The 56063-nt window shown below is 63.8% G+C and carries 52 protein-coding genes and 2 pseudogenes (1 of these 54 only partly in view); 24 read left to right on the plus strand and 30 right to left on the minus strand.

The features are described 5' to 3' along the window. The 3 genes from uvrB to FJ959_RS21540 form a co-directional block, all read right to left on the minus strand. Window positions 1–2473: the 5' portion of an excinuclease ABC subunit UvrB gene (gene uvrB, locus FJ959_RS21530; RefSeq protein WP_140631855.1), read on the minus strand. It extends 689 nt beyond the left edge of the window; the window shows 2473 of its 3162 coding nt (coding positions 1–2473); it begins with the start codon at window positions 2471–2473; its stop codon lies beyond the left edge, outside the window. Between the two features lie 127 nt (window positions 2474–2600). Further along, complete coding sequence (locus FJ959_RS21535; protein ID WP_140631858.1) at window positions 2601–4259, minus strand: DUF2778 domain-containing protein; 1659 nt, start codon at window positions 4257–4259, stop codon at window positions 2601–2603. 618 nt (window positions 4260–4877) lie between these two features. Beyond that, window positions 4878–6131, minus strand: coding sequence for a hypothetical protein (locus FJ959_RS21540; protein WP_140631861.1), 1254 nt, complete (start codon window positions 6129–6131; stop codon window positions 4878–4880). A gap of 142 nt (window positions 6132–6273) precedes the next feature. On the opposite strand from FJ959_RS21540, the gene FJ959_RS21545 reads away from it, so the two are divergent. Both FJ959_RS21545 and FJ959_RS21550 read left to right on the plus strand, forming a co-directional pair. Further along, window positions 6274–7302 (plus strand): CapA family protein, encoded by a 1029-nt coding sequence (locus FJ959_RS21545; protein ID WP_140631863.1) that lies wholly within the window; start codon window positions 6274–6276, stop codon window positions 7300–7302. 164 nt (window positions 7303–7466) lie between these two features. Next, window positions 7467–8435 carry a DUF3137 domain-containing protein gene (locus FJ959_RS21550; RefSeq protein WP_140567164.1) on the plus strand — a complete coding sequence of 323 codons (969 nt, stop codon included), beginning with the start codon at window positions 7467–7469 and terminating at the stop codon, window positions 8433–8435. Window positions 8436–8451: 16 nt separating this feature from the next. On the opposite strand, the gene FJ959_RS21555 is transcribed toward FJ959_RS21550, so the two are convergent. The 3 genes from FJ959_RS21555 to FJ959_RS21565 all read right to left on the minus strand — a co-directional run bounded on the left by FJ959_RS21555 (window position 8452) and on the right by FJ959_RS21565 (window position 10952). Beyond that, the gene (locus tag FJ959_RS21555; protein ID WP_140495986.1) at window positions 8452–8946 is read right to left on the minus strand and encodes a DUF2314 domain-containing protein; all 495 of its coding nucleotides are present in this window, start codon (window positions 8944–8946) and stop codon (window positions 8452–8454) included. Window positions 8947–9097: 151 nt separating this feature from the next. Then, window positions 9098–9613 carry a hypothetical protein gene (locus FJ959_RS21560; RefSeq protein ID WP_140631866.1) on the minus strand — a complete coding sequence of 172 codons (516 nt, stop codon included), beginning with the start codon at window positions 9611–9613 and terminating at the stop codon, window positions 9098–9100. 208 nt (window positions 9614–9821) lie between these two features. Further along, a complete protein-coding gene (locus FJ959_RS21565) occupies window positions 9822–10952 on the minus strand; it encodes a hypothetical protein (RefSeq protein WP_140516848.1) in 1131 nt (376 codons plus the stop codon). A gap of 797 nt (window positions 10953–11749) precedes the next feature. On the opposite strand from FJ959_RS21565, the gene FJ959_RS21570 reads away from it, so the two are divergent. Further along, entirely contained in the window at window positions 11750–12688 is a 939-nt protein-coding gene (locus FJ959_RS21570) for a diacylglycerol kinase family protein (RefSeq protein WP_140516846.1), read from the plus strand. Window positions 12689–12778: 90 nt separating this feature from the next. Here FJ959_RS21570 and FJ959_RS21575 read toward each other — a convergent pair whose 3' ends face one another. Genes FJ959_RS21575 through FJ959_RS21585 form a run of 3 tightly spaced genes read right to left on the minus strand, consistent with a single transcriptional unit; the run spans window position 12779 to window position 16520 of the window. Then, window positions 12779–13696: an NAD(P)-dependent oxidoreductase gene (locus FJ959_RS21575; RefSeq protein WP_140631868.1), complete on the minus strand. Its 918-nt coding sequence runs from the start codon at window positions 13694–13696 to the stop codon at window positions 12779–12781. Continuing rightward, window positions 13693–14907, minus strand: a complete 1215-nt coding sequence (locus FJ959_RS21580; RefSeq protein WP_140631871.1) for a mandelate racemase/muconate lactonizing enzyme family protein — start codon at window positions 14905–14907, stop codon at window positions 13693–13695. The genes FJ959_RS21575 and FJ959_RS21580 overlap by 4 nt, the downstream gene beginning before the upstream one ends. Beyond that, a complete protein-coding gene (locus tag FJ959_RS21585) occupies window positions 14904–16520 on the minus strand; it encodes a GMC family oxidoreductase N-terminal domain-containing protein (RefSeq protein WP_140631873.1) in 1617 nt (538 codons plus the stop codon). The genes FJ959_RS21580 and FJ959_RS21585 overlap by 4 nt, the downstream gene beginning before the upstream one ends. Before the next feature lie 206 nt (window positions 16521–16726). Here FJ959_RS21585 and FJ959_RS21590 point away from each other — a divergent pair, with 206 nt between their 5' ends. Then, window positions 16727–17668 carry a phosphoribosylaminoimidazolesuccinocarboxamide synthase gene (locus FJ959_RS21590; protein ID WP_140631875.1) on the plus strand — a complete coding sequence of 314 codons (942 nt, stop codon included), beginning with the start codon at window positions 16727–16729 and terminating at the stop codon, window positions 17666–17668. A gap of 128 nt (window positions 17669–17796) precedes the next feature. Continuing rightward, the gene (locus FJ959_RS21595; protein WP_140560632.1) at window positions 17797–18192 is read left to right on the plus strand and encodes an acyl-CoA thioesterase; all 396 of its coding nucleotides are present in this window, start codon (window positions 17797–17799) and stop codon (window positions 18190–18192) included. 94 nt (window positions 18193–18286) lie between these two features. On the opposite strand, the gene FJ959_RS21600 is transcribed toward FJ959_RS21595, so the two are convergent. Continuing rightward, complete coding sequence (locus tag FJ959_RS21600; RefSeq protein ID WP_181165214.1) at window positions 18287–18655, minus strand: helix-turn-helix domain-containing protein; 369 nt, start codon at window positions 18653–18655, stop codon at window positions 18287–18289. A 104-nt stretch (window positions 18656–18759) separates the two neighbouring features. Between FJ959_RS21600 and FJ959_RS21605 the strand changes: the two genes are divergently transcribed. After that, window positions 18760–19365: an NADPH-dependent FMN reductase gene (locus tag FJ959_RS21605; RefSeq protein WP_140495977.1), complete on the plus strand. Its 606-nt coding sequence runs from the start codon at window positions 18760–18762 to the stop codon at window positions 19363–19365. Between the two features lie 53 nt (window positions 19366–19418). Here FJ959_RS21605 and FJ959_RS21610 read toward each other — a convergent pair whose 3' ends face one another. After that, window positions 19419–19820 (minus strand): helix-turn-helix domain-containing protein, encoded by a 402-nt coding sequence (locus FJ959_RS21610; RefSeq protein ID WP_140560633.1) that lies wholly within the window; start codon window positions 19818–19820, stop codon window positions 19419–19421. Window positions 19821–19917: 97 nt separating this feature from the next. Here FJ959_RS21610 and FJ959_RS21615 point away from each other — a divergent pair, with 97 nt between their 5' ends. Further along, window positions 19918–20895, plus strand: coding sequence for a zinc-binding dehydrogenase (locus FJ959_RS21615; RefSeq protein ID WP_140631878.1), 978 nt, complete (start codon window positions 19918–19920; stop codon window positions 20893–20895). 61 nt (window positions 20896–20956) lie between these two features. Here the strand turns inward: FJ959_RS21615 and FJ959_RS21620 are convergent, their stop codons facing one another. Next, window positions 20957–21478, minus strand: a complete 522-nt coding sequence (locus FJ959_RS21620; RefSeq protein WP_181171948.1) for a hypothetical protein — start codon at window positions 21476–21478, stop codon at window positions 20957–20959. Between the two features lie 155 nt (window positions 21479–21633). Next, the gene (locus tag FJ959_RS21625; RefSeq protein ID WP_246678994.1) at window positions 21634–21897 is read right to left on the minus strand and encodes a gamma-glutamylcyclotransferase; all 264 of its coding nucleotides are present in this window, start codon (window positions 21895–21897) and stop codon (window positions 21634–21636) included. Between the two features lie 353 nt (window positions 21898–22250). Between FJ959_RS21625 and FJ959_RS21630 the strand changes: the two genes are divergently transcribed. The 4 genes from FJ959_RS21630 to FJ959_RS21645 all read left to right on the plus strand — a co-directional run bounded on the left by FJ959_RS21630 (window position 22251) and on the right by FJ959_RS21645 (window position 28069). Then, a complete protein-coding gene (locus tag FJ959_RS21630) occupies window positions 22251–23129 on the plus strand; it encodes a DMT family transporter (RefSeq protein ID WP_140516990.1) in 879 nt (292 codons plus the stop codon). Between the two features lie 407 nt (window positions 23130–23536). Further along, window positions 23537–24961, plus strand: coding sequence for a family 16 glycosylhydrolase (locus tag FJ959_RS21635; RefSeq protein ID WP_140631884.1), 1425 nt, complete (start codon window positions 23537–23539; stop codon window positions 24959–24961). A 45-nt stretch (window positions 24962–25006) separates the two neighbouring features. Continuing rightward, window positions 25007–26749, plus strand: coding sequence for a type I secretion system permease/ATPase (locus FJ959_RS21640; RefSeq protein WP_140631887.1), 1743 nt, complete (start codon window positions 25007–25009; stop codon window positions 26747–26749). Window positions 26750–26752: 3 nt separating this feature from the next. Continuing rightward, window positions 26753–28069 carry an HlyD family type I secretion periplasmic adaptor subunit gene (locus FJ959_RS21645; RefSeq protein WP_140631890.1) on the plus strand — a complete coding sequence of 439 codons (1317 nt, stop codon included), beginning with the start codon at window positions 26753–26755 and terminating at the stop codon, window positions 28067–28069. 50 nt (window positions 28070–28119) lie between these two features. On the opposite strand, the gene FJ959_RS21650 is transcribed toward FJ959_RS21645, so the two are convergent. After that, window positions 28120–29430 (minus strand): hemolysin family protein, encoded by a 1311-nt coding sequence (locus FJ959_RS21650; protein ID WP_140495971.1) that lies wholly within the window; start codon window positions 29428–29430, stop codon window positions 28120–28122. Window positions 29431–29511: 81 nt separating this feature from the next. Further along, window positions 29512–30426, minus strand: coding sequence for a LysR family transcriptional regulator (locus tag FJ959_RS21655; RefSeq protein WP_140631893.1), 915 nt, complete (start codon window positions 30424–30426; stop codon window positions 29512–29514). 124 nt (window positions 30427–30550) lie between these two features. On the opposite strand from FJ959_RS21655, the gene FJ959_RS21660 reads away from it, so the two are divergent. Continuing rightward, window positions 30551–31573, plus strand: a complete 1023-nt coding sequence (locus tag FJ959_RS21660) for an NAD(P)-dependent alcohol dehydrogenase (protein ID WP_140631896.1) — start codon at window positions 30551–30553, stop codon at window positions 31571–31573. Between the two features lie 9 nt (window positions 31574–31582). Here the strand turns inward: FJ959_RS21660 and FJ959_RS21665 are convergent, their stop codons facing one another. The 4 genes from FJ959_RS21665 to FJ959_RS21680 all read right to left on the minus strand — a co-directional run bounded on the left by FJ959_RS21665 (window position 31583) and on the right by FJ959_RS21680 (window position 34873). After that, the gene (locus tag FJ959_RS21665; RefSeq protein ID WP_140631898.1) at window positions 31583–32290 is read right to left on the minus strand and encodes an LssY C-terminal domain-containing protein; all 708 of its coding nucleotides are present in this window, start codon (window positions 32288–32290) and stop codon (window positions 31583–31585) included. 61 nt (window positions 32291–32351) lie between these two features. Next, window positions 32352–33167 (minus strand): extensin family protein, encoded by an 816-nt coding sequence (locus tag FJ959_RS21670; RefSeq protein ID WP_140631901.1) that lies wholly within the window; start codon window positions 33165–33167, stop codon window positions 32352–32354. A gap of 109 nt (window positions 33168–33276) precedes the next feature. Continuing rightward, the gene (locus tag FJ959_RS32345) at window positions 33277–33864 is read right to left on the minus strand and encodes an extensin family protein (RefSeq protein WP_246680826.1); all 588 of its coding nucleotides are present in this window, start codon (window positions 33862–33864) and stop codon (window positions 33277–33279) included. A 583-nt stretch (window positions 33865–34447) separates the two neighbouring features. Next, window positions 34448–34873, minus strand: coding sequence for a DUF3775 domain-containing protein (locus FJ959_RS21680; RefSeq protein WP_140524880.1), 426 nt, complete (start codon window positions 34871–34873; stop codon window positions 34448–34450). Window positions 34874–35023: 150 nt separating this feature from the next. Here FJ959_RS21680 and FJ959_RS21685 point away from each other — a divergent pair, with 150 nt between their 5' ends. Both FJ959_RS21685 and greA read left to right on the plus strand, forming a co-directional pair. After that, window positions 35024–35557, plus strand: a complete 534-nt coding sequence (locus tag FJ959_RS21685; protein ID WP_140495965.1) for a tetratricopeptide repeat protein — start codon at window positions 35024–35026, stop codon at window positions 35555–35557. A gap of 267 nt (window positions 35558–35824) precedes the next feature. After that, complete coding sequence (greA, locus tag FJ959_RS21690) at window positions 35825–36298, plus strand: transcription elongation factor GreA (protein WP_008877613.1); 474 nt, start codon at window positions 35825–35827, stop codon at window positions 36296–36298. Window positions 36299–36519: 221 nt separating this feature from the next. Here greA and waaC read toward each other — a convergent pair whose 3' ends face one another. From waaC to rfaD, 3 genes are read right to left on the minus strand one after another with little or no spacing between them, the layout of a single operon-like run. Next, window positions 36520–37509, minus strand: coding sequence for a lipopolysaccharide heptosyltransferase I (waaC, locus tag FJ959_RS21695; RefSeq protein WP_140516818.1), 990 nt, complete (start codon window positions 37507–37509; stop codon window positions 36520–36522). After that, a complete protein-coding gene (gene waaF / locus FJ959_RS21700) occupies window positions 37506–38513 on the minus strand; it encodes a lipopolysaccharide heptosyltransferase II (RefSeq protein WP_140631904.1) in 1008 nt (335 codons plus the stop codon). Before waaF ends, waaC begins: the two co-directional genes overlap by 4 nt. Further along, a complete protein-coding gene (rfaD, locus tag FJ959_RS21705; RefSeq protein ID WP_140631906.1) occupies window positions 38486–39436 on the minus strand; it encodes an ADP-glyceromanno-heptose 6-epimerase in 951 nt (316 codons plus the stop codon). Before rfaD ends, waaF begins: the two co-directional genes overlap by 28 nt. A 216-nt stretch (window positions 39437–39652) precedes the next feature. Here rfaD and FJ959_RS21710 point away from each other — a divergent pair, with 216 nt between their 5' ends. The 4 genes from FJ959_RS21710 to gmhB all read left to right on the plus strand — a co-directional run bounded on the left by FJ959_RS21710 (window position 39653) and on the right by gmhB (window position 43124). Beyond that, window positions 39653–40285 (plus strand): LysE family translocator, encoded by a 633-nt coding sequence (locus FJ959_RS21710; protein WP_140524876.1) that lies wholly within the window; start codon window positions 39653–39655, stop codon window positions 40283–40285. A 122-nt stretch (window positions 40286–40407) separates the two neighbouring features. Beyond that, window positions 40408–41901: a D-glycero-beta-D-manno-heptose-7-phosphate kinase gene (gene rfaE1, locus FJ959_RS21715; protein ID WP_140631909.1), complete on the plus strand. Its 1494-nt coding sequence runs from the start codon at window positions 40408–40410 to the stop codon at window positions 41899–41901. Between the two features lie 7 nt (window positions 41902–41908). After that, window positions 41909–42481 carry an SIS domain-containing protein gene (locus FJ959_RS21720; protein WP_140556028.1) on the plus strand — a complete coding sequence of 191 codons (573 nt, stop codon included), beginning with the start codon at window positions 41909–41911 and terminating at the stop codon, window positions 42479–42481. Beyond that, window positions 42474–43124: a D-glycero-beta-D-manno-heptose 1,7-bisphosphate 7-phosphatase gene (gene gmhB / locus FJ959_RS21725; RefSeq protein ID WP_140631912.1), complete on the plus strand. Its 651-nt coding sequence runs from the start codon at window positions 42474–42476 to the stop codon at window positions 43122–43124. The genes FJ959_RS21720 and gmhB overlap by 8 nt, the downstream gene beginning before the upstream one ends. Window positions 43125–43139: 15 nt before the next feature. Here the strand turns inward: gmhB and FJ959_RS21730 are convergent, their stop codons facing one another. Both FJ959_RS21730 and FJ959_RS21735 read right to left on the minus strand, forming a co-directional pair. Continuing rightward, entirely contained in the window at window positions 43140–43934 is a 795-nt protein-coding gene (locus FJ959_RS21730) for a glycosyltransferase family 2 protein (protein ID WP_140560642.1), read from the minus strand. A 173-nt stretch (window positions 43935–44107) separates the two neighbouring features. Beyond that, window positions 44108–44587, minus strand: coding sequence for an Lrp/AsnC family transcriptional regulator (locus FJ959_RS21735; RefSeq protein ID WP_140495956.1), 480 nt, complete (start codon window positions 44585–44587; stop codon window positions 44108–44110). A 250-nt stretch (window positions 44588–44837) separates the two neighbouring features. Here FJ959_RS21735 and trxB point away from each other — a divergent pair, with 250 nt between their 5' ends. Together trxB and FJ959_RS21745 are read left to right on the plus strand one after the other, a co-directional pair. Beyond that, complete coding sequence (gene trxB, locus FJ959_RS21740) at window positions 44838–45812, plus strand: thioredoxin-disulfide reductase (protein ID WP_140495955.1); 975 nt, start codon at window positions 44838–44840, stop codon at window positions 45810–45812. 89 nt (window positions 45813–45901) lie between these two features. Beyond that, a complete protein-coding gene (locus tag FJ959_RS21745) occupies window positions 45902–46798 on the plus strand; it encodes a LysR family transcriptional regulator (RefSeq protein ID WP_140495954.1) in 897 nt (298 codons plus the stop codon). Between the two features lie 19 nt (window positions 46799–46817). Here the strand turns inward: FJ959_RS21745 and FJ959_RS21750 are convergent. Further along, window positions 46818–47315: pseudogene (locus FJ959_RS21750) on the minus strand (isoprenylcysteine carboxylmethyltransferase family protein). Window positions 47316–48188: 873 nt separating this feature from the next. After that, window positions 48189–50240: an elongation factor G gene (locus FJ959_RS21755; RefSeq protein WP_140524872.1), complete on the minus strand. Its 2052-nt coding sequence runs from the start codon at window positions 50238–50240 to the stop codon at window positions 48189–48191. Between the two features lie 323 nt (window positions 50241–50563). Between FJ959_RS21755 and FJ959_RS21760 the strand changes: the two genes are divergently transcribed. Beyond that, window positions 50564–50959: a cupin domain-containing protein gene (locus FJ959_RS21760; RefSeq protein ID WP_140631915.1), complete on the plus strand. Its 396-nt coding sequence runs from the start codon at window positions 50564–50566 to the stop codon at window positions 50957–50959. Between the two features lie 56 nt (window positions 50960–51015). Here FJ959_RS21760 and FJ959_RS21765 read toward each other — a convergent pair whose 3' ends face one another. Next, window positions 51016–52218: a pyridoxal phosphate-dependent aminotransferase gene (locus FJ959_RS21765; RefSeq protein ID WP_140495950.1), complete on the minus strand. Its 1203-nt coding sequence runs from the start codon at window positions 52216–52218 to the stop codon at window positions 51016–51018. 216 nt (window positions 52219–52434) lie between these two features. Between FJ959_RS21765 and FJ959_RS21770 the strand changes: the two genes are divergently transcribed. The 3 genes from FJ959_RS21770 to FJ959_RS21780 all read left to right on the plus strand — a co-directional run bounded on the left by FJ959_RS21770 (window position 52435) and on the right by FJ959_RS21780 (window position 54891). Then, the gene (locus FJ959_RS21770; protein WP_140624090.1) at window positions 52435–53325 is read left to right on the plus strand and encodes an EAL domain-containing protein; all 891 of its coding nucleotides are present in this window, start codon (window positions 52435–52437) and stop codon (window positions 53323–53325) included. Beyond that, the gene (locus tag FJ959_RS21775) at window positions 53322–54170 is read left to right on the plus strand and encodes an EAL domain-containing protein (protein WP_140631918.1); all 849 of its coding nucleotides are present in this window, start codon (window positions 53322–53324) and stop codon (window positions 54168–54170) included. Before FJ959_RS21770 ends, FJ959_RS21775 begins: the two co-directional genes overlap by 4 nt. A 112-nt stretch (window positions 54171–54282) precedes the next feature. Beyond that, the gene (locus FJ959_RS21780; protein ID WP_140631921.1) at window positions 54283–54891 is read left to right on the plus strand and encodes a glutathione S-transferase family protein; all 609 of its coding nucleotides are present in this window, start codon (window positions 54283–54285) and stop codon (window positions 54889–54891) included. Between the two features lie 101 nt (window positions 54892–54992). Here the strand turns inward: FJ959_RS21780 and FJ959_RS32350 are convergent. The 3 genes and pseudogenes from FJ959_RS32350 to FJ959_RS21795 all read right to left on the minus strand — a co-directional run bounded on the left by FJ959_RS32350 (window position 54993) and on the right by FJ959_RS21795 (window position 55923). Then, a pseudogene (locus tag FJ959_RS32350) lies at window positions 54993–55246 on the minus strand (hypothetical protein). Then, window positions 55243–55443, minus strand: a complete 201-nt coding sequence (locus FJ959_RS21790) for an iron-containing alcohol dehydrogenase (protein ID WP_140631924.1) — start codon at window positions 55441–55443, stop codon at window positions 55243–55245. Before FJ959_RS21790 ends, FJ959_RS32350 begins: the two are co-directional and overlap by 4 nt. A gap of 267 nt (window positions 55444–55710) precedes the next feature. Then, entirely contained in the window at window positions 55711–55923 is a 213-nt protein-coding gene (locus tag FJ959_RS21795) for a cold-shock protein (RefSeq protein ID WP_010910991.1), read from the minus strand. Window positions 55924–56063: the final 140 nt, after the last annotated feature.

Here is a 56063-nt window from a genome sequence, read left to right on the forward strand (position 1 = left end):
CCTTCTCGAAATCGAGGTTGGCGGCGGCGTCGCGCATCTGCTTCTCCAGCGCGTCCAGATGGGCCTTGAGGTTGTTGCCCATCATGGCGCCGGCGCTGTCGGTGAACTGCGAGATATCGGCGCGGACATGGTCCTTCTCGTAGACCGAATCCAGAATGTCCGAGATGCGCGACTTGACCGATTCCGGCGTGATGCCGTTGGCGGCATTCCATTCCATCTGCTTTTCGCGGCGGCGGTTGGTCTCGGCCATCGCCCGCTCCATCGAGCCGGTGACCTGGTCGGCATAGAGAATGACCTTGCCGTCGACATTGCGGGCGGCGCGGCCGATGGTCTGGATCAGCGACGTCTCCGAGCGCAAAAAACCTTCCTTGTCGGCGTCGAGTATGGCGACAAAGCCACATTCGGGAATGTCGAGGCCTTCGCGCAAAAGGTTGATGCCGACCAGCACGTCGAAGGCGCCGAGGCGCAAATCGCGCAGGATTTCGATACGCTCCAGCGTGTCGATATCGGAGTGCATGTAGCGCACACGCACGCCTTGCTCGTGCAGATATTCGGTCAGGTCCTCGGCCATGCGCTTGGTCAGCACGGTGACCAGCGTGCGGTAGCCGGCCTTGGTCGTCTCGCGGATCTCCCCGACGACGTCGTCGACCTGGGTCTTGGCCGGGCGCACCTCGACCGGCGGGTCGATGAGGCCGGTCGGTCGGATGACCTGCTCGGCGAATACGCCGCCGGACTGCTCCATCTCCCAGCCGCCGGGCGTTGCCGAGACAGCGACCGAGAGCGGGCGCATGGCGTCCCATTCCTCGAAGCGCAGCGGCCGGTTGTCCATGCAGGAAGGCAGGCGGAAGCCGTATTCGGCAAGCGTCGCCTTGCGCCTGAAGTCGCCGCGATACATGCCGCCGATCTGCGGCACGGTGACGTGGCTTTCGTCGATGAAGACCAGAGCATTGTCGGGGATATATTCGAACAGTGTCGGCGGCGGATCGCCCGGCTGGCGTCCGGTGAGATAGCGCGAATAGTTCTCGATGCCGGCGCAGGAGCCGGTGGCTTCCAGCATTTCCAGATCGAAGCGGGTGCGCTGTTCCAGACGCTGCGCCTCCAGCAGGCGGCCGGCGCGCTCGAGCTCGACCAGACGGTGCTTGAGCTCTTCCTTAATCGACTTGATGGCCTGGTTCAGCGTCGGGCGCGGCGTCACATAATGCGAATTGGCGTAGATCTTGACGCTTTTCAGCTCGCCCGTCTTCTGGCCGGTCAGCGGGTCGAATTCGGTGATCGCCTCGATTTCGTCGCCGAACATGGAGATGCGCCAGGCGCGATCCTCAAGGTGGGCCGGGAAGATCTCGATCGTGTCGCCGCGCACGCGGAAGGAGCCGCGCACGAAATTGATGTCCTGGCGCTTGTATTGCTGGGCGACGAGGTCGGCGAGCAGAGCGCGCTGGTCGAGCCGGTCGCCGATCTGCATCTGGAAGGTCATGGCGGTATAGGTCTCGACCGAGCCGATACCGTAGATGCAGGAGACCGAAGCGACAATGATGACGTCGTCGCGTTCGAGCAGCGAGCGCGTCGCCGAGTGGCGCATGCGGTCGATCTGCTCGTTGATGGAGGATTCCTTCTCGATGAAGGTGTCGGTGCGCGGAACGTAGGCTTCCGGCTGGTAATAGTCGTAGTAGGAGACGAAATACTCCACCGCATTGTCGGGGAAGAATTTCTTGAACTCGGAATAAAGCTGCGCCGCCAGCGTCTTGTTCGGCGCCAGGATCAAGGCGGGACGCTGCGTCTCCTCGATCACCTTGGCCATGGTGAAGGTCTTGCCCGAGCCGGTGACGCCCAGCAGCACCTGCGTGCGGTCGTTGTTTTGGACGCCCTCGACAAGGTCCTTGATGGCGGTCGGCTGGTCGCCGGCCGGCTCGAAATCCGACACCATCTTGATGGTGATCCCGCCTTCGGACTTTTCCGGCCGGGCAGGCCGGTGCGGCGTCCACAGCACGCCGTCCTTGTGCAGCGGATTGCCGGATTCAATCAATGCCGAGAGAGCCGCCACCGTCGCGGTGACGCCGCTCGACGTCATCGTCTCGGCTTCCTCGAGCGAGACGTCGAGGCCGGCGACGGGATTGAGGCCGGCCGCCGCGCGCTCGCGGGCTGTCGCCGCGCCGCCCATCGAGGTGCCACGCGCCGTGCGCCCGGGCGCCGCGGAGCGCTCGGGGATCTTCTTCGATGGCTTCGGCGACTTGCCGCCGTCCTTGCCGGCCTGGCGCCCTTCGCGTTCGGCTTCCTGCTCGATCTGCTCGGCCCAGTCCGCGACCGAACCGGTGAGCGGCGTGCCCGACAGTTCGGGCTGCGGCATCTCGGCGAAGCCGCCTTTGTGCAGCGGTTCCGAGGCGTCGAGGAAATCGGTCAGCGGGCTGCGCCGCTTGGGCGCGGCGCGGTCGTCATTCGCCGTCGGCGGCGTTCTCTTTTCGGTGGATTTGGCCATGTCCGGAATATGGGAGGTCTCGGCGAAAATGGAAAGAGCGCGATCAGCCGAGGCGCACCACCAGATGCCGCTCCTGACAGAAGGCTGTCAGGAGGAGGCAAGTGCCGGTGATGCCTGCCTATTGCGGTCAGGCGCCGCGTGCGTTGTCCGCCACGCGTGTCGGCGATCCGTTCAGGCGCGGCACCACGACGAGGCGCTTGATTTTGCCCTTCTTGAAGGCGGCGAGGAAGCGCGCATAGTCCTTGAAGGCGACGCATCCACTGGACTGTGCGTAGCGGCCCCGAAGCAGGTAGGTGTGGGCCAGCAGCCCGTCGCGGTTGTATTTATTGCGGCCATCGACGGGTGTCAGACGCAAAGCCTCGACACCATGAAAGCGCGACTCGCGCAAGGACAGATTGTAGGTGTTGGGCGGTGTCGGTCCGCGGTTCTTCTGATCGGCATAGCGCGGCTGGTCCGCCATGGCGCCGATGCCCGAATGCGCTTCGAGCCTCGAACCGTCGGGCATGTAGACGGTCTTGGCGCTGATGTCATAGATGGCGACACCGCTGCCGGCTCCGCTCCTGGAGCCGCCCGGCGCGTTGAACAGGTTCCTGAACGCCTGGCCGAGGCCGCCCGAAGGCGTGTCTGGCTTTGCATAGGCCAACGCGTCGCCGCCATCCGCCGGCCGGCCCTGCCGGGCCGGCTTTGCCGGCTGGGCTTGCTGGATCGGCTTTGCCGGCTGGGCTTGCTGGACCGGCTTTGTCTGAGGTGCCGGCTTCTGCTGCACGACCTTGGGCTGTTGAGTCGGCTTTTCCTGCTCCACGGACTTCAACGGCTCCGGCGCGTCGAATTGCGGCCGACGGGTCGGCAGCGGCACGTCATCGGTGAGCGCGTCGGGCAAGGCCGCGGCATCGCCCGGCTGTTCCTGCTGGGTTTCGACAGGCGAAACCGCGACATCGGCCGAAGAGTCCGTCATCGGCAATGGCGAGGCGAATGCCTCGTCCTCGACAGGCAGCGAGCGGGCAAGCGCGAGGGCCAGTTGCGAATTGTCCGGCGTGCCGGCATCCGGCTGGGCAAAATGCATCGGCTGCGGCGCTGTCTGGACAACCACCGAGCCGGTGTCGATCCGGGCGAAGCGCTCCGCCGCGGGTGCCGGCAAGTCTTCAGACAGGCTGGCGACGAGCTTGGCGCCCGGCACCAGCGATGCCTCGGCGACCTGTGGAGCGGAGGTTGAGATGATAGGACGGGCGGGTGCGCCGGCCGTGGCCACGGGCTTGGCCGCGTTGGCGAAGGCGGCGGCGAGCTTGCTTGGCGAGAGAGATGCTTCCATGCGCTCGAAGCGCTCCTGCGAGGTCGTCTTGGCGACCGGGACAGGGTGTGCCGTGGACGCGGCCACGAGGCGCGCCGACTTTTCCGCCCGAGGAGCGAGCGCGGCCAGCCTGAAGCATCCGGAGCCGCATTGCACGGCGTGGTTCTGCAGCGCCTGCGTGCCGCCATCGGCGTTGGCCAGTGCGAATGGCGCAGCGGGCATCAGGAAATGCTGTTTCAGCGGATCGGCAAGAGCGAGCGAGCCCGGCATGGCCAGCCTCTGCGGCAGGACGCTCGACGTCGACGACAGCGAAGCGCCGACGGAGCTCAGACCAGCCATTGTCCCGACCAGCCACAGGCCAACGGCAGCGCTGACGCCGGGCACCGCGACCCAGCGGACGATCCGCTTAGAGTTGAAGGATGAGGCACGTGACGCGTTGCCGGCAGCTTCGCCGTCCCAACGCCTGTCCCCGACAATTTTCTTACTCAAGAACGCCATTCAACCAATCTTGCTCCAATCGGCTCCCACGTCCGCGGCTGTGATAGCCGCGACGACCATTCTGTGAGTGATCCCAGGTGGTCCCCGACGCGTTTGCCGCGCCTGTCTTTGGTTGCCGATTGCTTCAAAATATGGACAAAGTTGGTTAACCAATCCCTCTCAAAACCAACCGAGAGACGTGGACTTTGTGCCAAAAAAGGCTCGTCCACGACCATGAACGCGGTATTGCAGCCCTTCCAAGAGTATTTTGCTGCCTGCTTTTAACGGCCGAGTCAAGCAAAACAGCTCTTGCTAATTGAAGCGAATGGCCGTTTCAGCGGGGCCGCGACGGTGGCGCGTGTCATTCCGTACTCCCGAGAAGGCCCAGTGCGTCGCCCCAAAACTGCTATCCGCCCGCAGCAGATAACCGACCCGTACCGCGGTTTCGCGGCGACCATTGATCGGCCACCGTGTTGGCGCGGCGGTTCGCGCCGGAGGAGGCGGAAGCGGTGCTGTACCAAGGCGCGATTTTCTAGGGTTTGCAATGGAGCTTCTACCTCCCCCTTGTGGGGAGGTTGGACCGCAGGTCCGGGTGGGGGGCTGGCGCTGACCGCCCAGGAACGCAGCCCTCTTGGGCCCTCAGTTGAACCACAGCGCAAACGTCAGGAAGCCACCGCCGCCGAACTCGCTCTGGATCTGGTCGAAATCGTCGCTGGTCAGGATCCTGCCGCTTTCGAGATAGGGCGCGATGGCCGGGCCGGTGATCGACAGCACCAGGTCGAAGGGTTTCGGCTCGTCGAAGAAGCGCTTCATGTTGATGCCCTTGCCGGTGATGCGGAAATGCGGCAGCAGCACGCGGCCTTCGAGCAGGTCCTCGGCCATGGTCAAGGTGGCGAGCCAGGCCGCGACCTGCTGCTCTCCGACTTCGAGGCCGGTGAGCGGGTTTTCGCCCTTCTGTTGCGGTCCCGGCAGCCATTCGCGGTCATTGTCGGTCTCGGCGCGGATCGCCTTCCAGTCCTCGCGCGACAGCCGGATCATCTCCAGCAGGTGACGGCGCGCCGCCTGCCGCCGCTCGGGCTCGACCACCGGCCAGTTGACAAGATGCACCAGCGAGATGAAATCGGCGATGCGCCATTCCGAGGAGAAGATGCTGCTGCCCATGTCGCCAGCCGGCGGAACGAGGATGTCCTGCAACGGCAGTTTTGCGCGCGGGAAGAGCATGTGGAAGGAACCGTCGAACGTGCTCCTGAAATCATGCGCCAGCCAGAAATCGGCCTGCGCCATCAGGAACTCGGCATAGCCCTGCAGCCAATAACCGTCGGCGCGGTCGAAGCGGAAGGTGAGCGCAGGCGCGGCATCGTCGGGCGCCACGCCGCGCGACAGCGAGGCCATTATGGCGGCAATGCTTTCGTCCGGCGCGATCGTGCCGTCCTCGTCGAGGTCGATGCCGACCTGGGTGAGGTCGATGACAATGCCGATATCGGCATCGGCAGGCACCGAGCCCAGCGTGGCTGCGGATTTCTCGAGCCGGTTGCGGAAGGCGACCAATATGGCGCGGAACTGTTCGTAGGTCAGCGGTTCGGGGTTCGGGTTTTCCGGCACAGGCAGCCGCATCAGCGGCAGCATGAAGGATCGCGGGCTCTCGAAGCCGTGGCGGTGCAGACCGCTGGCCAGCAATTCCAGCGCGGTGAAGAATTCGCCGGCGCCGGCGGCATAGGCGGATGCCGGGTCGGTGGATGCGGCTGCCTCCAGCGTCGAGAGCGCCGTGTCGCGCGCGACCACGGTTTTGGCCTCGAACAGAGCGGCCGCGGTTTCGGGCATGGCGGCCTGCGCCGAAGACATCGGCAGAACCAGAGCAAGTGCCAATGCCAGCAGACTTGCCAGTGGTGTCATTTTCCCCCTCCCATGCGCGTCGTGCCGGCAATCATACACGCATTTGCAATGCCGCGTCTGCCGGCCCTGACGCATGATTGTCATTGGCTGGCTTCAACGCGCCCGGCGGACGGTCTACACAGGGCAAACGATTGGACATCGCGTGTCGAACTATCCGCTCTCCTACAAACTGTCGTGGCTGCCGCGATTCCTGAAACCGTCGCTGGCCGGCGACGCACAGGGCTTCGCGGCGATGGCCGGGACAATCATGGATCCGGCACCGAGGCAGACGGTGCGGCTCGCCTTCGTCGGTGACATTTCGGCGGTGGCCAACCGCAGCGCGCCCGACTGTGATCCGGTGATCAAAACGCTGCTTGGCGCGGCCGACCTGGTGATCGGCAATTGCGAAAGCCCGATCGTGGACAAGCCAAGCGCCGTGCTCGGCACCAGGCTCGGCACCCATCACGCGATGAGCGAGCGCTTTCTCGGCGACGCGTTGGCGGCAGTCGGCATCTCGCGTGAAAGACTGGTGCTGTCGCTGGCCAACAACCATGTGCTCGACCAGGGCGTCGCCGGTTTCGATGAGACCGTGGCGGCGCTGAAGCGGCTCGGTATCGGCACTATTGGCCTCGCCGGCAACGGCCCGGTACAGCCTGTCGAAGTCGGACCGCTGACTGTCGGGTTCGCCGCCTTCACGTTGTGGCGCAATGCGGGCGAGGACCTGTTCGCCGGCCGCGTTTCGATGGAAAGCGATATTGCCCGCCGACGAGGTGACGGGTTCGATCTCCTCTGCGCCGTGCCGCATTGGGATTGGGAGTTCCGCCACTTTCCGCGCGCCGAAACGCGGAGACTGGCGAGGCGCCTGGCAGGGCAGGGCGTCGGGCTGATCGTCGGCCACCACGCCCATGTCGTGCAGCCGGTGGAGCGGATCGGCAATACGATCGTCGCCTATGGACTTGGCGATTTCCTCGGAACCGCCCTTGTCCGCCAGCCTTGGCCGGGACGCATTGGCGGGATCCTTGTCGCCGATATCAGCGCCGATGCGGAAACGCGGGGGTCTGTCGTTTCCTACCGAATGCATCCGTTTGTGCGGCTGCGCGCCGGGGATCATGAGCGGCTGGCGCCGGTGGAGGGATTGGAGGGCCGCATGCGTGACAAGGTGGAGAGGCGGTTGAGCGCGGTCTTTCCGTAACCACAGGTGGTGGACATTGGCCAAAATCGCCATGTCGGCGCTTTTCCAAGCGCTGATGATTGGCGAAATGAGGGGCGGCGCAAGCATCTGTTGAAGAGGCGCCACAGTCGATACTTCAGACAAAACCGGCTATCATGAACCGGTCCAGGCAAGCGGGGGTGGCGGTGGAAACAGCGGATTTCATGCCCGGCGACGCCGTGGTTGCCGGCATCCGGAAAAACATCGAGGCTTATGAAGCGGCGCGGGCCTCCGTGGTGCGGCAGGTACGCTGGCGGGTGCCGCTGTTCGTCGGTTTGGTGCTGGCGACGGTGGTGCTGATCGCCTGGCTGTTCAACAAGGTCGCCGATCCCAACGAGCAATGGTTCTCGACGCCGCATGTGTTCCTCTATGTCGTCGGTTTCGCAGCTTCGATCCTGCTTTATTTCCAGGCGATGAAGCCGGCGACGCGGCTGCAGCAATCATTTCGCAAAACACTGCTGCCCATCATCTTCGGCTTCATCCGCGACGTGCGCTACGCGCATGGCGGGCGGCCAAATTCCTTCGACCGGCTGCCGCGCGAGGCGGTCGGGCCGTTCAACCGGCAGTCGTTCGACGATGTCGTTTCCGGCCGCTACGAAGAGTTTTCGTTCGAGCTCTACGAAGCGGAACTGCGGGAAGGGACAGGCAAGGGCTCATCGACGGCTTTCAAAGGCGTGATCGTCGCCTTCGAAGCCATCGAACCGTTGCCGGGAATCCTGGTGGCGACGCGGCGGACCAATGCCGTCGTCGGCTTCTTCCGTGGCATGTTCGCCAGCAAGATGCAGGAACTGTCATCCGGCGTGCCGGAACTCGATGCCGCCTATGAGTTCCGCACCGACAATGCCGAGGCGGCGCAGCCATTGGTGAGCGGCCGGTTGGCGCAAGCGCTGAAATGGCTGGGCGAAACCTGGCCGGAGGAACCGGCGCGCGTGGCCCTCAACGGCAGCGACGGTTTTCTGCTCCTGCCGCAGGCGAAGAATTTCTTCGAATTGCCCGCCATTTCGGTGCCACTGGACTACCAGACCCATGTCGCGCCGATGATATCGGATATGGGCGCGATGCTGGCGACGGCAGCGCTGGTGCGCAAGATCGGCGCCAGGGACGAAGCGGCTTGATCAGCCGGCGTTCCCGTCAGCAATCGAAGCCGTACTTTTCGCGCATGTTGTCCGCCTCTTCTTTCGACATTCGCTTGAACATCACGCAGATCGTGAAGCTGCCGACCTGATGGCCGTCCCGCGTATATCCCCAGTCGGAAATGTCGTCCCTGGTGAATTCTATGTTTTGGCCGAGCACGACGTTGTGCACTGCCTCCGGCTCATTGGCCAATATGCCGACAAACCCTGTCCCGGCACGGCGGAACGGTATGACCCAGAAGTGCTCGGTGACATGCCCATCCCGCACCTTGACCTTCAACTTGAACCTACCTGTGCCGGAGGGAGGCATTTCGGACAGTGCCAGGAATTCATCGAGGCCGGCGAGCGCCTGCGCGGTCGCCGCCGCCATGTCGGGATCGCCCGGAGCGAAGATGATCCCCTTGTCGTCACCCGGATCCACGCCTTGCGCGCCGACCGATCCCGGAGCAAGCGCCAGCATCAAGGCTGCCGCAGTTCGAACCGCTGGTTTCATGGAAGGCCCCCCTTCATCGTTGCGGTCGACACAATGCTGCATCCCCATCCGGTTTGCAACCTTTGCGCGAGTCTTGTCTCTTCAGGTCCAAGGTGGCGGCGACCGTTGATGACAGACCGGGATGGTGACGCCGGTGAAGAAAGTTTCGTCCCTACAGCTTGCTCGGCACCAGGCCAGCCAGCCAGTTGGCTGACCGCTTGGCCACGTCGGCGGTCGCCGATACAGCGCGGCCAAGATCGGTCTTGACGACGGCATAGCCGTTTTTCGTACGATAGAGCACGCCGGTGCCGCCATCGACCACCTGTTCATAGGCGACCGGCCGCGCGGCCGCCGCTTCCATCGCCGTCGTCGGCGAGCCGACCGGGACCGTCGGCCTGTGGCTCAGCTCGGGCGGCAGCGTCGGTTCAACGGCGCGGCTGGCGGGCCTCAGCTCCGGGCGCGAAGCGGTCGCGGCCAGTTGCGAGGAGGACGCGGAACCTTTCGCGCGGCAGATGCCAGAGACGAGCGGATAGTTGAAATTGCGCTCGTGCAGCATCTGGCTCTTCATCGCCGCTTCGCACTCGGCGATGGTCGACCACTTGGCCGGCGTCTCGCCGATATATTCGCAAAGCTTGGCGTCGCAGTCGCAGCCGACGATGGTCATGGCGACAAGGGCGGTCTTGATCACGGTCTCGTCCCCTCGATGTGCCCCTCGGCAGCCCATTCAGGTGCATGTCGCTGTCCAAACCGGTCCCTGAGCGGAGCCCGCGGGCACGCTTTGGGCGACATGCGACAGTCCATCGCGCGCGAACAAGGCGGGATTTGGCCGCGATTGTGAAATGAGCGTGGCGGGGCGCTCGACACGGCCGTTCTCCGCGCAGCGTGGCCGAAAGGCCTCAGTAGTCGTAGACGTGCTCCAGCCTGGCGCCTGACTTGATCAGCGCCGGCAATACCAGATGCAGCCTGGGTACGGCTACGACCATGCCGGTGCGGCGTGTCGATGGATCGGCCGGCAGCGGATAGCTGAACAGGATGCGCATGCCTTCGGGGACGGCGATCGAATCCGTGGAGAGCACGGTGATCATGATCTCGTCGTTGCCGCCGATCTCGACGAATGAGACGCCCTTGTCGATCAGGCGCGGAATCATGTCGGTGAACATCTGGTAGCGCTTGGTGACGAAAACGGTGCCGTCGGGGCCGTAGTCGCGTTCGAGCAAGGTGTCGGCTTCGTTGCGCGTCGCTTCGCCGACCGGTCCCTTGGCCCAGACGTGGATGTCGAGCAAGGCCGGATCGGACGTTGCCGCGAGTGCCTGCCTGATCAGGCTGGCATAGAACTGCTTGATCGTGTCGGCGAGGCCGAAGGCAAGCTTTCGTTCGCTGGAGCGCACGGCGCTGTCGCCCGGCGCCGGCTGGACCGCGAAAAGCCCGGCGCGCTTCTCGGCATAGGGAAACTGGTACCACGGCCCCTGGTCGAGGAAGGCGGCGTATTCGGCCGCCAACTTGCCCTGGTAGATGTCAGTCGCCGTGCGCCTGCCCGCAATCGCCTCGGTGATGCGGCCGACCGTGTTTTCATAAGCCCATTGCACGGCATGCTCGATCGTGTGGCTGGTGCCGATGACGACCGGCATCTGGTGGTTGGCGTAGTTGAACTTGTAGGCGGAGCTGGCGCGGATCACCATGGCGTAGTCCTGCCAGAAGCGGCCGACATAGGCGAAATAGGGAAAGCCGCTCGGCTGGTCCTTGGCGACGAAGCCGGCATATTCGCGCGCGGCATAGACGATGGCCCATTCCGGGTAGGTGAGGAAGGTCGATTCCTCAGGTCGCTGGTAGCCGGGGATTTCGGCGCGCACCCTGGCGGCGAGCGCCGGCTGCGGTGCACCTTCGGCGATACCCGGCAACGGTGTCTTGTCCAGCGACGGCGTCGTCAGGAAACCGTAGGCCAGCCCGGCGATCGGGATCAAGACAATGATGACGATCAGCCAGAGGATCGTCCTGATGATACGCTTCATGAAGCGAAACAGGACCATGGCCGGTCAGGCCATGGCGGCGGCAAGCTTCTGGATCAATGTCATGAAGTATCCCCCTTCAGCGAACCCGCCAGCAAACGCAAACGGACTCTGACAGGGCGATACTAACCGATTTTGGCGCGCGGTGAAGCGGCGCCCGCAACTTCGCCGGGAAGGCGCTTGAGCGGGAAGCAAAAAGACAGTCGGCGCCGGGATTTCTCCCAGCGCCTCCCTGTCAGACCAGGACACGGTCACGGCAGCAACTCCCCTAAAGTCGTCGCACCAAGCCGGCCTTGATTTTGACGGTCCTGCCAGTCGCCGCCCGAAGGCCGCGCCCGTTCCAGACCACGCCGGTCTCCACCCTTGCGGGCTTTGCCCTGCGGCCATCGAAGGTTTTTGCCGTCCTTCATGGCAGCATCGGTCCGCCGTCGGCGTTGGCACGCTTTCCGCGGCCCCGTAGGTCTCGGCTTCCGTCCCTCGAAGCAGGCGAGCCTGCTCTCGCTTCGGGCCGTACGGGCCTCAGGAAATCCGCCTTTCACTTTCGCCTTTCGGCTGGGCGATCGGTAGCCGCCTGAGATGGGTTGAACTTACGCCGGCCAAGGGTGCTGGGGAATGCCCGCGGGCCTGTGGATAGCGGGATTATCGGGGACCATTGCCAGATGCCTCGGAATTTCACGCTCCAAGGCCTTACACAGCCTGCCCTGCTTTTTTCGGCACGCGAACCGAGAGCGCCTATTGCTCCGCCAACGGGCGCGGGCTTCAATGCCGGCAAAGGGTCGGGCAGTGCGTGCCTGGCGCCTTGCGGGGAGGGATGCGCATTGAAGGTCGGGGTGGTGCTCAATCCGATTGCCGGCGGCGGCTGGCTGAAACGGCACTGGTCGGAGGTCGCCGCTTCGTTGAAAACTCACTTCGGCGATTTCGAACTGCGCGAAACGCAGGCCGAAGGCGATGCCGAAAGGCTGGCGCTCGACCTCGCGGCAAACGGGTTCGACCTGGTGATCGCGGCCGGTGGCGACGGCACGGCCAGCGAGGTGGCCGACGGCCTGTTGCAGGCGTCCAAGGAAAACGGCCGCGCGCCCGAACTCGGTCTGCTGCCGTGCGGCACGGGTATCGATTTCGCGCGCGGGCTCGGCCTGCCGAAGGAGGTGGACGCGACGCTGAAGCGGATCGCCGGGGCCAAGGGCAGGGCGGTCGATGCAGGGCGCATCTGCTATATCGACGACCATGGCGCGCTGGCCAGCCGGCACTTCGTCAACATTGCGAGCCTGGGGCTCTCGGGCACTACCGATCGCGCCGTCAACGCCGACAAGCGCAAGGGCAAGGTTGCGGCCAAGATGTTGTTCCTGTGTCGCACCGTGGTCGAATTCGCCCGCTACCGGTTCCAGGATGTAACGATTTCAGTCGATGACGGCGCGCCGGTCGAGGCGCGCATGGCGCTGGTCGCGGTGGCCAATGGCAAATTCTTCGGCGGCGGCATGATGATCGCGCCGGACGCCGAACTGACCGACGGCCAATTCGACATCGTCATCCTGCGCGCGGCCAGCAAGCTGAAGCTGATCTGGGATATCCGCCTGCTCTATGGCGGCAGGCATCGCAACCATCCGGCCATCACCATCCTGCGCGGCAAGAAAGTGGTTGTCGAACCGCTCGGCGACGTGGAAAAGAACGGCGCGCTGGTCGACATCGACGGCGAGTCGCCCGGGCGCATACCAGCGACCTTCGAGATCCTGCCCGGCGCTCTGACGCTCAGATATTGAATCAAGACGTTGCGGCTTTGATTCAGGTCGCTCCGGTCCTGATTCCAGATGAGCGCTCAACCTTTTGAAACCGCTTCAAGTTTCCCGGATTCAGATTTCCAGTTTGGACGGAAAACCGGGCGTGCGCAGGTCGGCGCCGACAGCGTCCTCGATCAATTTGACGATCTGGGTCGACCAGGCGCCGCCGCCGTAAGCCGCCTTGCCCTGCTCGAAAATCGCATTGACGCGCGATGCCAGTTCCACCGGCACACCGAAATCCCGACCCATGCCCAGCGCGAAGCCGAGGTCCTTCAGCGCCAGGTCCATGGTGAAGCCGATGTCGTAGGAGCCGTTCAGGATGAGTTGGCTTTCGGTTTCGTGGACGAAGCTGTTGCCGGAGGAGGCAACGATGGCGTGATAGGCTTGGGCGAGGTCGAGCCCGCCTTGCCTAGCCAGCATCAGCGCCTCACCGGCGGCGACGAGATGGATGAAGGCCAGCATGTTGGTGATGACCTTGATCACCGCCGCCGAGCCGATCGGGCCCATCAGGAACGACTTCGCGCACATCGCATCGATGGCAGGGCGATGACGCTCGTAGAGGGCGGCATCGCCACCGACCAGCGCGGTGATTTTCCCGGCCGCCGCCAGATGCACGCCACCGGTGACCGGGCATTCCAAGGTCTCGATTCCCCTGGCCGAGGCGAGGCCCGCGAGGCGCACGATCTCGTCGCGGCCATTGGTCGACATCTCAATCCAGGTGCCGCCGGCGGGGAGGCCGTTGAGCAGTCCAACAGGCCCGGCGAGAACCGCCTCGCTGGCCTTCGGCGATGGCAGGCAAGTTATGGCATTGCCCGCCCGCTCAGCCGCCTCGGCGGGGCTGCCGGCAGCAATAGCGCCGAGCGCCACGAGGCGCTGGACGGCGGTGGGCTCCCGGTCGAACACGGTGACGGCAAAACCGTTGCGCACCAGGCTGGCGGCAAGTTTGCCGCCGAGATGGCCAAGGCCGATGAAGGCGTAGCGTTCGCTCACGGCACCAGCGGCGTTTGCATCATCTGCAAATGCAGGTCCTTGCCGGTGTAGGGGTGAGCGTCGCAGACGTCTTCGTTGAGTTCGACGCCGAGGCCAGGTTCCTTCGACGGGATGACGTTGCCGTCCTGCCACTCGATCTTCTTCTTGAGCAACGTGGCGTGGAAACCGTCCCACTGCTTCAGCGATTCCAGGATCAGGAAGTTGGGCAGCGTCACCGCCAGCTGGATGTTGGCGGCGCCGACGATCGGTCCGCAATAACAATGCGGTGCGATCTGGATGTGGTAGGCCTCGGCCATGGCGGCGATCTTCTTGGTTTCGAGAATGCCGCCGGAGCGGCCGAGGTCCGGCTGCAATATGGTCGCGGCGCGGTTCTCGATGACGCGGGCGAATTCGAACTTGGTCGTCAGCCGTTCGCCGGTGGCGATCGGGATGGAAGTCGCGCGGGCGACCTGCGCCATGACTTCGGGCATATCGGGCGGCACCGGCTCCTCGAACCACAAGGGGTCATAGGGCTCGATGGCACGGGCAAGGCGCAGGGCGCCGGAGGCGGTGAACTGGCCGTGCGTGCCGAACAATATGTCGGCACGCGTGCCGACCGCCTCGCGGATCGCCTTGATCATGCGGGTCGAGACGTCGATGTCGAGCAGGCGCGGCTGGTGGCCGTCAAAGGCGGTGTAGGGACCGGCCGGGTCGAGCTTGACGGCATTGAAGCCCTGCTCGACATATTCGAGCGCGCAGGCCGCCGCCATTTCGGGGTCGTTGTAGACATTCCTGCCGTCCGGGGCGTCCTCGGAATGGACGCTGCCGGTATGCGGATAGAGGTAAGTGTAGGAGCGCAGCGTCTCGTGCACCTGGCCCCCGAGCAGCTTGTAGACGGGTTTGTCCGCTTCCTTGCCAATAATGTCCCAGCAGGCCATTTCCAGCGCCGAGAAGCAGCCCATGCCGGACACGTCGGGGCGCTGCGTGAAGCCGGAGGAATAGGCGCGGCGAAAGAAATTCTCGATGTCATGCGGATCGCGGCCGACGAGATAGCGCTCGGCCATGTCCTCGACCATTCTGGCCGTGACATGGGCGGAGAAGGTGGCGTTGTAGGCTTCGCCATATCCGACCACGCCGCCATCGGTGACGAGCTTGACGAAGATGAAATACTTGCCGCCGATGCCGGGCGGCGGATTGCCGACAACCCAGGTCTTGACGTCGGTGATCTTCATTCTTGGTCCTCCAGAACCAGTTCGGCGCCTTTCCATCCGGTCAGGATCGAGGCGGCGTTGGTGTTGCCGGTGATGTTGTCGGGAAAGATCGAGGCGTCGATCACGCGCAAGCCTTCCAGCCCATGTACCTTGAGCCGCGGATCGACCACGGCGCGCGCGGGATCGGGTCCCATGCGGCAGGTCGAAACCGGATGATAGACGGTGCCGGAGCGTTTCCTGAAATCCGTGATCAGGTCGGCGTCCGAAGTGATTGATGGGCCTGGCAAAACCTCCTCCGCGATGATCTCGGCCATGGCCGGCATCGAGGCGATCTTGCGCACGAATTTCACCGCCGCCAGCATCTCCTCGAGATCGGCATTGGTCGAATAGGCGTTGGCGACGATCTTGGGATGGTCCAACGGATTGCTGGAGCGGATCATGATCTCGCCGCGGCTCGACGGGCGGCAGTTGGACAAGCCGATCGAGAAGCCCGGCCAGGGGTCGGGAGTCAAAATCGGGCGCTCGCCGCTCTTCGGGATCACCGTCGAAAACGCCTGGAAGTAGAGCTGCATGTTGGGGCGCGAAAAGGCGGGGTCGGTGCGGAAGAAGCCACCGCCATGGTTCATCGACAGCGACAGCGGGCCGGAGCGGGTGAGAATGTACTGCATGCCGACCATGAGCTTGCCCCACCAGGGACGCAGTATCTGGTTCAGCGTCGGCAGCCTGCCCTTGAAGGTGTAGTTGATGCCGACATGGTCCTGCAGATTGGCGCCGACATTCTCGTTGGCGTGAATGACCGGGATGCCAAACCCGTTGAGCAGCGCCGCCGGGCCAATGCCGGAGAGCTGCAAAAGCTGCGGCGAGTTGATCGAGCCGGCGGACAGGGTGATTTCGCGGCCGGCGCGGGCCGTCTTCGTCTGGCCCTTCTGCAGATATTCGATGCCGACCGCACGCTTGCCTTCGAAAAGGATGCGGCTTGCCAGCGCGTTGGTCTCGACACGGACGTTTGCGCGCTTCATCGCCGGGCGCAGGAAGGCGCGCGCGGCCGACATGCGGCGGCCGTTGCGGGTCGAGATCTGGTAGACGCCGACGCCTTCCTGGGCAGCGCCATTGAAATCGGAGTTGAACGGCAGTCCGGCCTGCTGGCCGGCGGCGAGGTAGCGCTTCGTCAGCGGGTGGACGGCATCAGACGTATCGCTGATGTGCAGCGGGCCACCTCTGCCACGCCATCTATCGGCCCCGGCTTCATTGTCCTCCAGCGCCTTGAAGGCCGGCAGCAGGTCGTCATAGCCCCAGCCGGGATTGCCCGCGTCGCGCCAGTCGTCGAAATCCTCGCGCGCGCCGCGGATCCACACCATGGCGTTGATCGAGCTGGACCCGCCAAGCAACTTGCCGCGCGGCCAGTGGTCGACATTGCCGCCAAGACCGGGATCCGGCTCGGTCTTGTAGTTCCAGTTGACCGTGGGATCGAAGAAGGTCTTGCCGTAGCCGAGCGGCATCTGCACGTAGAAGCGGCGGTCGCTGCCGCCGGCTTCGAGCACAAGCACCGAAAAGCGGCCCGAGGCCGACAATTTATCGGCGAGCACCGAACCGGCCGAGCCGGAGCCGACGATGATGAAGTCGTAGGTCTGCATGATGGGTATGGCCGGCTCCGGAAATCTGGCCGCAGCCTAGACGGGGCGGGCTTGCCGCGTCGCTGGGCCTTCCGGCATGCGTTGTGAAAAAAGCGACCGCGATGCCGGATCCAGTTGCGGGGAACCCTTAACAATCCCGCTTGATACGCATGGGGTCGACAGCTTATGCGAGGACATCGGCCAATCTGCGCAAGGCAGGAGATCCCATGCGTGTCCTGTCGGATGCTTTCATTCCCGAACTGCCGGGTCACTACAAGGGCAAGGTCCGCGAGAATTACGACCTCCCGGACGGGAGGCGCATCATCATCGCCACAGACCGCCTCAGCGCCTTCGACACCATCCTGACCTCGATCCCGTTCAAGGGCGAGGTCCTGACGCAGACGGCGCGGTACTGGTTCGAGGAAACCGCCGATATCTGCCCGAACCATGTTCTCGAATATCCCGACCCGAATGTCGTCGTCGGCACCAGGCTCGACATCCTGCCGGTCGAGATCGTCGTGCGCGGCTATCTGGCGGGCACCACCAGCACCTCGATCCTGACCCGCTATCGTCGCGGCGAACGGGACATGTATGGCATGCGGCTGCCGGACGGCCTGCGCGACAATGAGAAGCTGGCCGAACCGATCATCACGCCGACCAGCAAGGCCGCGCATGGCGGCCATGACGAGCCGCTGTCCAGGACCGAGATCATCGAACAGGGCCTGCTCACCCAGGCGCAGTGGGACACCGTCTCGGATTACGCCTTGAACCTGTTCGCCCGCGGCCAGGCGCGTGCCGCCGAACGCGGCCTGATCCTCGCCGACACGAAATACGAATTCGGCATCGACCAAAACAGGACGATCATCCTGGCCGACGAAATCCACACGCCCGACAGCAGCCGGTACTGGATCGCCGGGAGTTACGAACAGGCCCTGGCGAACGGCACTCGGCCGGAGAGTTTCGACAAGGATTTCATCCGGTCGTGGGTGACGGCGCGCTGCGATCCCTACAGGGAGCCTATTCCGGAAATCCCGGATGAGATCGTCGAACAGGCCTCCAAAGTCTATGCGCAGGCTTACGAGGCCATCACCGGCAAGACGTTCGTCCCCGAGGTTTCCGGGCATACTGTTCTCGATCGCATTCGAGCGAACCTCGAGCGCTATTTATAGAAGGCCGCGAGCCCTTGCGGGGGGACTCGAAATGAAGGTCCGAGCCGTGGATCGCGATCGTCTCGCGTTGACGCGTTGGCGCCTTGACGATACGGGATCAGGGCAGTCAATCTCTGGGGATAACTCGCATGGTGCATTACGCGGACGGGCGGCCGATCGGCGATCTGACGCTGCGCACGCTGGCCATGCCTTCGGACGCCAATGCCGCCGGCGACATTTTCGGCGGCTGGGTGATGGCGCAGATGGACCTGGCCTGCGGCATCCGCGCCGCCGAGCGCGCCAAGGGCCGCGTGGTGACGGCGGCGGTCAAGGAGATGTCCTTCGCCAAGCCGATGAAGATCGGCGACACGCTGTGCATCTACACCCATGTCGAGCGCGTCGGACGCACCTCGATCACGCTCAAGGTCGAGGCCTGGGCGCAGCGCTATCTCTCCGACCTGATGGAAAAGGTCACGCACGCCGATTTCGTCATGGTGGCGCTGGACGGCGAGGGCAAGCCGAAGGCCGTTCCAGCCGAAAACTAAAGCCTGGGAGCGCTGTGAAACTGTCTTTCAGCCCTGCGGCGGCGGTGCAGGCACGAAGACAATCAGTCAATGATTGCTGAACGACTGTAGAATTTCAGCCATGCAGGCCATCGAATTTCGCACGCGCGGCCCGCACGCGCGTGGTGTTCCTGCGCGCCCATTCGCCGAGCGCGCTGACGGGGACCAGCAGTTCATGGCCGAGTTCGGTCAGCTCGTAGTCGACGCGCGGCGGAATGGTCGGGAACACGGTGCGGGTGACGAAACCGTCACGTTCCAGCCCTCGCAAGGTGGTGGTCAGCATCTTCTGCGAGATGCCGCCGACAGCCGCGCGCAGCTCATTGAAGCGCAGCGGTCCGTCGCCGAGCTTGCCGACGACGAGCACGGTCCACTTGTCGCCGACGCGCTGCAGGATTTCCGAAACGGCACGGCAGTCTTCGGTGTTGTGCGGGTTCCTCAGTAACAAAAAGGTGCCTCCTTGCGCATGAAGTTGACAGGAACTCATATAGCCCCGGTATCCAAACGATACCAGTCTTACCTGCCCAGGAATTGCTTACCAGGAGAGCCCCTATGTCCAAACCCAAGATCGCCATCATCGTCGGTTCGACACGCGCCGCGCGCTTCGCCGACGTGCCCACCCAATGGATCGCCAAGATCGCCAAATCGCATGCCGATATCGAGGTCGATGTCGTTGACCTGCGCGATTTCCCGATGCCCTTCTTCGACGAGGTCGCATCCTCCGCCTGGGTGCCATCGACCAACGAGGTGGCGCAGCGCTGGCAGAAGAAGGTCGCCGAATATGACGGCTTCATCTTCACCGCCGCCGAGTACAATCACGGCCCGACGGCCGTGCTGAAGAACGCCATCGACTACGCCGCCAATGAATGGAACAAGAAGCCGGCCGGCTTCGTCGGCTATGGCAGCGTCGGCGGTGCCCGCGCTGTCGAGCAGCTGCGCCTCCACGCGGTCGAATTGCAGATGGCGCCGGTCAAGTCGGCCGTCCATATCGCCTGGGGCGATTTCCTCGCGGTGCGCCAGGGCGAGAAGAAGCTCGAGGAGATCGAGCACCTGAACCAGGCCGCGACCGCGCTCGTCAACGACGTCGCCTGGTGGGCCAAGGCGCTCAAGACCGCGCGCCAGGCCGACGCCATAGACGAGGAAATCAAGGCGGCCTGACCGCCTCGAAATCATCCTCCCAAGGATGTGGGGCGGCGCTTGCGCCGCCCTTTTCAATTGCGGAAGGCTGCTTGCTCGTCCCGCCCTGGCCGTGGCCGGATGACGCAGTCGGCGAGGCGATGCTTTTCGTTCAGTTCGTCGGCGTGGTGCTGGCCCCATTGGCACAGCGCCAGCAGGATGGGCTCGAGGCTGAGGCCGAGCGGCGTGGCGGAATATTCGACGCGCGACGGAACTTCGGCGAAGATTTCGCGGCTGACGAGACCGTGCTCCTCCATTTCGCGGAGCTGCTGGATCAGCACTTTCTGGGTGATGCCCGGCATCAGCGCCTTGAGTGCGGTCAGCCGCCTTGGGCCGTCGAAGAGATGGTAGAGGATGACCGCCTTCCAGCGCCCTGCGATCACTTTCAGGGCACGCTCCGCCGGCAGCAACGGCAGTCTCTTGGTTATTCCGGCCATGGTCACCACCTGGTCAGCAGGGGACAAATGAGTGTGTAGTCGAGGCCCCGCAGATAGTGGCAAACCGCGGCCGATGCCATAGCGATCGGAGTTTGCCATGAAAGCCGTACAATTCAGCCGTTTCGGCGGCCCCCAGGTGCTGGAGATTGTCGACCTGCCGACACCGGAGCCGCAGGCCGGCGAGGTGCTGATCCGCGTTCATGCCGCCGGCATCAACTTCTTCGAGGTGCTGATGCGCGCGGATCGTTATGCGGTCACGCCACAATTGCCGATGGTTCCCGGCGTCGAGGCGGCGGGGGTCGTGGAGGCCGTCGGGCAAGGGGCGGACGATACGCTGATCGGGACCCGGATCGCGGCGCCCTTGTTTGCCTCGACACGCTCTTTTGGCGGCTATGCCGAGCATGTGACGATCGACGCACGCTTGGCCGTTCCCTTGCCGGATCCGCTTTCGTTCGAGGAGGCGACGGCGTTGATGGTGCAGGGGCTGACCGCCTTTCATCTGTTGCGGCAAAGTCCGCCGCCGAACAGGACGGTTTTGGTTCCCGCCGCCGCGGGCGGGGTCGGTTCGCTGCTCGTCCAGTTGGCGAAGCGCCAAGGCGCGCGCCGGGTCATTGGGCTCGCCGGCGGCAAGGCCAAGCTCGACGTCGCCATGTCGCACGGTGCCGACATCGCCATCGATCGTCATTCCGGAGACTGGGTGGCCGAAACCAGAGACGCCGCGCAGGGTGGTCTCGATACGATCTATGACACCGTCGGCGGAGCGATGACCGGGGACTTCCTCGATATCCTGGCGCCCGGTGGCGAGCTCGTGTTTGCAGCACTTGGCCGCTATGCGCTTGGCGTTGCCCGGCTTGAGGCGATGATCGGCAGGAATCAGTCGTTGAAGGGCTTCGCGCTGCTCCCGCTGCTGTCCCCTGGAGTGCTGAGAGCGAGCCTTTCGGAGCTTTTCGATCTGGCTGCCAGCGGCGACATTGTCGTCACGACTGGCGGGCGCTTTCCGCTCGACCAAGCCGGCGAGGCGCATCGCCTGCTCGAAGAGCACCGCTCGATCGGCAAGGTCGTGCTGATGCCCTAGCGTCGGGCTGCCGCGCAATCCGCTGGGGATGGAAATAGCCTTCGGCCCAAAATCGTGCGTGTCAAACGCCGGCGACGGCGAAAAGCCACGCCAGGATATCGAACAACAAAAGAACCAGCGCGATCTGCAATGCTACCCGAAGCCGCTGGATGATGCGCCAGTTGCTGGCCATGTCGGCCTTGATGCGAAGGGCAAGCGCGCGCTGCATGGCCGATATCTTCAGCGGCCTGTCGCCATCGACATAGTGATGGAGCAGCTCTTCCGGATCGAAGCGGAACGTGTATTTGTGATAGGGCCAAAGCAGGAAGACGATCAGTCCGCCGATGCCGAACAGCAGGGCCACTGCGATCCAATCCCAGAGCCCGAGCCCGTCGGAAAGCGCCCTTGCGCCAAGCAACGAGTTTACAAACGCGGTGGCGAAGATGAGGCTGCCCGCGCGCGTGTTCATGTTCTCGACGAGATTCTGCTGATGATTGAGGCCTCGCACCGCCTCCTGATAGATAAATGCCAGGCGAGGATCGTCGTCGGCAGGATCGCTTGCGACTGCCGTGTTGCTGTCTCCGGCGCCGGTACGTTCAGTCATGAGAATGCTCTATGCCGCATCGGTGATGCGTCACCTTAGCTCAAAATCCCTTGGCGCTAAAACGTGCCGGAGCATCAGTGGCGAGGTGAAACCACTTGGCGTCGCAGAAAAGCCGAACCAGGCGGGAAACGCCATGCACGTTTCCTGGAGTTGTTCTAGCCACCCCATGAAAGCGCGAAGCGCCGATCATTGTAGTCTTTGAGATATCGGGAGTGGATCGGCGCGGCGAGATGCCGGGATTTCATGTAGACATATGCCGAGACAGGCGGCCCGCCATCGACAGGCTCTGCTTCGATCAGCACGCGCAAATTTCCGGGCTTGCCAACGGATTCGATCCTGTCGAGGTTTGCCAAGGCGCGATCGTCCACGGCGTAGAGTTCGCCGCCGACCTGGAAGCCGACGCCTGGTTCATTGAACATCATCGGAGCGAAGCGAGGTCCAGCGAAGGGGAAAGCCTTTCTTCAAGGTACCAAACACGAAGAGTTTCCGCATCATGCGCGGGGAACGCCGGCCAAGCTTGGCAGTTCATCTGTTTTCATCGGCGTTCGGGGCAGCGGAAGTGAGCAAGACAGCGGATTCAGCATCGTATCCGGGCTGAGGCGTGGAGCTGTGAAGGTTGCTTTCGCGCGATGCCGGACCGATACGGGTTGGCCCTCCATATGGGCGGAGCTGCCATCTGGCTCGGCCGTTCTGCCCTGATATATCCGGCCGCGATCCATCACATGAGCAAAGCCCCGTGAAGTCATCCAGCCTGGCAGGCGTCGTTTCCCCCATGATCCCGGTGCTGGTGTGCGCGCTCGGCATCTTCCTTCTGTCGGGGATGGATGCAGCGATGAAGGTTCTGGTCATTGCCGTGGGCGTCTACAACACGGTGCTATGGCGCAGCATGCTGGCAACCGTGGTCGCGGGCGCCGGCTGGTCGGCAGGGTCGCGTTCATTTCCCGCCCTTTCCGTGTTGAGGCTGCATGCGCTGCGTGCCGTTGTTGTCGGCATTGTCTTGCTGTCGTTCTTCTGGGGGCTTGCCAGGCTGCCGCTGGCGGAGGCGATCGGCCTCAGTTTCGTGGCGCCGCTGTTTGCGCTCCTGCTGGCCGCACTGTTGCTGGGCGAACGGATACAGCGACAGGCGATCTGGGCATCGCTGGCCGGCATTGCCGGCGTCGCAATCATAATAGCCGGACAGTTCGGGCATGCGACCTATGCCGAGGATGCCCTGCTCGGCACGGCCGCCGTGCTGGTATCGACGGTGTTCTACGCCTACAATCTGATCCTCGCGCGGCAACAGGCGCTGCTGGCCAAGCCGATCGAAATCATGCTGTTCCAGAACCTTTGCGTTGCCGTCATCCTCGGTCTCGCGGCACCCTGGCTTGCCATTGCGCTGCCAAGCGAGCTCTGGCTTCCTCTCGCCGGGGTGACGGCGCTTTCGCTCGCCGGCCAATTCCTGATGAGCTGGGCCTACGCGCGCGCCGAAGCGCAATATCTGATCCCGACCGAATACTCCGCCTTCATCTGGGCGATTGCGCTTGGGTGGTTCTTCTTCGACGAGGCGGTGACCTGGACCACGCTGGCGGGAGCGGGCCTCATCGTGGCCAGTTGCCTGATCGCCTCGCGCTCGAACCCGAAGCTTTCCGAACCGATCGAAGCCGCGGTTTGACGGTGTTCCCCTGCGACAAATAGCAGGCACTGCGCCGCCGGCCCGAGGCCTGTTCCCTCGCTCGATGCGCCAGCCCTCGAATTCGCCCATCGCTCCAGAGCGGCAATGTTACGGCCCGCCAGAAAGCCGGAATCGCTTTTTTGTGACCTACGTCAGGCGTAGCAGCAAGTATATCGCCGTTTTCTCGGTATAAGCGAAAATTTTATTAAAAGTTTTACTGACTTCATTACGATTTATAGACCATTTCTTGGCCTCTAGTGCTTTCGTTTCGAAAAATGTCACCCAACAGTCGATGTAATGCTGAACTGTGTGGCAAGCTCCTGGAACGACATCGTGCATGGCAACGTTGCTCCGTAAGCGGTTGCCGTTTCGAATGACCTGAACAGGCGCGAGGAAAGGATTTCCTGATGAGCACCGTCGTGAACGCCAAAGGCATCCCTCTCCCCTACACGGGCACGTCCACCCATTGGTTCTCGGCGACCGGATCCGGGCCGGAATTGCACGGCACCTCCGGCAACGACTCCTTCTGGGGGGACGCCAGCGTCAACGTCACCATCTATGGCGGCGCGGGCGACGACTACTATCACCTCTATTCCACCAACAACAAGGTGGTGGAGGATCCCGGGGCTGGCATCGACACGATCGACACATGGATGAGCTACAAGCTCCCCGACAATTTCGAGAATCTCGTCGTCACCGGCAACAATCGCTATGCGTTCGGAAATGCGTTGGACAACATCATCAAGGGTGGCTCGGGCCATCAGACGCTGGATGGCGGTCAGGGCAACGACGTGCTGATCGGCGGCAGCGGCGCCGACACTTTCATCATCACCAAGGGCAATGGAAGCGACCTGATCACCGATTTCGGCGCGGACGACACGGTCCGCCTCAATGGCTACGACTTCATGTCTTTCGACGACGTCAAGGCACATATGACCCAGGCAGGATCGAACCTTCTGCTGAACCTCGGATCCGACGAGGTGCTGGTGTTCAACAACACGACGGTGGACAAGCTGGCGCCCAGCCAGTTCGAACTGCCGATCGACAAGTCCGGAATGACGCTGTCCTTTTCCGACGACTTCAACACGCTCAGCCTTTGGAACGGCCATAACGGCACCTGGAATTCCAACTTCTGGTGGGGAGCGCCGAACGGAAGCACGTTGAGCAGCAATGGGGAGCTGCAATGGTACATCGACGCCAATTACGGCCCGACCAGCTCAGTCCACCCGTTCAGCGTGGAAAACGGGGTGCTCACCATCACCGCGGCGCAAGCGCCCGAAGACATCAAGCCACTGATCAACAATTACGAATACACCTCGGGCATCCTGACGACCCACGAAAGCTTCTCGCAAACCTACGGCTATTTCGAAATGCGGGCGGACCTGCCCGAAACGGCCGGAGCCTGGCCGGCCTTCTGGCTGCTGCCGGAAGACGGCTCGTGGCCGCCGGAACTGGACGTCCTGGAAGCGCGCGGGCAGGATCCGAACACGCTCATCATGACGGCGCACACGAACGAGACGGGACAGCACACCAAGGTCTCTTCCTCGGTGAATGTTTCGGACACCGACGGCTTCCATACCTATGGCCTGCTGTGGACACCGGATACGCTCGTCTGGACCTATGACGGCGTAAAGGTCGCCGAAGCCGCGACGCCGTCCGACATGCACACGCCCATGTACATGCTGGCCGATCTCGCCGTCGGCGGTTTTGCCGGCGCGCCTCCCGACCATCTCGCCACGCCGGCGGAGATGAAGATCGACTATATCCGCGCCTATACGCTGGATGACCTGCAGCACCACCCCCTGGACGTCGCGGGCGACCACTCGGTCTGAGCGCCGATGTCTCGGGACATGAGCCGCCAAGGGAGCGCGGGAACGATGGGACAGTCAGGTCTGCGGGCGGTCTTGTGGCGCGCCATCGCCGATGTCGGCGTTTTCTCGTTGCTGATCAACATCCTGCTGCTGGTGATCCCGCTCTATCTGTTGCAGGTGTATGATCGGGTCCTGCCTTCCTCCAATGTCGAGACGCTTGTCTACCTGTCGGTCATCGCGGTTCTCGCGCTGGTCTTTCTGGGCTTTCTGGACGCGGTGCGCTCCATTTACACGCAGCGCGTCGCGGCCAGCATCGACAGCAAGCTCGGGGCGGAGACGTTCGCCGCTTCGCTTGGCGCCGACCACGCCTCCGCAGGCCTGTCGCCATTGCGCGATCTCGCCTCGGTATGCGCCTTCATCAGGTCGCGCGGCGTGGCGGTCCTGTTCGACCTGCCGTTTGCTCCGTTCTTCCTCGGACTGCTCTACCTGATCCATCCCGTCCTGTTCTGGCTCACCCTGGCTGGCGTGGCGATGCTGCTTGCACTGGTCTTGGCAACCCAGCTTGCCATCGGCAGGAACGGCGCCTTGTTTTCACGACGTTCGGCGGTCGCCAGCCAGTCGGAGCAGGCCTTTGCCCGCAACGCGGAGACGCTGCGCGCCATGGGCATGGTCCAGAACGCCGCGCGGGCGTGGGGAAAGCACGTCGCCGAAGCGCTGATCGTTCACGACCGCGCGTCGACGGCCAATGCGATCTTCAGCGGAACGTCGCGGGCCGTGCGGATGATGCTGCAGCTGGCGATACTGGGCGTGGGTGCATGGCTTGTCCTGCAAGGCAAGATGACGGCCGGGATGATCTTCGCGTCTTCCCTGGTATCGTCGCGCGCGCTGCAGCCGCTCGACCAACTGATCGGCTCGTGGCGGCAGATCGTCGACGCCAGGCGATCGTGGAAACGGCTGGAGGCGACCCTTTCGGCACGTCCGTCCGCGGTGCAAAAACTGGCCTTGCCTGATCCGTCAGGCGCGATTTCGGCGCAGGATCTGATCTACGTCGCGCCGAATACGCCCGGCGGTCCGCCCATCGTCAAGAGGCTGAATTTCCACATCGGGGCCGGCGAGGCGGTGGCGATCGTCGGCCCGAGCGGAGCCGGCAAATCGACGCTCGCCAGATTGCTTGTCGGTGCGCTCCAACCGGTCAGCGGCTCGGTCAGGATCGACGGTGCCGATCTCAGGACCTGGGACGAAAAGCAGCTTGGAAGGCATATCGGCTATCTCGCGCAGGAGGTGGAACTGTTCCCGGGATCGATCGCGGAGAACGTCGGCCGCTTCGACCCCGACGCGGATGACGCCTCGATCGTCGAGGCGGCAAAGCGTGCCCAGGCCCATGAACTGATTTTGACGCAGCGCGACGGCTACCAGACGATGATCGGTCCGTCTGACCGGGCGCTGTCGGGCGGCGAGCGCCAAAGGATCGGGCTGGCGCGCGCCCTGCACGGCAACCCCAGAATTCTCGTTCTGGACGAGCCCAATGCCCATCTAGACGGCGCCGGCGAGGCGGCGCTCGAAGCGGTGCTCTCGGATGCGCGGTCGGCGGGGATTACCTTGATCGTGATCACGCACCGCCCTTCGATCGCAGCGGCCTGCGACCGCGTGATGCTGCTGCGCGACGGCGCGATCGAAGCCTTCGGCCCGAGCAGCGAGTTGCTGCGGCAGCCGCTCGCCGGCAATTCTTCCCGGCAGAATACGGTGGTGACGGGGTCGTTCGCCACGACCCTCCGCAGTGCCCCGCAAAACACCCGCTTTGGATCGTAGATGATGACAGTGCACAGCCTCGCCGAGGAATGCAGCCCGCGCACCGACACAGGACGCGTGGCATTGGCCGGCTATGCTGCGATAGCGGTATTTGCAGGTTGCTTCGGCTATTGGGCGGCCTATGCCCCCTTGTCCGGAGCGGTGATCACGCAAGGCACGATCTCGGCGATGGGCGGGAACATCCTCATCCAGCACCCCGAGGGCGGCATCGTCCAAGAGTTGCTGGTCCACGAAGGCGATCGCGTGCGGCAGGCGCAGGATCTGATCGTGCTGGATCCAACCGCCGCGCAGGCCGAGCTCAACCGGCTGACGAGGCAGTCGATCGCGCTCAGGGCAAGTGCGGCGCGGCTAGAGGCGGAGCGGGACGGGCTGGACAGGCTGGCGCCGATCACAACAGCGGCGCCGGCGCCGCTTCAGCACGATTTCGAAATGCTGGTTCGCGAACAGCAGAAGGAATTCGACGCCAGGCTCGCCCGGTTCCGGTCGGAACGATCCATCCTCGCGCAGCGGGTCGCCATGCATCGCCAGTCCGTGGTGGGATTGAACGCCCAGAAACAAGCCATCCAGCAGCAGGTAGACGTGGTGAAAAAGGAGCTCGGCATCAAGACCAGCCTTTTGGACAAAGGCCTGACCAACCGCACCGAATACTCCCAGCTTCTGCGCAGCGAAGCCGACCTCGTCGGCCAGGCGGGAGCGCTGGAGGCCAGTCTTGCATCGGCCAGCACCCAGATCGTCGAGGCGCAGGAGCAGACCGAGCGCTTGACCACGCAACGGGTGGAGGAGGCGCTGACGAAGTTGGACGAGGTTCGCTCCAACCTGGCCGACGTCGAGGAACAGATCAGGGCGGCCGCGGCGGTGCTGCGGCGCACGACAATCAAGGCGCCGGCAGCGGGCATCGTGGTGTCGTCGACCTACAATTCCAAGGGCAGCGTAGTTGCCCCGGGCGAAAAGATCATGGAGATCCTGCCGACGGCATCGGGATTGGTCGTCGACGCGAAGCTGCGGCCGAAGGACATCGATCAGGTGCGCGTCGGCCAGCCGGTGAAACTGCGATTGTCCGCCTTGAACACGCGGCTCACGCCCGAGGTTCCAGCCACCGTGACACAGATTTCCGCGGATCGGCTGATCGACGAGGCTACGCGTGAACCCTATTTCCGGGCGAAGCTGAAGATCGACGACCTGCCATCCCGCGTGAAGCCCGAACAGCTCTATCCCGGGACGCCGGTCGAGGCGTTCATCAGCACTGGCGACCGGACTTTCCTGGAATATCTCGCGCGGCCGATGCTCGATTCGTTCGCCCGCGCCTTCAGGGAGCAGTAGGCGCGGACGGACGGCCAATGACCGCTTGGCCCGAGGCAAAGTTGGAACAATCAGCGCACCACTTCGCGGTGGCCGCTGGGCAGGCGCGTGGCGATCAGCTTATCGATGCGGCGGCCGTCGAGATCGACCACCTCGAAACGCCAGCCTTGCGCGTCGACGCATTCGCCGGTCGCCGGCAGATGGTGCATGTGTGACAGCACATAGCCGGCGACGGTCTCGTAGTCGCGGTTTTCCGGCAGGTCGATGCCCAGCACCTCGGCCATCTCGTCGGCCTGCATATAGCCGGCAAGCAGCCATGAGCCGTCGTCGCGCTTGACGGCATTCTCCTCCTCGCCGGCTTCGAGGTCGGAACGGAAGACACCGGTGATGGCCTCCAGGATGTCGGCGGGGGTGACGATGCCTTCGAAATGGCCGTATTCGTCGTGCACCAGCGCCATCGGCACGTCGGATTCCTTCAGCGTCTGCAGCACGTCGAGCGCGTCGGCCTGATCGTGCACGATGGGCGCGGTGCGCACGTGCCGACGCGGGTCGAGCGCGCGGCCGCCCAGCAATGCCGCCAGCACATCACGTGTCTGGACGACACCGATCATGGCGTCGACGCCGCCGTCGCCGGCGGGCAAGCGCGAATGCTGCGTATCCATCAGGAGCTTGCGGGTGGTCGCATCGTCGGACTGGAGGTTGATCCAGTCGACCTCGGTGCGCGGCGTCATGACGGCGCGCACGGCGCGGTCGCCAAGCCGCATGACGCCGGCGATCATGCGGCGCTCGTCGGACTCGATGGTGCCGTGATGCTCGGCCTCGGCGACCAGCATCTTGATCTCCTCGTCGGTAACCTTCTCCTCGCTCTCGCCGCGCTGGCCGAGCAGCCAAAGCACGGCGCGGCCCGAGATATCGAGCAGGAAGACCAGCGGCGCCGAGACGGTGGCGAGGACGGTCATGGCCGGGGCGGCGCGCACGGCGACCCGCTCGGGGTCGCGCAGCGCGATCTGCTTGGGCACGAGCTCACCGATGATCAGCGAGGCATAGGTGATGATGGCCACGACGATGCCGACGCCGAGCGGATCGGCGATGTTTTCGCGGATGCCGTTCGAGGCCAGGAACTGCGCCAGCCTTTCGCCGAGCGTGGCGCCGGAAAAGGCGCCGGACAGCACGCCGACCAGGGTGATGCCGATCTGTACCGAGGACAGGAACTTGCCGGGGTTGGAGCCAAGCGCAAGCGCCCGGCCGGCGCCCTTAACCTCGCGATCGATCATTGCCTTGAGGCGGGCCGGCCGCGACGAGACGATGGCAAGCTCGGACATTGCCAGAAGGCCGTTCACGCAGATGAGGACGACCACGGTGGCGATTTCAACATATAGCATCAGGGGTCAATAGCATTGCCGTGCTGGATTGGAAAATAGTCAGCAGCCGTTTTCAGGAAGATGACAGCGCATGCGGCCCCGTCAGGTGGCATCCCAGGGCGGCGCCGAAAAATGCTCGACCAGCGCATCGACTACGACGCGGACCTTCGGCGTCACTGCTCGCGTCACCGGCCAAACGGCGTGGACGGCAATGTTTTCGACGAGGCGGTCCGACAGCACCATTTCGAGCGCACCGCTCCTGAGGCTGTCCGCCGCCAACCATGTCGGCAGGAAGGTGATGCCGCAGCCGGCAAGGGCGGCGTCGAGCATCGGCTCGCCATTGTCGAGGACCAGCCTTGCCCGCGGTGTGAACTTTCCGATTTGGCCGTCGGCGGGCCTTATGGTCCAGGGATGGGCGACGCCGTTACGGGTGTAGCCGATCAGCTTATGAGCGGCGAGCTCCTCGATCGTTCGCGGCCTGCCGTGCTCCTCGAGGTAGGCGGGGGCGGCCAATACGCACGAGCGTTGGACATAGAGCCGCCGCGCCGCGAGCGACAGGCTGTCGTCGAGCTCGCCCATGCGAACTGCCAGGTCGATGCTTTCTTCGATGAGATCGACGCGACGGTCGTTGAAGGAGATCTCCATCGCCAGATCGGGGAAGCGCTTGGAAATGTCGAACAAAACTGGGGCAACGCAGCGCTGGCCGAAGGCCGACGGCAAATCGACCCGAAGCCGGCCCGAGGGCACTTGCCGGTGCGAGGCAAGCAGCGACTGGGCGGCTTCGATTTCGGACAGCGCCCTGACGCAGGCTTCGTAATAGCTGAGGCCTTCGCTTGTCGGGCTCAGGCTGCGGGTGGTGCGATTGAGCAGACGCACGCCAAGCCGATGCTCCAGCTGTGCGATCGATTTGCCGACCGCCGATTTCGTCACGCGCAGCCGTTCTCCCGCACTGGTGAAGCTGCCGGCTTCGATCGTTTGAACGAAGGCGACAATGCCCTGCAGATCGGCGGATTCCATGGCTGTGCCCCTATTGTAGAATAATGATCTTCAATTCGTTTCCAATTATGCCGCATAGAAGCACTTTTTTCCATAGTGGAATGACGTAAAGATCTCGCCAGCAACTCAATCCGGAGCAGACGAGATGAACAGAGACATCAACAGATCCTGGCAAATGACCGGTTTTGGCCTGTCCAAGCTGCAACCGGCGCGGGGAAAGGTACCCGCACCCGGGCCTCGTGAGCTGCTGGTGCGGATCAAGACTATATCGCTGAATTACAAGGATCGAATGATCCTAGACGGGGTGCTGATCCCGGACCTCGTCTTCCCCTTCGTGCCGACATCGGATGCGGTGGGCGAGGTCGTGGCGGTCGGCGGTGGCGTCAGCCGCTTCCAGGCCGGGCAACGCGTGCTGGGCCAAGTGATCGCCGACTGGCCTGACGGCGATGCGCCGCCGGTGCTTCACCAGCACACGCTGGGATTGTCACTGCCCGGCACCTTGTCCGACTACGTGCTGCTTCACGAGGATGCCGTCGTGCTGGCGCCGCCTTCGCTCAGCGACGCCGAGGCATCGACGCTGCCGATCGCGGCGCTGACGGCGTGGTTTGCCTTGGCGGAGGCGACGAAGCCGGTGCCCGGCCAGACCATTCTTATCCAGGGTACCGGCGGCGTGTCGCTGTTTGCACTGCAATTCGCGGCCGCTTTCGGCCTGCGTGCCATCGTCACCTCGAGCAGCGACGACAAGCTCGAGCGGGCCAGGAAACTCGGCGCCTGGCAAGTGATCAACTACCGCACCCAGCCGGCATGGGACGAAGCCGCGCGTGACCTGACGGGTGGAACCGGCGTCAACCATATCCTGGAGATGGTCGGCGGCGACAATGCGCGGCGATCGCTCGATGCCCTGGCCGCCGACGGCCGCCTGTCGGTCATCGGCCTGCTGGGCTCGATGGAACTCAGCTTTCCGATCGTGCCGTTCCTGCGCAATCGCATCGTCGTGCAAGGGATATCGATCGGCCATCGCCGCGCCTTCGAGCGGATGAACCAGGCGATCGAGGTGCTCGGTATCCGGCCGGTGGTCGACAAGGTCTTCGGCTTCGAGGAGGTGGCGCAGGCCTTCCAGCATCTGGAGAAGGGACCGTTCGGCAAGGTCGTGATCGCCACGAGCTGACTTCTGGCATCACGGCAGTTGCTTCAGCACGCCGAGCACGGCCTTGCCGTCGGTGAAATAGGGGTCGCCGCCGCCATTGCGTCCGTGCGTGGTGGCGCCGATGCCTTCCAGGTCGCTGGTTGAGATCAGCATTCCGGCGGCGGTCAAATCCTGGATAAGAAAGTCGCGTTCGGCATCGATGTCGGGGCCGATATGATGGGTGATGGCGCCGGTGTCGTGGCTCAGGCCCACGCCACGGTCGAAACTGGCCGAGCCCAGCCATAGCGGACGGCCGTCGTCGCCGGTGGCATCAGTCTGCCAGAAGCGCACATGGTGACGGCGGTCGGCGCTGCCACCTACCGGCTTCTCGAAGGCAAGATCCTGAGCGCGGCCTTCGAACAGCAGCCGGCTCACCGGCGCGTCCGGATAGGGGCGCGAAAACAAGACGCTTTCGCCAATATCGATCGCGGTTCTCAGCGTCACGGCGTCGGCCGTGTCCCAGCCAGCGACGGCGAAGGCATGGACAACCTCCTTTTGCGTGCCGATCAGGCCGACATTGATCGGGTCGCCCGGAATGCCTTGCGGGGTGTGCGTCACCATCTCGAAGCTTTGGCTGCGAAAGCCGCGATCGCGAAACGTCCAGAATTCCGGCGCGGCGACATAGGCCAGCACCAGATAGGTCGCCAGGAGCAACACCAGCCAGGTCGCAGCGCGTCGTCGGAAGCTTCGTTGGCTCATCGATGCCGCTCGAGTTCTACGACGTCACTGTAGGCGGCGAAGCCGCCGCCAGGCAAAGGGATCAGCGGCAGGTGCGATAGCCGCTCTTGCGGTTCTTGATGTCGAAGTGGAAATGGTTGCGGTGGTCGTAGTTGTAGCCGGGGCCGAGCACGGTGGTGAAATACTGGCAGCCGTCGGCGCGCACATTGTTGAGGAAGCCGCGGGTGCGGAAGGCGAACAGGCCGGGCTTGCGCACGTCGACGTCGTCGCCATTGTTGAGTTCGATGCTCATCACGTCGAGCGCGTTGCCCTTGCCGTGTTCCGACAGCACGCCTTCGCCGGCGATGTTGCGGCAGGAATAGCTGGAACCCTGGTGGATGGTCCTGACGCCGGAGAAGTAGCGCCAGCGGGCGGAAGGAACGAGCTCGTTCTTCGTCCACGCGGCGAAGCTGGCGGCCATGTCGCAGGTCAGCGTCGCGGCGGGCTTCATCTCGACGCTGCCGATGGCCGAAACCTTCACCGGATAGTCGATGCCGCACTGGCCTTCATGGATCGGCGCCAGGTCGGTGAAGGTGACGCCGAGGCGCCTCAGCTGCTGACGGCAGTCGGTCTCGCTGGCCGGCATCTGCTCGACCGGCGACATCGGCTCGTCCATGCGTGGATAGGCGGCCTGCGTCATGTAGGGATTGGAAGGAACCAGCCGCTGCATGCCTGAATATTGCGGCACGGCCGCGGTCTGCGCGCCGACATCGACGGCCGGCTCCAGTGCCAGCACGTTGCCGGTGTTGCAGGCCGACACCGCGGCCAGCGCAAGCAGGGCGGCCACCCCGCCGGCAGCGGCGCGCGCGCGTTTCGATTGCCGCGCAAGCGCCAGCGCGGCACGAAATATCCCGTCCATAGGCAGTCCCTTTCCCGATAGGCGGGATTTTAACGATCAACGGTAAAGGAAAAATCAGCGCCGGCGTTCATGCCTGCGGCCGAATTGCGGCATCGCTTCTGAGCCGGCCCTACTGGCAGAAGGTACCGCCGTGGCGGCGCGGCTCGAGGTCGAGGTGCAAATGCAGCGAATGATCGGCATCGCTGCCCGGGCCCAGCACGGTCTTGAACGACCCGCAGGCGGCCTTGCGCACCGCGTCGAGGAATTTGGCGTCCTTGTCCGGTGGCGCCGGGCCGACCTCGATCGTCCTGCCGTCCGCAAGTGTGAAGCTGGCAATATCGAGCGCATTGCCGAAGGCATGTTCGGACAGTTTGCGCGTGCCGTTGCGTGGCCGGCACACAAAGGCCGATGCCTGGCCGATCGATTTCAGGTCGGTGCCGAATTCGGCTTTCGCCGCCGGCTGGATGACGTTGCCGGCAAAGCGTGCCGCCGCCTCGGCCATTGCGCAATTGAGCTCGGCGCCCGGGGCAATGGCGATCGACTTGCCAAGGCTCTTCAGCACCAGGGGATAGGGGATCGAACAGCCGATATCGCGATCGCTTTCAGCCTTGTGCTCCTCGAATTCGACACCGAGACCCCTCAGCCGCTCGCGGCAGGCGACTTCCTCGGCAGGCATTTTCGCGTCTGGCAGGTCAGCCGAACGCGGATCGGGAAGCATCTCCTTTTTGTCCGCGTCCGCCGGCTTTGGCGGCGGTGGCGGGGCGAGGGCCGGCGGCTCAACCTCCGGTTCCGCAGTCTCAGGCCTTTGTGTCGGCGTCGGCGCCACGGCTGGCGGCTCCGGTTCGCCTTTCGCATCGGCTGGCGGCTCGGGCCGGGCTTGTTGCTTCCGAGGGGATCCTTCCTCCTGAAACCGGTCGGATGTTGCGGCTGGATTTTGCGTGTTCGGTTCTGGCGCGTCAGCGGGGCGCGGTTCAGGCACGGGGACATCCGCACGTACCGGCTTCGGATTTTGCGTCCTCTGCCGTGCCGGCTTCGGCTTGCGATGCCTTTCGCCGCGCGGTTTCAGCTGCCGGTCAACCCGCGGCGTCAGCGGCTGTTCCACCCGTGGTGAAAGCGGCTCGTGATGCCTGTGACGATGCCTGGCATCGGCCGGCGTCACCAGCAGTGCTGTCACGACCATGACCAATGCAATCCTGTATTTTCGGGAAAAGCTCAGTGTTGCCATCGCCTCGAAACGGTGCCGGGATGCTCGAAGTTGCCTGGAAGGCGCTTAGGCCCGATCACAATCGATTACCGGCGCGTTACGCACCGATCGCTTCCAGCCCTTCCTCCAGCCAATCGGCGAGCAACGGCAAGCCGAGCAGGTATTTGGCCGTGTGCTTGTTGGCGCGCTCGCGCGCGGCGGCGACGGCGTCGGCCCATTCCGAGGCATCGTAGTCGCCACGGCCGACCCAAGCGAGCGCGACGAGCTCGGCCGCCTCGTCGACATTGAGGTCGTTGATCAGCTCGCGCAGTTCCTCTTCGGTCAGGTTTTCCGAGCTTTCCTCGGCGAGTCCGTCATGATGATGATTGTCACGGGTGTTTCCATCGAACTCGATTTCGTGTTCGGCGCCGTCGGCATAGTCTTCATTGATCGCGGCGCTCAACGCCTTGCATTTGAGGATGAACAGCCGCACGGTGTCGGGCCCGATCGTCAAATCCCAGTTCTTTTCAAGCCGTCGCTGCACTGGCGGTCTCCGCTGGCTCAGCTTTCATCGCCGCCGATGATAGCGGATTTCGAGCATCCGTCACCTCATGTTAGCCCCTTGCTTTTTTCCGGGATGAAACCGCCGACACGCTGCGTTAGTGTTGCATTCTCACCCCTCCAGGAGGCTCCGATGCATAAAAGAGTGCTGATCCAGGCGGCGAGCGCGCTTCTCGCTCTGCAGTTCCTTGCCGTTCCGGTGTTTGCCGCAGGCAGCGGTGACGACACCAGTACGACCACCAAATGCAAGAAAGGCATGGTCTGGGACAAGAAGAAGAACAAGTGCGTCGCACCCCAGGAAGGCATGCTGGACGACGACAGCATCTATGATGCCGGGCATGACCTGGCGATGGCCGGCCGCTATGACGAGGCGATCGCCGTGCTCAGCCTCGCCGCCAACAAGCAGGACCCGCGCATCCTCAACTATCTCGGCTATTCGCACCGCCATTCCGGCCGCGTCGCCGTTGGCCTCGGCTATTACGAGGAAGCGCTGCGCATCGATCCCAACTACACGCTGGTGCGCGAATATCTCGGCGAAGCCCATCTCCAGATCGGCGACCTGGCCGGCGCCCAGCAACAGCTGATGGAGATCGAAAAGCGAACCGGCAAGGGTTCACGCGAATACGGCATGCTGGCCGAACAGATCGACCATTTCATGAGGAGCTGACCCCCTCAATGCCTTTTCGAACCGGCCGCGAGCAATCACGGCCGGTTTTTTGTTGCCATGCCGGCTCCTGCGACGGCGCGCGCGAAAACGGTGATGATTTCTTCAGAAACCGATTTTTGGGCGTGAAAAGCCCGCAAAGATTGCTATATTCAGGGAAATTGCGGTGAACGGTTCCGTTAGCCCGAGGCTGCCGGACCGTTTTCTTTTTGCACCATCGATAAGGCTTTCCCCGAAATGCGGGGGTGGCGGCAGGAAAGGTCAGGTATCATGAACAAGGTCCCGATGACAGGCGAGGGGTTCGCGTCATTGAAGGAAGAACTGCGCTGGCGCCAGCAGGAGGAGCGGCCGCGCATCATCGAGGCGATCTCCGAAGCGCGCTCGCACGGCGACCTATCCGAAAATGCCGAATACCATGCCGCCAAAGAGGCGCAGAGCCTCAATGAGGGCCGTGTCAACGAGCTCGAGGATCTCATCGCCCGGGCCGAAGTCATCGATGTCACCAAGCTCAGCGGCGACAAGGTCAAGTTCGGCGCCACCGTGGTGCTGGTCGACGAGGACACCGAGGAGAAGAAGACCTACCAGATCGTCGGCGATCAGGAGGCGGACGTGAAGTCCGGCCGCATCTCGATCTCCTCGCCGATCGCGCGGGCGCTCATCGGCAAGGAAGTCGGCGACGCCATCGAGGTCAACGCGCCGGGTGGTGCAAGGGGATACGAGATCGTCCAGGTGCAGTTTATCTAAGGGGTTCGAGGGGCGCTGATCTGCGCGTTTTTAGCCAAGGTTGGCGCCGCCCCTCATCCGCCTGCCGGCACCTTCTCCCCGTATAGTGACGGGGAGAAGACGGCTGAACGCGAAGTCGGCGTCTATTCTGCAAACGCTTAAAATTGGCGCAGTCATCGGTGAAGGTGTCCTTCTCCCCGGCAGGGCGATGAGGGGCAGCGCCAGCTTTCCGATTGAATAGATCAGTTCTTGCCAGCGCCGGCCTGACCATGCGTCTGGTGCTCCAGCAGCCTCTCAGCCTCAGCCACCACCCTCGCGGGCGACACTCGCTCACCGGGCGCGGCCTGCAGCGTCGATGCATAGGGGCCGCGCGGACCGGTCAAACCCGGCTCCGTGGCCAAAAACACCGCGACCGTCGGCAGGCCGAAGGCGCTGGCGAGATGCGTGAGCCCCGTATCGGCGCCGATTACCAGCCTCGAGCTGCCCAGGATCGCCGCGATGTCGGCCAATGGTGATTTTGGCACGATGCTCGTCGATGGAACTGCCCGGGCGATCGCTTCAGCCACCGCCTGTTCGCGCTCGTCCGACCAGGTCGTGACCGGCGTCATGCCGCGCTCAACCAGCAGGCGGCCGGTTTCGATCCAGTCTTCAACAGGCCACTTCTTGTCCTCGCGGCTGGTGCCGTGCAGCAGGAAGGCCGTGTTGCCGGCTATGCCGGTCAGATTGCCGGGCGGCGGCACAATGCCCGAATCCAGCATCGAAAGATCGGGCCGGTAGCCCAATGCCAGCCCGAAAAGCCGCCGCGTCCGTTCGATGGCGTGGAGGTTGCGAGGGACGGCGTGGCCGACGTCGTAAAGCAGCGTTGCCGAAGGCTCGCGCGCGCTTGAGCGGTCGAAGCCGGCGATCGGCGCTTTCGCCTGCCTGGCCACCAGCGCCGACTTCAACAGGCCTTGCGCATCGATGACCAGATCATAGCGGCACGCACGCAAGGCGCGTCGCAAGGCGGTCGCCTCGCGCCAGGTGGCCTTGTCGAAGAGATGTTTTCGCCAACGCCGGATGGCGACCGTGTGGATGGTTCCGACTGCGGGGTGCAGCGCGACGATGCCGGCGAAAGCCTCCTCGACGCACCAGTCGAAAGCAATATCGGGCCGTGCGCGGCGCGCATCCTGGAGCGCCGGAAAGGTGTGGACGACGTCGCCCATCGACGATGTCTTGACGATCAGCACCCTCATGCGGCGGCCGGGATGTCCAGCAGCCGGTCCGCCGCCGCCATGACCCGTGCGACCTCGAGCGTCTTCAGGCAATTGAGGTGGCCGAGCGGACAGATCTTGCGGTGGCAGGGCGAGCAGGACAGGCCGAGCCAGACCAGTTCGCGCCGTTCGGCCAGCGGCGGCGTGTTCTGTGGCGAGGTCGAACCATAGACGGCGACAACCGGCGTGCCGACCGCCGCCGCAACATGCATCAGCCCGCTGTCGTTGGAGACCGCCAGCCGCGCGGCCGCGATCAGGTCGATGGCGTCCTCCAGCCGCGTCTGGCCGGCCAGGTCGACCACGCCAGGAGCGAGGGCTGCGATCTCCGCTGTCACCTCGCGGTCGTTCTTCGACCCGAACAGCGCGACCTTGAACCTTCTGGCCATGAACTCCCGGGCAAGGCCGGCATAGTGTTCGCTCGGCCAGCGCTTGGCCGGGCCGAACTCAGCACCCGGCATCAGCGCCACGAATTTCTGCGGCCCCAGGCCGAAACGGTCGAGCAGGGTGGCCTGGTTTTTGGCGTCCACCATCAGATGAGGCGCCCGAAAATCGCCACCCCGTGCAAGGCCGAAATAGGCCTGCGCGGTGAGCCGTTTCACGGCCTCCGGCAGCGGAACGATATCGGTCAACAGGCCGTAGCGCATTTCCCTGAGATGGCCGAAACGGCGTGGAATGCGGGCAAAGAACGGGATCAGCGCCGACTTCCAACTGCCCGGCAGGATATAGGCGCTGTCGTAACGGCCGCGCAGCAGGCGGCCGAAGCGGCGGCGGTGTGCGAATTCGAGCGCGCCGGGTTTCAGCGGGAAATCGATCTGCTGGCGGACCTCAGGCATACGCTTGACCAAAGGGGCCGCCCAGGCTGGCGCCAGCACGTCGATCGCCGCATTTGGATGAAGCTCCTTCAGCGCCGAGAACAGGCACTGCGCCATCACCATATCGCCCACCCAGCGTGGGCCGATCACGAGGATCGCTGGGCTTTCAGCCATTCGACATAGTCTCTGACGCCGGTTTCGACGCTGCGGAATTGCCCGTTGTAACCGGCCGCGCGCAGACGCGACATATCAGCTTGCGTGAAGCTCTGGTAGCTGCCCTTGAGGTGGTCGGGAAAGGGGATGTACTCGACCTCGCCCTTGCCCAGCGTGTCGATGACGGTTTCGGCAATGGCGCGGAAGGGTTGCGCCCGGCCGGTGCCGCAGTTGAAGATGCCGCTCGCGCCGCGCTTCCACAGCCACAGATTGACATCGGCGACATCGCCGACATGAATGAAGTCGCGGCTTTGCTCGCCGGGGCCAAAGCCGTCATGGGCGCCGAACAGCTTTGGATTCTCGCCACGCCCGACCTGGTTGAACAGATGAAAGGCGACCGAGGCCATGGCGTCCTTGTGCGCCTCGCGCGGCCCATAGACGTTGAAGTAGCGCAGGCCCGCGACCTGCGAATGATCGGTATCGAAGACATTGCGCCTGACATAGTCATCGAACAGCTTTTTTGAATAGGCGTAGACGTTGAGCGGCCGCTCAAGCTCCGCGTCCTCGCGGAACTCGGAGCCGCCGCCATAGACCGATGCCGAGGAGGCGTAGAGGAAGGGCACGCGCAGCGCCAGGCAGGCATGCAGCAGCCGCTTCGAATAGGCGTAGTTCACCTCCATCATGAACTTGCCGTTCCATTCGGTGGTGGTCGAGCAGGCGCCCTGATGGAAGACGGCCTCGATGCGGCCGAGCCCGCCGTCCTCGAGGCGGGCCAGGAAATCGTCCTTGTCGAGATAATCGGCGATCCGCAAGTCAGCAAGGTTGGCGATCTTGTGGCCATCGCTCAGGTCGTCGACGACCAAAATGTCGTCGTGGCCCTCCGAATTGAGCGCGGCGACGATGTTGGAGCCGATCATGCCGGCGCCGCCCGTGACGATGATCATGAACGCCTCTGGTTGCTTGCGATTCCGGCCCTTATAAGGGAGGCTTGCGAAGCTGTCGACAAAGCAGCGTTGCCGGGCGGCACTGGGATCCGCAAGAACAATCGAGGGGTGGACCCGTCCGCGATTGCCCTGCGCGGGGCAGCGCGCCACAGTGGCGCCGCAAAGCTGCCGCTTCAGTCAGCTCGCGCCGCCGGGCGCGATCATGAGGGACCAGGAATGCCGTCGACAGAGCTGCTCGTCGCGTTTTTCGCCACCACGGCGATCTTCGCCTATATTCCAGGCCCGGCCATGCTCTATGCCGCCGCGCAGACGATGGCGCGCGGCCGCTGGTCCGGCCTGACTGCGGCGCTCGGCATTCATCTGGGCGGCTATGTTCACGTCTTTGCCGCCGCCGCCGGCCTGTCCGTGCTTTTCCACGCCGTGCCGCCGCTCTACATGGCGGTCAAGCTCGTCGGCGCGCTCTACCTGATCTGGCTCGGTGTGGCGCTGTTCCGCAAGCGCGCGGAAGGCGACATGGCACTGCCGGCGATCGAGCGGAAATCGGCTTGCCGCGCCTTTTTCGAGAGCATCGCCGTCGAGGTGCTCAATCCGAAGACCGCGATCTTCTTCATGGCCTTCCTGCCCCAGTTCATCGATGCCTCTGCCGCATTCCCGGTCTGGCTGCAATTCGTCGTGCTGGGCACGACAGTCAACCTGATGTTCTCCTCGGCCGATATCGTCTGCGTGTTCCTGGCTGGTGCCGTGATCGGCAGGCTGCGCCGCTCCAGCAGCGCCCAGCGCATGATGCAGCGAGCCGGCGGCGCGGTGCTGGTCGGGCTTGGCGTCCATGTCGCCTTGCAGAAGAGTTGACGAGGCCAGCCGGCGTTGCGCTGGCTCAAATTGCGGTATATCGGCATCGCCATGAACGACCGATCCCGGCCAATTTGTCCTCCATGCATCTTCAAAACCGGTTTTTGCGCGTTGCCAGTGACATGATCAAGCACGACCCACTTTCCCCCGAACCCTTGCATCGCGCCATCGCGCGTTTCGGCCAGGCCACCGTGCTGGTGGTTGGCGATCTCATCCTTGACCGGTTCGTCAACGGCATCATCGAGCGGATTTCGCCTGAAGCGCCGATCCCGGTGCTCCATGGGCGCGGCGAGAGCCTGGCGATGGGCGGCGCCGGCAATGTCGTGGCCAACATCATCTCGCTCGGCGCCGCCGCCATTCCGGTCTCGGTGATCGGCTCTGATACGGCAGGCGACAGCCTGGTGCGCATGCTCGGCGAGCTTGGCGCCGACACGACAGGCCTGGCGCGGGAGCGCGGCCGCATGACGTCGTCCAAGAGCCGCTTCAGCGCGCTCAACCAGCAGGTGCTGCGCTTCGACGAGGAAGAGATCAAGCCGCTCGGCGCGGCGGAGCGCGCGGCGCTGGTCCGGCATTTCCGCGCCGCGCTGGCGCACGCCGACATCGTCATCCTGTCGGATTACGGCAAGGGCATCCTGCTCGACGGCGTCGCCGGCGAATTGATCGCGATCTGCCGCGAGGCGGGAAAGCCGGTGCTGGTCGATCCGAAGGGCCGGGATTATGCACGCTATGCCGGCGCGACCGCCATCACGCCCAACCGCAAGGAACTCGGCGAAGCGGTCGAACGGCCGGTGTTCAGCGATGACGAGATCGTGGCCGCGGCGCGCGAGCTGCTTGCGGCGCATGGCTTCGACTTCGTCGTCGCCACGCGCAGCGAAAAGGGCATGAGCGTCGTCGGTCCGACGGAGGCGCGCCACATCGCCACGCAGGCGCGCGAAGTGTTCGATGTGTCGGGCGCCGGCGATACGGTGATCGCGACCTTCGCGCTGGCGCTTGCCGCCGGCGCCGATTCGGCCGCGGCCGCCTCGATCGCCAATGCAGCCGGCGGCGTTGTGGTGGGCAAGCGAGGCACGGCGCGGCTGACGGTCGAGGAACTCAACGGCGCGCTGTTTCGATCGCACGGTCCGAGCGTCCACAGGGATGCCATCCTCGACGCCAAATCGGCCGCACGGCTGGTGGCGGCGTGGAAGGAGGAAGGCCTCAGCGTCGGCTTCACCAATGGCTGTTTCGACATCCTTCATGCCGGCCATGTCAGCCTGCTGCACGCGGCGCGCAGCCAGTGCGACCGGCTGGTGCTCGGCCTCAACAGCGATGCCTCGGTGCGCCGGCTGAAGGGGCCGGAACGGCCCGTCAACGACCAGCACGACCGCGCCTGCGTGCTGGCGGCGCTCGCGTCGGTCGACGCGGTGGTGGTCTTCGACGAGGACACGCCGCTGGCGCTGATCGAGGCGCTTCTGCCCGACATACTCGTCAAGGGCGCCGACTACACGGTCGACACCGTGGTCGGCGCGGACGTGGTGCAGAAAGCGGGCGGGCGCGTGGTCCTGGTCGATCTCGTCGCCGGCAAGAGCACGACCGGCACCATCGGCAGGCTGCGCTCGGCCGGCAACAAGAATTGAGGGTTTCATGTCCGAACTGAACGATTACCTGGTCCGCTCGGCGGCCGCGATCACGGCGCTGGTCGAGCGCGATCTAACAGGCGCGATGGAACGTGCGGCGAGCGCGATCGTCGCCGCCCTTTCGTCGGGCAAGGCGCTGCTGATCTGCGGCAATGGCGGTTCGGCCAGCGACGCCATTCACATCGCCGGCGAACTGGTCGGCCGCTTTCTCAAGGAGCGCAAGGGCTACAATGTCATCGCGCTGCCGGCCAATGCCGCGGTGCTGACCGCCTGGGGTAATGATTACGGCTTCGACACCGTTTTTTCGCGCCAGGTCGAGGCGCATGGCGCTGCCGGCGGCGTGCTTCTGGCGATCTCGACCAGCGGCAATTCGCCGAGCATCCTGGCGGCCGCCGAACAGGCACGGACCATGGGCATGACGGTGATCAGCCTGACAGGCGACACAGGCGGCAAGCTCGCGCCGCTCACCGACATCCTGCTCAACGTGCCCTCGACCTCGACGCCGATCATCCAGCAGGGGCATCTGTGCCTCTACCATCACCTGTGCGAGGTGGTGGAAGCGCGCCTCAGCAATGGCTGACAAGGCGCCGCACCCGTTGGCCGAGCCGGGCCTGTGGGTGGAGCGGATAGGCGGCAGGGTTTTTCCCGCCGGCCAGCCGGCGCTGTTCCTCGATCGCGACGGCACCATCAATGTCGATACCGACTATCCCAGCGATCCGGCCGAGATCGAGCTCCGGCCGCAGATGTTGCCGGCGATCGCCGCCGCCAACAATGCCGGCATCCCGGTCGTGGTGGTGACCAACCAGTCCGGCATCGCGCGCGGCTATTTCGGCTGGAGTGCCTTCGCCGATGTGAACCGCCGCGTGCTCGAGCTGTTGCGCGATCAGGGCGTTGTCGTGGACATGGTGCTGGCCTGCGCCTACCACGAGGCTGGCGTGGGGCCGCTGGGCATATCGGATCACCCGATGCGCAAACCCAATCCCGGCATGCTCTTCGAGGCGGCGAGACGCCTCGATCTCGATCTCCGGCGGTCCGTGATCGTCGGCGACAAGCTGGCCGACATGGAGGCAGGCCTGAGCGCCGGCCTGCCGCAGGGCTGGCTCGTCGGCGGCGAGGCGCAGCTTCGCTCCGGCTTCGTCATCAGGCCCTTGCGGGACAGCAGCGACCTCGACGGTCTCATCGCCGCCATAGGGCGGCTCGATGGCCGGGATAAGCGGTCTTGATCCGGGCCTGACCGCTCACGCCGGTTCGCTGCCTTGCGAGGCCTCATACAGTTTGGCCTCGGTGGCGAAGGAATAGATCATCACCGACATCGAATAGACGAAGCCGTGCCGGCCGCACAGGAAGTAGCGCTTGGCCAGGTAGAATTTCAGGAAGTTGCCGAGCGGCGAAAGCACCAGCCGCACCAGGCCCGGCTTCTTGCCTTTCTCGACCAGGGTGGCCGCCTTGAGGCTGGAATAGGCATTTGCCCGGGCCAGATCCTCCTCGACCGATATTTCGCGGCGATGCAGCAGCACGCCGCTTTCGATCGTGCTGGTCTCGCCGGAAACGCCGAAGGATTCATGGACCCGCGCGGTCACGTCCATGGTCGCACCTTCCCGGCGGAAAAGCCGCAACAGCCTGTTGTGCAGCACCCAGCGATGGGCATAGCCGTAGCCCTTCAGCCAGTCGCGGCGGCGGATGTACCATCCGCTGATGCCGGCATTCGCCGTCTCGACCGCCGCCATGATCGACTGCCGCAGCCGGTCGTCGACGCGTTCGTCCGGGTCGATCGAAAGACACCAGGGCTGCGTGGCGTGGTCGAGCGCGAATTGCCGCTGATGCGGAAAACCCGGCCAGCCATTGTGCAGCAGCTTTATCGGATAGCCCTCAGCGACAAACTGCCGAACGATGTCCAACGTGGCGTCGGTAGAGCCTGAATCGACGATGACGATCTCGGCGCAAAAATCGATGCTTTCGAGGCACGGGCCGATCATATCGGCCTCGTTCATGCAGATGATGAGCGCCGAAATCGGGCTTGCAAACCTGGTCATGGTCCCTTCCACGGCGGATTGTCCTTGGAACTTACGCTGCTTGGGCAAGGAAACCAATCAGGCGCCAAATCGCACAAGACGATCCGGCTGCCTGCGCCTGTCCGTTATCAACGCGGCGGCGATGTGGCGAAATTCCGGAATTCGCTTTGGCCGGGCGCCGCAATCGATCGGCGTCACGGCCGCTCGAACGAGACCAACCCTTCATCCTTGACCCGGCGGATGGTGAGGGCTGTGCGCACCGTGTCGACGTTCGGCGTGGAGGTCAGTTCCTCGATGACAAAGGTCTGGAAGGCGCCGAGGTCGCTTGCCACGCAGTGCAGGAGGAAATCGGATTCGCCCGACACCATCCAGGCATCGCGTACGACCGGCCAGCCGCGCGTGCGCTCAGCGAAGATGCGAAGCTCGGCATCGGCCTGATGGTGCAGGCCGACCAGGCAGAAGGCGACCACGTCGAGACCGAGCGCCGGCGCGTTGAGCAGCGCCCGATAGCCGCGAATGATGCCGGCTTCCTCCAGTCGCTTGACGCGGCGTAGGCAAGGCGGTGCCGAAATGCCGACGCGGTTCGACAGTTCGACATTGGTCATGCGCCCATCTGCCTGCAATTCGCGCAGGATCTTCCAGTCGATTGCGTCGAGGTCGGCCTTGAGCGGCATTTCGGGGCTTTCGATGATTACGGGTGGCGCAAGAATCTTGCGGGATTTTGTAATTAAACGACTTTGCTGTCCACGCCATCCCCTACGAAGAAATCCGCGTCGTACCGGAGCGGTTCGCCCGGTGCGACAAAGCTTTCCGGGGACGAACGCCAACTTGCCTTGCTGGCGTCGTGGGCAACACTTACATTACGCGCGACATCGACGAGTTTTCCATGCCGCAAACGCCGGCAGCCCTCCGCAGAGGCTTTTCATGACCACCAAGCACGCGCCTGTCCTCATCATCGGTTCCGGCCCGGCCGGTTATACCGCGGCGATCTATGCCGCCCGCGCTATGCTGAAGCCGATGCTGGTCGCCGGCCTGCAGCAGGGGGGCCAGTTGATGATCACCACCGACGTCGAGAACTATCCCGGTTTCGGCGAACCTATCCAGGGTCCATGGCTGATGAGCGAGATGCTCAGGCAGGCCGAGCATGTCGGCACCGACATCATCGCCGACATCATCACCGAGGTCGATCTCAACGTGCGGCCGTTCCGCGCAACGGGCGATTCCGGTACCGTCTACACAGCCGATGCCCTGATCATCGCCACCGGCGCGCAGGCCAAATGGCTTGGCATTCCGACCGAACAGACGTTCATGGGCTTCGGCGTATCGGCTTGCGCCACATGCGACGGCTTCTTCTACCGCGGCAAGGATGTCGCGGTGGTCGGCGGCGGCAATTCGGCAGTGGAAGAAGCACTCTATCTGTCGAACCTCGCCAAGAGCGTGACGGTCATCCACAGGCGCTCGGACTTCCGCGCCGAACGCATCCTGCGCGAGCGGCTCTTGAAGAAGGACAATGTCCGCGTCATCTGGGACACGGTTGTCGACGAGATCACCGGCCGTCCGGGCAAGACGCCACTGCCTCCGTCGGTCGAAGGGTTGAAGCTGCGCAACGTGGTGACGGGTGTCGAGACGCAGCTCGAGGTCGACGGCGTGTTCGTCGCGATCGGCCATGCGCCGGCGGTCGAGCTGTTCGTCGGCAAGCTGAAGCAGAAGCCGAACGGCTATCTGTGGACGGCGCCGGATTCGACCCGCACCGACGTGCCCGGCGTGTTCGCCGCCGGCGACGTGACCGACGATATCTATCGCCAGGCGGTGACTGCGGCGGGGCTGGGCTGCATGGCGGCGCTCGAGGCGGAGAAGTACCTGGCCGGCATCGAGGTGCATCGCGAGGCGGCCGAATAGCGGTTCGCAAACTGTTGAAAGAACGGCTTAGAAACGCCGTGTAAAAGCCTGATTTTTCATTCAGACGCCAAACAGGAACGAGGGGAATCATGGCGTTGGACTGGGACAAGCTACGCGTGTTTCACGCTGCGGCGGAAGCAGGGTCGTTTACACATGCGGCCGAGACGCTGCACCTGTCGCAATCGGCGATTTCGCGCCAGGTCAGCGCGCTCGAGCATGATGTCGGCGTGCCGCTGTTCAACCGCCACGCCCGCGGCCTGGTGCTGACCGAACAGGGCGAGATGCTGTTCCGCACGGCGCATGACGTGCTGATGAAGCTCGAGACCATCAAATCGCGGCTGACCGAGACCAAGGACCGCCCCTCCGGCGTGCTCAGGGTCACGACCACGGTCGGGCTCGGCGCCGGCTGGCTGACCGAACGCGTGCAGGAGTTCATCGAGCTCTATCCTGAAATCAGCCTGCAGCTGATCCTCGCCAACGAGGAGCTCGACCTGACCATGCGCCAGGCCGATTGCGCCATCCGGCTGCGCCAGCCGCAGCAGCCGGACCTTATCCAGCGCCGCCTGTTCACGGTGCATTTCCACCTCTATGCGTCGCCAGGCTATATCGCCAAGCATGGCAGGCCGGCTTCGGTGGCCGAGCTCAAGGCGCATCGCATCGTCACTTTCGGCGTGCCGGTGCCGGCGCATCTGTCGGAGCTGAACTGGCTGGAGACGGTCGGCGATTTCGAGGGCGGCCAGCGCGTGCCGACGCTGCAGATCAACGATATATTGTCGATCAAGCGCGCGGTGCAGGGCGGCGCCGGCATCGCCATGCTGCCCGACTATGTCATCTCCAAGGATTCCGGCCTGGTGCAGCTCCTGCCGGAAACGGAGGTGCCTTCCTTCGACACCTATTTCGCCTACCCGGACGCGATGAAGAACCAGGCGAAGCTGCACGTATTTCGCGACTTCATCATCGCCAAGGCGCGGAGCTGGTCGTATTGACCGGAGATCGTGCAGACCCTCACCCCCGCCAGCGCGTCAGGCGGGGCAGCCAGGCGGGCACGTTGCGGTGGTAGGTTTGGTATTCATCGCCATAGCAGCGTGCGAGCGTCGGCTCCTCGTACAGCTTGACGAAGGTGGCCATGGCCGCGGCTGCCATGGCGGCTTAGGCGACAAGCGTCCAGCTTGAAAACAGCAGTGCCTGGCCGATGATGATCGACAGCACCGCCACATACATCGGATTGCGGACATGGCGGTAGAGCCCGCCGACCACCAGTCTCTCGGTCGGAGCGACCGGAGCAGGCGTGCCGAGGCCTTCAAGCGCAAAGCAGGCGAATGCATGCAGCAGCGCCGCCACGGCGACCGCGATGAGGATCCAGCCAAGCGGGGCAAGACCCGGCAGGCTCGACCATGGCCGGTCCCAGCGATCCGTCAGCAGCCACGGCACGAGGCCGGCGACGATACAGGGTGCCGCGATGAAGAACGCAGCACTGCCGGCGATCGCCGAAAAGGTCCGCATTGCTTGTCTCCCGCCTGAAGCATGTCACGCCCAAACCGATTCCCGCGACGCGCTCAAGTCTTTGTTGTTCACGTCGCTGCCGAACCGAGGACACTTTGCGCGACATGCATTAGTTGCCTCGGAAATAAACGCCTGCTGCCTCATTCCACGCCATTGCGCATTTTTGACATTTCGGGATGAAAACCGAGCGTGATTCGCGATTCCGCCGTGACAATTGTCTCATTGCGGGTTCCGCTTCGGTGATTCTGCTGGTCCTATTGGGTCCAGAAATGGCTTAGACCACAGCCTGCGTCTTTTTGCATGCGTGTGTTGCAAAATAGATGCTTGTTTCTTGGGCATGATGAGCACATATATAGTTCATCTCCTGGGCGCGTTCTCCTCCCATTAGCGCCCTCGAGTGTTCCCCTCTGGAGGTTAGCCTTAACAGGCACTTCCAATCAAACTCAGCCGGATCTTCATTGATCCGGCTTTTTTGTTGCCCGGAGGCTGCCGGAAGGGCGGGAAAATCCACCGAAATAGCCACGTAACAGTGACATGTAACCTCTGGTAACATGTCAAAGGCGTTCGGCTCCTGCTAAGCAGACCATAGGACGCGGTGTGGTCGGACGGGAGATGGGGGCATCACTCGGACGATCCGGGCTCAGGCGGCTACCGCGTCCGAACCTTCTTCCGCCGAAGCGGCGACTTCAAGATGCGGCGGACCTGCCGTTTCTCCTCCCAAGAAAACGGTCCGCAAACAAAACGGCGTCCGGCCCCCCGGGCGTCGTTTTTTGTTTGCGCCCCCTCGAACAAGGTTCGAGAGGGCACTCACCCAAATCTTTGTGGATGTCGATGTCCCAAAGCCGAGATCACTTTAGACGACATGCATCAGAATCAGGCTGCCTTGCCGTTGGCATTCATCGCTTCGTCGGCGAGCCGGCCGGTGAGTTCGGCCATGTGGTCGAAGACGGCGCGGTAGCTGGCGACGCCTGAGGTGGCCGAGCGCAGCTCGATGATCAGATCGCCGATCTCGGATTGCGGCATGGTCGCCTCGACGACATCCCATCCTGGCCAGCCGGGTCGCGCGTCGTAGCCGAGGATCTGGCCGCGCCGCTGCGGGATCAGGGCGATGATCTTCGAGGTCGCATCGGAGGGCGTCACGATCTCGACCTTCATCACTGGCTCCAGGAGCACGGGCGAACAGCCCGCCATGCCTTCCTTCATGGCAAGCTTGGCCGCCATCTGGAAGGCCATGTCGGAGGAATCGACCGCGTGGTAGGAGCCGTCCGACAGGTTGACGGCGACGTCGACGACGGGAAAGCCGAGCGGGCCCGACTTCAGGTAATCGCGTATGCCGCTTTCGACCGACTGGATGTAGGTCTTGGGCACCACGCCGCCGGTGATGGTATCGGTGAACTGGAAACCTGCGCCGCGCGGCAGCGGCTTTATCTCGATCACCACATCGCCGAACTGGCCGTGGCCGCCGGACTGCTTCTTGTGGCGGCCGCGCTGCTGCGCCGATTTGCGGATAGTCTCGCGGTAGGGCACCGCCGGCGGATGGCCTTCGACCGGAATCTGGTTCTTGCCCTCGAGCCGTTCGCGTACGACGCGCAGGTGCATTTCTCCATGGCCCGACAGCACGGTCTCGGCCGAGTCCTGGTTATGATGCAGGCTGAGCGAGGGATCTTCTTCGGCCAGCCGTTGGATGGCGGCCGACATCTTCACCTCGTCCTTGCGCTCCTTCGGCCGCAAGGCGAAAGCGAAGACAGGCTGCGGCGGCTCGAACTGTAGCAGCGGCTTCATGCCGCCCTTGGCCGAGGTCAGCGTCTGGCCGGTCTTGACCGCGTCCAGCTTGCCGAGCGCGACCGTGTCGCCGGTCTTCGCCGCGGTGAGCTTCGACTGGTCCTTGCCAAGCATCCTGTAGATGCCGGACACCTTTGCCATGTCGCCGCCGGGCAGCCAGAGCTCGGAGCCATCGGCGACTTGTCCCGAAAGGATGCGCGACACGGACAATTTGCCTCCATGCGGCGTATGGATGGTCTTCATCACCTGAACCACGGTCGCGTTGCCTTCGGGGGCGCCGAGCCGTTTGCGGGTCGCGTCGATGTCGGGCGCATCATGGCGGATCGCCTTCAGGAGACGCAGCACGCCATTGCCTTTCTCTGCGGTGCCGATCAGCACCGGCGTGACGGCGCCGTCGCGCAGGTCCGCGGCAAGATCGTCGAAGACCGCGTCCTTGGGCGGCTCGATCTCCTCGAGCAGCTGTTCCATCAACTGGTCGTCATGGTCGGCCAGCCTTTCCAGCATCGAAAAACGGGCTTCCAGCTCGCGCGCCTTTTCGTCGCCAGGTATCTGGGCCACCTCGCTCTCGGCATATTCGCGGTAGATGTAGGCGCGTTCCAGCGCCAGGTCGATCGAGCCGATGACGACGCCGTCCTTGCGCAGCGGTATCTGGCGCAGAAGCAACGGCACCGCACTTGCCGGCTGCAGCATCTTCAACGTGTCGCGCACGCCCGCGATCGCCTTGTCGACCTTGTTGAGAAACAGGATGCGCGGCACGCCGAGATCGTCGAGCTTGCGCATGATGAGCTGGAGGGCGGGAATCTTCTTTTCGTCGGCTTCGGCGACGACCACTGCGAGGTCGCTGGCGGCCAGCACCGGTTCGGCCTCGAACGAGAATTCGATCGATCCGGGACAGTCGACGAAGGTGAACTGCTCGCCCATGAATTCTGTGGTGGCGAAGGTCGCCTCGACGCTCATGGCGTGCGCGCGCGCCTCGGGCGAATGATCTGAAACGGTGTTTCCCGAGGAAACCGGGTTCTGGCGGGGAATGGCGCCCGTGCGGGCCAATATGGCTTCGAGAAGTGTCGTCTTACCGCTTGCGAAGGGACCGACTATGGCAATGCATTTCGGTCCCGTGCGTCTTCCTCCGGCGCGATTACCCATGACTGACCTCCACTCAGGCGTTTCCCTGGAGACCGACTGGCATTCATGGTTCAGGCCAAGGTCAGTCGGTCCTGAGCGGCGGCCGGCCTGTTCGACCGTCGCGGGCGGGCTTGTCTTCAACCGGCCCAAAGGTATCGTCCCACTTGTTTGCCGGCAGGGCAAGGAAAATAGGTAGCCTCAAGGGCCGAGCGCGGTGCGGTTGCCGCTGATTTGCAAGCCGAACAGACCGGTTGCGTCGACGGCCATATCGGCCGAAACTAGGGTCTCGAAAGAAGAGCGGCGTCGCCGCCGCCTGCATCGCCACCAGTTCCAGGGATCGAACGATGAAGATCATTGCTTGCGGCAGCACGCCGACCGTCATCGCGCCGGAAAAGTACTTCACCGGCCGGGTGCTGCAGACGCCGATCATCGAGAAGGAGGCTCCGGCACGGCTGCGGGCGACATTGGTCAGCTTCGAACCGGGCGCGCGGACCCACTGGCACACGCATCCGCTTGGCCAGACGCTGTACGTCACGTCGGGCGCCGGCCTCGCCCAGACCTGGGGCGGTCTCATCCAGGAGATCAGGGCAGGGGACGTCATCTCGTTCGCGCCAGGCGAAAAGCACTGGCATGGCGCCGGGCCGAAAACGGCCATGACGCATATAGCCATGCAGGAAGCGCTCGAGGGCGTGCATGCCGACTGGCTGGAAGCGGTGACGCCGGCCCAATGTGGCGGCTGAGTACCGTGTCGAGCCGATCTAAAAACCCGGCGTTTGGCCGGGTTTTGTTTTCACGATCAGGTCAGTGATGCCGTAAAGCGCTGGATGCGCGTGCACGCCTCCTCCAGCAGCGTCTCCGACGTGGCGTAGGAGATGCGGAAGTTCGGACCGAGGCCGAAGGCCGAACCGAATACCACCGCCACGCCCTCGGCCTCGAGCAGCTCCGAGCAGAAGGCCTCGTCAGTGTCGATCACCTTGCCGGCCTTGGTCTTCTTGCCGATCAGCTGGGCGCAGGACGGATAGACGTAGAAGGCGCCTTCCGGCGACGGACAAGAGATGCCGCGCGCCTGGTTGAGCATCGAGACGACGAGATCGCGGCGCCCCTGGAAGATCGCCTTGTTCTTGGCGATGAAGTCCTGCGGGCCGTTCAGCGCTTCGACCGAGGCCCATTGCGCGATGGTGCAGGCGCCCGACGTCTGCTGGCCCTGGATCATGTCCATCGCCTTGATCAGCTGGACGGGACCCGCGGCGTAGCCAATGCGCCAGCCGGTCATGGCATAGGCTTTCGACACGCCGTTCATGGTCAGCGTGCGCTCATAGAGCTTCGGCTCGACCTCGGCGATGGTCTTGAAGACGAAGTCGCCGTAGGTCAGATGCTCGTACATGTCGTCGGTCAGCGTCCAGACATGCGGATGCCTGAGCAGCACGTCGGCGAGCGACCGAAGCTCGGCCTCGGTGTAGGCGGCGCCCGACGGGTTCGACGGCGAGTTCATCAGCAGCCACTTTGTGCGCGGCGTGATCGCCTTTTCCAGCACTTCTGCCGTCAACTTGAAGCCGTTGTCGATCGAAGTGTCGGCGAACACCGAAGTGCCGCCGCAGATCGCCACCATCTCGGGATAGCTGACCCAATAGGGCCGGGGGATGATGACCTCGTCGCCAGGGTTCAGCGTCGCCATGAAGGCGTTGAACAGGATCTGCTTGCCGCCAGTGCCGACGATGGTCTGCTCCGGCTTGTAGTCGAGATTGTTCTCGCGCTTGAATTTCTTCGCGATCGCTTCGCGCAGCGGCGCGATGCCCGACACCGGCGGATATTTGGTCTCACCACGGCGGATGGCCTCGATCGCCGCATTCTTGATGTTGTCGGGCGTATCGAAATCCGGTTCGCCGGCACCCAAGCCAATGACGTCGCGGCCGGCATTTTTCAGCTCGCGGGCTTTCTGCGTCACCGCGATGGTGGCGGAAGGCTTCACGCGGGAAAGGGTGTCGGCAAGGAAGGCCATGACCTTTTTTCTCTCCAGAAAGGATCAGCGCGGCCAGGAGCGGCCGCGGCGCTTCTCATGTCGCATCATTCCCGTGAGTGCAAGCATTGTCGGCTGGGCCAGTGCCGCAAGGAGGTCAATGAGCCGTGATCGGCAACAGAAAGTTCATTAACGGGCGGTAGAGGCTTGCGTGGCAGGATCGTAACCCAATTGCGCCAGTTCGCGGAGCGAGGAACCTTGTCGCGCAGCATCGGGCTTGCCCATATCATCCGTCATGATGACGGCACCTCGTCAGGTGTCTGGGGCATTTATACGTTGCAAAGCGCCTTCCAGCCGATCTTCGCCTTCAGGGAAGGCAAGCTGTCGGTTGCCGCCTTCGAGGGCTTGATCCGGCCGTTCCGCGACGGCGAGCCGCAATCGCCAATGAGCTTCTTCAGCACCTGCCCGGCCGCCGACCGGCTTCATGTCGAGGCGCTGACCAGGACGCTGCATCTGCTGAATGCCGGCGCCTGCCTGCCGCAGGAAGCGTCGATCTTCGTCAATTTCGATCCATCGGTGTTCACCGAGCGCGCCGTTGCCGACAATGCCTTGCGCGAAATGCGCCTGGTGCTGCACGAGGCCGGCATCGATCCGGGCCGTGTCGTGTGCGAGGTGACCGAGCAGCGTCCAGCCTCGCAGGAGACCCTGCACGGTTTCGTCGCGGCGTTGAAGGGCAACGGCTTTCGCATTGCCGTCGATGACTATGGCGCCGACGATTCCGACATCAACCGCATCAAGGAGTTGAAACCCGACATCGTCAAGTTCGATGCCCACTGGATCACGCAGTTGATGGAGTCCGGCGCCGGCTTTGCGCTGCTGACGTCCATGGTGAAAAGCTTTGAGGCGCAAGGCATCCGCACCGTGTTCGAGGGCATCGAGGAAGGCTGGCAGTTGGAGCTGGCCGAGAAATCCGGGGCTTCGATGGTCCAGGGTTTCGTGCTGGCGCGGCCGGAGCTGGCGCCGACCAGCTTCCGCGTCTTCGGCAAGGACGGGCCGTCGCCTGCCGCCGACAATGCCTCTTCCGTCCCGGCCGCCGCGCCGCATACCGCGCGGGCGGTGAAAGTCTTTGGGCGCAGGAGCACACGATGAGGCCCGAACGGCGGCGAGATGTCGGCGATGCGATCTTCATGGACGAGGTCGGTATCGAATATGGCGTTTATGGCGACTTCCGCCTGCGCAGCGCCTACCAGCCGATCTTCGCGCCGCGCGGCCGCTTCCTGCACGCAATCGCCGTCGAGGGCTTGATCGAGCCGCATCGCGCCGGCCGGCCGGGCGCCGCACGGGCGTTCTTCGAAGGCGTCGCGGCCCAGGACCGGCTGTTCGTCGAAACCATGTGCCGGGTGCTGCATCTCAGGAATTTCCGCAACATCGGCGTCGATGGGCTCGATCTGTTCTTCAACTACAATCCATTGGTCAACGCCCGTCGGGGCCGGGCCTTGGCCGAAATCCGGCTGATGAGCAGGCATCTCGGCGAGCTCGGCCTGGCCCCCGGCATGCTGGTCTGCGAAATCACCGAACAGGCGGCCGACGACACGCTGCTGGCCAGGCTGGTACGCGAGATGCGCCGCGACGGCATCCGCATCGCCATCGACGACTTCGGCACCGGCCACTCGACCGAGGAGCGAGTCAGCCTGCTCAAGCCCGATATCGTCAAGATCGACGGTGGCTGGTTCGCGCAATTCTGCCGCCACGCCGCCGCCGAGCGGTTCTTCCGCCCGCTGGTCTCCAGCCTGCACGACCGCGGCGCCAAGGTCCTGGTCGAGGGCATCGAACAGCCCACCCATCTGCGCGTCGCGCTCGATGGCGGCGTCGACCTGCTGCAAGGTTTTCTACTCGCCCGGCCGGCGCTGGCCGGGGTGATCTTCGACGAGCGACCGCTCGCCATCGACGCGCTGCTGGGCAGGGACAGCAAGGTGGTGCCGCTGTTCGGGTAGCGCCGTGTGCTACACATCAGCGGCGCTGATCGTCGCGCCAAAACTAATCATTGGTGAGGACGGCGCGGCTACGATAATCGCGTCTGCACATGGCAGCGCTCGGGGACCAGCGATGATACTTTACAGCATGATCGACAGCGGCAACTGCTACAAGCCGCGCCTGCTGATGGCCAAGCTCGGCCTCCCTTTCACCACTGTCGAGGTGAGTTCGCACACGGGCGATACGCGAAAAGCGGATTTCGTCGCCAAGAATCCGAACGCCATGGTGCCGCTGCTGGAGCTCGACGACGGAAGGCGGATCGCTGAATCCAACGCCATCCTGCTCTACCTCGCGGAGGGCACGCGCTTCCTGCCCGCGGACAAGTATGAGCGCGGGCTCGCCTATCAATGGCTGTTCTTCGAACAGTATAGCCACGAGCCCTATATCGCCGTGCGCAAGGCGCTGCTGACCTTTCCCGAAAGGGCCAAGGACGCGACGCCCGAGCGGCTGGCGGTGACACTGGAGCGCGGCAACAAGGCGCTCGGTGTCATGAATAAATACCTGGAGAACAACGCGTTCTTCGCCGGAAACGCCTACAGCATCGCCGACATCGCGCTTTACGCTTATACGCATACGGCGGAGCAGGGCGGCTTCCAGCTCGACGCCTATCCGGCGGTGGCTGCGTGGCTTGACCGCGTGGTGGCGGATCCGGGGCACGTCTCTATGGAGTGGGTAGGGTAATTTTATCCTCAACCTCGCCACCGCCCCGCGGCTCTTTTGGGCGAGGCGCGCCAAACAGGCGCGAGGCCCGGCCACCCATCGTCCGAGAAGCTGCGCGGGAGCTATTTCAACAAATGGTCGTAGTAGGCATGGGTGCCGATCCAGAACCAGATCACATCTTCATTGTTGCGTATGGCAACAGCCCGGTAGTTTCGTCGACCCGCGCCGACCAATAGCAACCGACCTGCTTGAAATGTAAGGAGGGATGAAAAGGATCGGAACGCAGTATGACAAAACGCCTGTCCGCCTTTGCTTTGATCGACGACGACAGTTTTTCATAAGCCTTCCAGAATGATGGAGAGGCGACGTTGTTCACAGAGGCCGAGTCCGGCCGGCGCGATGGTCAGCCAATGCCTGTTCGGCAAGCTTGTCCAATCGCCCCGCCCTCACCTCGGTCTCGATCCGCCGATCCCACAGGTCCGCCTGGAGCGCCTCGAACCATGCGGCAAACGCCTTCAGCTCCTCGGGGCTCAGTTCGGTGATGGACTTTTCGATTTGCTCAAGCTTGGTCATGGCCGGATAATACCACTCTAATGGTACCACAGGTGGGACTCCAGGTTCGGCTTTACATGCCTGGAATCCAGGCAAATAAAAAGGCGGGACAATGCCCGCCTTCCCATTTCGGTAGCCTGATCGGGAGCGTCCGGTCCGGGCTGGCAGCTATCTGCTGATCCGGCTTGTCGGGTCTTTCCGCTCCGGCGCGCTTCTCGCGCGACCGTCAGTACATCCGTGACTTGCCGCGCGCCCCGGGCTGTCGCCCGGCGCGCGCCATTTTCAAAATCAGGCTGCCTTGCTCAGAGATCCAGCGGACGACTTGCCAGTGCGGCGGTCCTGCTCGATCTCGAAGTTGATCTTCTGGCCTTCGACCAGGGTCGACAGTCCAGCGCGCTCGACAGCGGAGATGTGGACGAAAACGTCCGCGCCGCCCGCGTCAGGCTGGATGAAGCCGAAGCCCTTGGTGGCGTTGAACCACTTGACCGTTCCAGTTGCCATAAAAATAGTCCTTCACATTTGCTTTGGTTTGACTGAACCGAGGTCCAGCCGGTGTGCATCGAGATTTTGGAGATAGACGTCAGCAAACGCGAAGATCGCGAGGCCCGGATCGATCGGCCGAAATATCAATGGGGCTGATA

Origin of the sequence: Mesorhizobium sp. B2-2-4 (assembly GCF_006442375.1) — a bacterium.
Classification (GTDB): Bacteria; Pseudomonadota; Alphaproteobacteria; order Rhizobiales; family Rhizobiaceae; genus Mesorhizobium.

Bases quoted from the DNA above. Each gene is read 5' to 3' on its own strand.
- FJ959_RS21650 (WP_140495971.1), bottom strand. From the start codon at position 29,430: ATGCTATATGTTGAAATCGCCACCGTGGTCGTCCTCATCTGCGTGAAC.
- rfaD (WP_140631906.1), bottom strand. From the start codon at position 39,436: ATGATCATCGTCACGGGCGGCGCCGGCATGATCGGCTCCAACATCGTC.
- FJ959_RS21645 (WP_140631890.1), top strand. From the start codon at position 26,753: ATGACAGTGCACAGCCTCGCCGAGGAATGCAGCCCGCGCACCGACACA.
- FJ959_RS21590 (WP_140631875.1), top strand. From the start codon at position 16,727: ATGCGTGTCCTGTCGGATGCTTTCATTCCCGAACTGCCGGGTCACTAC.
- FJ959_RS21595 (WP_140560632.1), top strand. From the start codon at position 17,797: ATGGTGCATTACGCGGACGGGCGGCCGATCGGCGATCTGACGCTGCGC.
- FJ959_RS21640 (WP_140631887.1), top strand. From the start codon at position 25,007: ATGGGACAGTCAGGTCTGCGGGCGGTCTTGTGGCGCGCCATCGCCGAT.
- FJ959_RS21610 (WP_140560633.1), bottom strand. From the start codon at position 19,820: ATGGCCGGAATAACCAAGAGACTGCCGTTGCTGCCGGCGGAGCGTGCC.
- FJ959_RS21765 (WP_140495950.1), bottom strand. From the start codon at position 52,218: ATGGCCTTCCTTGCCGACACCCTTTCCCGCGTGAAGCCTTCCGCCACC.
- FJ959_RS21580 (WP_140631871.1), bottom strand. From the start codon at position 14,907: ATGAAGATCACCGACGTCAAGACCTGGGTTGTCGGCAATCCGCCGCCC.
- FJ959_RS21635 (WP_140631884.1), top strand. From the start codon at position 23,537: ATGAGCACCGTCGTGAACGCCAAAGGCATCCCTCTCCCCTACACGGGC.
- FJ959_RS21615 (WP_140631878.1), top strand. From the start codon at position 19,918: ATGAAAGCCGTACAATTCAGCCGTTTCGGCGGCCCCCAGGTGCTGGAG.
- FJ959_RS21620 (WP_181171948.1), bottom strand. From the start codon at position 21,478: ATGACTGAACGTACCGGCGCCGGAGACAGCAACACGGCAGTCGCAAGC.
- FJ959_RS21795 (WP_010910991.1), bottom strand. From the start codon at position 55,923: ATGGCAACTGGAACGGTCAAGTGGTTCAACGCCACCAAGGGCTTCGGC.
- FJ959_RS21585 (WP_140631873.1), bottom strand. From the start codon at position 16,520: ATGCAGACCTACGACTTCATCATCGTCGGCTCCGGCTCGGCCGGTTCG.
- FJ959_RS21780 (WP_140631921.1), top strand. From the start codon at position 54,283: ATGATACTTTACAGCATGATCGACAGCGGCAACTGCTACAAGCCGCGC.
- gmhB (WP_140631912.1), top strand. From the start codon at position 42,474: ATGGCTGACAAGGCGCCGCACCCGTTGGCCGAGCCGGGCCTGTGGGTG.
- FJ959_RS21660 (WP_140631896.1), top strand. From the start codon at position 30,551: ATGAACAGAGACATCAACAGATCCTGGCAAATGACCGGTTTTGGCCTG.
- FJ959_RS21745 (WP_140495954.1), top strand. From the start codon at position 45,902: ATGGCGTTGGACTGGGACAAGCTACGCGTGTTTCACGCTGCGGCGGAA.
- FJ959_RS21755 (WP_140524872.1), bottom strand. From the start codon at position 50,240: ATGGGTAATCGCGCCGGAGGAAGACGCACGGGACCGAAATGCATTGCC.
- FJ959_RS21775 (WP_140631918.1), top strand. From the start codon at position 53,322: ATGAGGCCCGAACGGCGGCGAGATGTCGGCGATGCGATCTTCATGGAC.
- FJ959_RS21735 (WP_140495956.1), bottom strand. From the start codon at position 44,587: ATGCCGCTCAAGGCCGACCTCGACGCAATCGACTGGAAGATCCTGCGC.
- FJ959_RS21605 (WP_140495977.1), top strand. From the start codon at position 18,760: ATGTCCAAACCCAAGATCGCCATCATCGTCGGTTCGACACGCGCCGCG.
- FJ959_RS32345 (WP_246680826.1), bottom strand. From the start codon at position 33,864: ATGCTTCCCGATCCGCGTTCGGCTGACCTGCCAGACGCGAAAATGCCT.
- FJ959_RS21730 (WP_140560642.1), bottom strand. From the start codon at position 43,934: ATGACCAGGTTTGCAAGCCCGATTTCGGCGCTCATCATCTGCATGAAC.
- greA (WP_008877613.1), top strand. From the start codon at position 35,825: ATGAACAAGGTCCCGATGACAGGCGAGGGGTTCGCGTCATTGAAGGAA.
- FJ959_RS21720 (WP_140556028.1), top strand. From the start codon at position 41,909: ATGTCCGAACTGAACGATTACCTGGTCCGCTCGGCGGCCGCGATCACG.
- FJ959_RS21565 (WP_140516848.1), bottom strand. From the start codon at position 10,952: ATGGTCCTGTTTCGCTTCATGAAGCGTATCATCAGGACGATCCTCTGG.
- FJ959_RS21790 (WP_140631924.1), bottom strand. From the start codon at position 55,443: ATGACCAAGCTTGAGCAAATCGAAAAGTCCATCACCGAACTGAGCCCC.
- trxB (WP_140495955.1), top strand. From the start codon at position 44,838: ATGACCACCAAGCACGCGCCTGTCCTCATCATCGGTTCCGGCCCGGCC.
- FJ959_RS21630 (WP_140516990.1), top strand. From the start codon at position 22,251: ATGATCCCGGTGCTGGTGTGCGCGCTCGGCATCTTCCTTCTGTCGGGG.
- FJ959_RS21670 (WP_140631901.1), bottom strand. From the start codon at position 33,167: ATGGACGGGATATTTCGTGCCGCGCTGGCGCTTGCGCGGCAATCGAAA.
- FJ959_RS21760 (WP_140631915.1), top strand. From the start codon at position 50,564: ATGAAGATCATTGCTTGCGGCAGCACGCCGACCGTCATCGCGCCGGAA.
- FJ959_RS21535 (WP_140631858.1), bottom strand. From the start codon at position 4,259: ATGGCGTTCTTGAGTAAGAAAATTGTCGGGGACAGGCGTTGGGACGGC.
- FJ959_RS21685 (WP_140495965.1), top strand. From the start codon at position 35,024: ATGCATAAAAGAGTGCTGATCCAGGCGGCGAGCGCGCTTCTCGCTCTG.
- waaC (WP_140516818.1), bottom strand. From the start codon at position 37,509: ATGAGGGTGCTGATCGTCAAGACATCGTCGATGGGCGACGTCGTCCAC.
- FJ959_RS21710 (WP_140524876.1), top strand. From the start codon at position 39,653: ATGCCGTCGACAGAGCTGCTCGTCGCGTTTTTCGCCACCACGGCGATC.
- FJ959_RS21625 (WP_246678994.1), bottom strand. From the start codon at position 21,897: ATGTTCAATGAACCAGGCGTCGGCTTCCAGGTCGGCGGCGAACTCTAC.
- FJ959_RS21655 (WP_140631893.1), bottom strand. From the start codon at position 30,426: ATGGAATCCGCCGATCTGCAGGGCATTGTCGCCTTCGTTCAAACGATC.
- FJ959_RS21540 (WP_140631861.1), bottom strand. From the start codon at position 6,131: ATGACACCACTGGCAAGTCTGCTGGCATTGGCACTTGCTCTGGTTCTG.
- FJ959_RS21555 (WP_140495986.1), bottom strand. From the start codon at position 8,946: ATGAAACCAGCGGTTCGAACTGCGGCAGCCTTGATGCTGGCGCTTGCT.
- FJ959_RS21665 (WP_140631898.1), bottom strand. From the start codon at position 32,290: ATGAGCCAACGAAGCTTCCGACGACGCGCTGCGACCTGGCTGGTGTTG.
- waaF (WP_140631904.1), bottom strand. From the start codon at position 38,513: ATGGCTGAAAGCCCAGCGATCCTCGTGATCGGCCCACGCTGGGTGGGC.
- rfaE1 (WP_140631909.1), top strand. From the start codon at position 40,408: ATGATCAAGCACGACCCACTTTCCCCCGAACCCTTGCATCGCGCCATC.